The following is a 56850-nucleotide window of genomic DNA, read 5'->3' on the forward strand; positions in this document are numbered from 1 at the left end:
TCGAGAGCACGTACCGGAGCAATGTAACTGGTTCGTGGCGGCCCTCCATGCATTGGCATACCAATAGTGTCGCAAACAGACGTGGTTTAAGCGACCTTATTGGCCTGCAACTTCTTGGTTCTTCTGAATCCAAACCCGGGCGAGCTCCAGCTCGCTCGCATCAATGCCATGGCCACCGGCGCGCTCGTGGCGCTCCACGCTCACGCCGTGCGCCGTGGCCACAGCCTCGAGATGACGAACGCTCGCGGCGGGAGCCATCGGGTCGGTGGCACCGTTCAGCAACAGGAGCGCAATCGGAGAGGCCGGGGCAGGGTCGAAAGTGATGGGATCACGGTCACCGAAGGGATACATGCCCGAAAGTGCGACGACCCTAGAGACGGCATCGGGATGCAACAGCGCCGTCGCCAGGGCAATGTTGGCGCCGTTCGAGAATCCGACGGCAACGAGCGGCTGACCGATGAGGCCGTAATGCTCCCGTGCTGCCTCAACGAACCCAGCGAGTTCGCCCGCGCGCACAATGACGTCATCCACGTCGAAGTTGCCTTCGCCGAGGCGCCGGAACCAGCGGTTCATGCCCTGTTCGGTCACGCGCCCGCGCGGGGCGAGAATCGTGGCCTCTGGGTCGAGGTGAGCGACGAGTTTCGAAATCTCAACCTCGTTGCCACCCGTGCCGTGCATCAGCAGGAGCACGGGGGCGCCCTCAGCGCCGCGATGAAATTCGTGGGGCCATTGATTGACGAGGGTTGCAGCATCCGTCATCGTCATGTCGCCGTCGGTGGCCACGCTGTCGCTCATGCGGCGTCCGCGATCTCGGGGTTGTTCTCTTCGGGAACGTGAATGGGAATGACGGCATTTTCGATCTGCTCGCGGTTGGGCTCGAGCCATGGTGGCAGTTTCAGCGAGCGGCCAAGTTCCAGCAGCGGCTCGTCGATGTCAAAGCCGGGGGTGTCCGTGGCGATCTCAAAGAGCACGCCGCCGGGTTCCCGAAAGTAGATCGACGTGAAGTAGCTGCGATCCAGAATCTGCGTGACTTGGTGTCCGCGCGAGGCAAGGTCTTGGCGCCAGAGTTCCTGCGTTGCCCGGTCGGGCACCCGAAAGGCGATGTGGTGCACGGTGCCACCTGCCTGCAAACCCTCGGGGGTCAGCGTCGAGCCAAAGACATCGACGAGAGCACCGGGAGCACCATCCCCCATGCCCACGCGGGTGCGATTGCCGACTTCTTCCACCACGTGCATGCCGAGGTCGTTGACCATCATGGCCACGGTCGTCTGCGGGTTTCGCACCGTCAAAACGGAGGAGTGCTGGCCGCGAATCGCGAATTCTGCGGGAACGGATGCCGAATCCCAAGGATCACGGGGATCCTCGGCGTGAGTGGCCACCAGCTCAATGTGGAGGCCATCAGGGTCCTTGACCAGCAGGCGCTCCTCCGATGAGGATGTGCTCGTGATGGTGCCCTGTATTCCTAAGTCGGCAAAGTGCTTGGTCCAGAAGCCCAACGATCCGGCGGGCACCGAGAAGGCGGTGGAGGTGGATTGACCGGCACCGACTGTTCCGGGGCGAATGCCCTTCCACGGGAAGAACGTCATGAGCGAGCCGGGGTTGCCCGCAGTGTCACCGTAATAAAGATGATACGTACCCGGGTCGTCAAAGTTCACTGTCTTCTTCACCAACCGAAGGCCCAAGCCCTGAATATAGAAATCAATGTTTTTCTGGGGGTCGCCAGCAATCGCCGTGACGTGGTGCATTCCCGATGTGGTGACAGTCATGAAAGAGGTAACTCGCGTGAGCGAGCTGGCATTCCTGACCGTATCCATTGGCTGGGAAGAAATATCTTTGGTCTTACCAGCGTTGCCTTTCATGACGGTCGTGTCTTGGGCCCGAATCGGCTCGAGAAATGAAGGAGACACCGTGCAAATTGGCGCCTACAGCTTTGGGGATACCCAAAGAAACAACAACGGCACTCTGCGCAGCACGGCCGAGGCCATTCGCAACCTGTTCGAGGCGATAGTTCACGCCGACAAAGCTGGTCTGGACTACTTTGCGGTCGGCGAGCACCACACCCTCTCAATGCCGGCCTCCTCCCCCGGCACGGTCTTGGCCGCCGCCGCGGGTGCGACCACCAACATCATTCTGGGAAGTGGCGTGAGCGTCATCTCTACCGATGACCCCGTGCGCATCTTTCAGCAGTTCGCCACAGCCGATGCGATCTCCGGTGGTCGCGTCGAAATTACGGCCGGCCGCGGGTCCTCGGTCGAATCCTTCCCGTTGTTCGGTTACAGCCTGAACGATTACGACCGGCTCTACGCCGAAAAACTTGACCTTTTGATGACTCTCAATAACGACACGGATGCCTCCACCACCTGGTCTGGCACCGTGCGCCCCGCGCTCGAAAATGCCGTAGTGGTGCCGCGCCCCACCCATGGTTCACTCCCCCTCTGGTTGGCCACGGGCGGATCTGCGCCTTCTTCGGTACGTGCCGGTGAACTCGGGCTCTCCATCGCCTACGGCATTATTGGCGGAATCCCCTCACGCTTCTCTGCCCTCTCGGATCTGTACCGGCGCACCGCGGCGGCCGCAGGGCACGCGGGGGAAAACATCCGGGTATCAGTCGCCACCCTGGGATTGGTCGCGTCCACTACCGCCGAGGCTCAGGACCGTTTCTATCCCGGCTGGCACAACCTGCAAGAAGAAATGGGACGGTTGCGGGGGTGGCCTGCGCCGAGTCGCGGCGACTTCGAATCTCAAGCAACGTTCCCTGGACCCTATTACGTGGGCGATCCCGATTCGGTGGCTGAACGCATGGTAGACCTCCACCACCACATGGGGCACATGCGCCATTTCTTACAGGGCGATTTTGGCGGACTCCCCCAGGACCATTTTCTGGAGCACCTCACTCTGCTGGCGACAGAGGTAAAGCCCCGCGTCACTCGCTTGCTTGGCAAGAAGTAACACGGGGCTTCGCTCTGGGTCAGTCGACCCGAGCCGCGCGTAAATATCTACCGTGCGGTGTAACCGCCATCGACGACATGCTGAGATCCGGTAATGAAGCTTGCCTTCTCCGAAAGGAGGAAGACGACCAAGTCGGCAACTTCTTCTGCCGTTCCGAGGCGCCCGATGGGGTGAAGCCCAACGAGACCGTTATAGGCCTCCTCGGGAAGTCCACTCAGCAGTGGCGTGTCAATGTAACCAGGGTGAACGGAGTTGATGCGAACACCTTGGCCGGCATAGGTGAGTGCTGTTGCTTTAGTCAAGCCAGAAACAGCATGCTTAGCCGCGACGTACGGAGCAGCTCCGGCATCTCCCACGAGCCCCAGAATTGAAGACGTGTTGACGATGGCGCCGCCACCGGCCTTGATAATTTCGGGAATCTGGTACTTCAGGCCGTAGAAGACCGAATGAAGATTGATATCGATGAGTTGCTTGTAAGCATCAATGTCAATATCTGTAATTGGGCCAAGTGGGCCACCGATGCCTGCGTTGTTCACGGCAAGGTTGAGCCCGCCATACGTCTGGACAGCCTTGTCCACAGCCGCTTTCACGTCCTCGGGCTTGCCAACGTTTCCCGCAACGGCTGTTGCCTTTCCGCCCGCGGAAACAATCGTGTCGACAATGGCCTGGGCAACATCAAGCATCAGATCGTTAACTACAACATTGGCGCCATCTGCCGCCAGCGCGAGGGCAACGGCCTTACCGATGCCAGAACCTCCGCCGGTGACCAGTGCGGTTTTGCCTGCAAATTGAGTACTCATTGTGAACTCCTTTGTGCTTGGTAGTGCCATGAAATCTAACGCCGAAACATTGACCGGCACTTAAGGCAACCCTGCGAACGCGGAACCTATTCCATTCTCACACCGTCTTCGTGTTTCTACCAGCAAACATCCATGCTGTGCACGATTATCGAAGTTATTGTGCCCTGCCCTACCAGGGTGCCCAACCGAGCTTGCTGGTGCCAACGCCGATGACAGCGCAATACACGGCGAAGATCGCGAAGACGATCGCCAATATCTCGAATTGGTGATCCATCGTGAATCGATAGAGGTGTCCCAGCGACACCGTGGCTTTGGCACCCCGAATCAGGCGCCAGAGCGGCGGCACGATGACCGGTGACAGTGCCAAGAAGTACAGCACTCCCACCGCAATGATTTGCCAAAATAACTCGATACCCGAGGAAGAAATGTCATGGATGGCCGGCAGGAGTAAAGCGAAACTCGAAACATCTTTGATGCTGAGGGCAAAGGCGAGAGCAAAGAACGTGATCGTCTTGGCCTTTCCCATGCGGTTCGTCAGTGACGTCTCGACTTTGGCGCGAAGTTCGGGGTGCGGCATGAATAAGTAGACCGATACTGTCGCCAAAATTATCCCCACGGCCAACCAGACGGCGCCGCCGAGCGGATCGCTGCCGGTGTGGGGTTTGGGGAGTGACGCCGCCCCCAAGAGCAGGGCCGTGCAGGCGATCGCAAACGCGGAAGCCGCACCTGCGAAGACGGCGAGGGACCGAGCCTTCCACGGAGTGTTCGACGCCATCAGAATCTGAAGACACAGCAGCGAGGGGGTAAGCGCGGCCCCGATGCCCAGCGGCGCAATGCGCCAGATCAGCTCAAGCATGAGCGCCCGATGCGAGCTCCATTGTCGCCGACCCGTTCGTTTCTTGCGCCTTCGCTGCTGCGTAGGCCTGAACGATTATGGCCGCGTTTGCCGCATCTCCGGCCGTGAGCCAAACGAGATCGGCGTAGCGCTTAAACCAGCCGACTTGGCGACGGGCATAGCGCCGCGTGAGGGCCTGGGTTTCCTCAATTGCTTGGGCCTGAGTCTTCGTGCCCTGCAGTTGAACGAGGGCCTGAGCATAGCCAATGGCACGGCGAGCCGTGACGCCGTCCTCGAGACCGTGCTCACGCAAGGCATCGGCTTCGGCAACGAGGCCGGCCGCCCACATTTTCTTCACCCGAGAATCGAGACGTTCGACCAACGCGGCACGTTCGGCGGCCAACCCAAAGATGACCGCCGGCCGCCAGTACACGGGCTTAGCGGGCAACGTACCGAGAGCGGCGGTGTCTCCGGTCACCTCGAGCACTTCAAGCGCACGCACGATTCGCCGCGGGTTCTTCTCATCGATGCGCTCGGCGGCCGCTGGGGCTAATTCCTTGAGACGGCGGTAAAGAATGCCAGGTCCCAGCTCTGCGAGCTCGGCCTCAAGCCGGGCGCGAACCGCATCGTCATGTCCCGGAAAATCAAAATCAAACAGCACACTCGAGACATAGAGGCCCGATCCGCCAACCAGAATGGGCACGGCCCCACGGCCAATGATGGCGTCAATGGTGTCCCGGGCCAGCCTCTGATACTGGGCGACGGCGGCTTCTTCCCGAACCTCCAACACATCGAGCAGGTGGTGCGGCACTCCCTCGCGCTCGGCCAAAGTTAACTTGGCCGTGCCAATATTCATTCCCCGATAGAGCTGCATGGCATCGGCATTAACAATCTCGGCTGCACCCCCAGATTCACGGATGCTCCGCGCCACCGCCAGCGACAACTCCGACTTTCCCGTGCCGGTCGCCCCGACAATCGCGATAATCGTCACGGCAAGGCACTCATCATGAGTGCTCACCATGAGGGCTAGCCATCAGCGCTGACCGTCAGACGTGTCGTAGATCGGCGTCGTCGAAACACGCACTGTCGGCAGGCCGAGACCGATGACGGGTTTGCCTGATGCTCCTAGGCTCGCCGTTGTCAAGCGTGTCGACCCAATGCTCGTCGACCCCAAGTTTTTGGCACCGCCAGATGCGGGAACACCGCAGCTGGCGGCTTGCGCGCGGTCCCAGGCGTCGCCGGCGCGCGTTCGGCGGATCACCAATGGTGCTCCGGTTGGGTCGTCGGCAATCAAGAAGAAGGGTTTCGCGTCGGTCACGGTGACAGTCACAACGTCACCGGGGCGGGGAATATCGCTAGCGTGAGGAACCTCGAAGTGCACGAGGCGGGAGTCCGGTGCGCGGCCGCTCAGGCGATGCGTGGCGGCATCTTTGCGACCCTCGTTGTTGGCCACTAACAGGTCAAGAGTGCGACCGACTTGGAGTTGGTTTTCTTCAAATGCAATCGAATCCTGCAAAGCAACGAGTCGCAGGAACCGCTCCTGAACGACGTCCTTGGGCACCTGATCGGGCATGTCGGCGGCCGGCGTGCCGGGGCGCTTGGAGTACTGAAAGGTAAAGGCCGTGGCAAAGCGTGAGGCGGCAACAACGCGCAGCGTCTCGGCAAAGTCCTCCTCGGTCTCCCCCGGGAATCCCACGATGATGTCGGTACTAATCGCGGCGTTGGGAATTGCCGCACGCACACGATCGAGAATTCCGAGGAACTTCTCGCTGCGGTAGGAGCGACGCATCGACTTCAAGATGCGATCGCTGCCGGACTGCAGGGGCATGTGAAGTTGCGGCATAACGGCGGGAGTCTCAGCCATGGCCAAGATAACGTCGTCGGTGAAGGCCGCAGGGTGCGGGCTGGTGAATCGGATGCGCTCCAACCCTTCAATCTTTCCCGCGGCTCTCAGTAGCTTGCCAAAGGCCTCGCGGTCACCGAACTCAACGCCGTAGCTGTTCACGTTTTGGCCCAGCAACGTGACCTCGATGACGCCGTCGGCAACGAGGGCTTCTATCTCGGCCAAAATATCGCCGGGGCGACGGTCCATCTCTTTGCCGCGAAGGCTCGGAACAATACAGAACGTGCACGTGTTGTTACAGCCAACAGAGATCGACACCCACCCCGAGTAGGTGGAGTCACGCTTGGTGGGAAGGGTGGAAGGGAATGTCTCGAGGGACTCAAGAATCTCGATCTGGGCTTCTTCGTTGTGCCGAGCGCGCTCGAGCAAACCGGGCAAGGACCCCATGTTGTGGGTGCCGAAGACCACGTCAACCCAGGGAGCCTTTTCTAACACGATGTTCTGATCTTTTTGCGCCAGGCATCCGCCGACGGCGATCTGCATGCCGATATGTTTCTCTTTCACGCGAGCCAAGTGGCCGAGGTTGCCGTACAGCTTGTTGTCGGCGTTCTCGCGCACCGCACAGGTATTGATGACGACCACGTCGGGCTGTTCGGAGCTGGCACTTCGCTTAAAGTCTGGGTCGGCTAAGGCCTCAGGACTCACCTCAAACTTGACGTAACCGGCGGCCTCCATGGCCCCACCCAAACGTTCACTGTCGTGAATGTTCATCTGGCAACCGAAAGTGCGCACCTCAAAGGTGCGCTGGCGACCGGAGTCGTCAAGCGCCGCATCCGACACGGGGATGATGGTGGGCGCTTCGGTGACGTTACTCATATCTTGACAAGTTTACGCGCGCCAAAAGCCGCCCCGCGCCCCTAACGAACGCGCACGAACCTAGCTATGCGCGCTGCTGGTTTCTCCCTGATAGGAAGCACGGAGTTTCTTGCCATTCATTGGCCGCTTTGCAAACGGCGCAAAGAGGCAAAAGTCAAAGATTCCGGCCGCCGCAACGACGATGGCGCGAACCCAGCGGCCGGCGGTTGATCCCATAATTGAATGAATGACATGATTTTGACCCTTCCAGAATGTGAGGGGATGCACGTTCAGGATCTATTTTCCTCACAATGAGCGTGTCGGCAACACCTGCCGCTGAACGACACCTCCAACGGTTATAGCGCCCAGGACAATGGCGATCCCCGCAACCTGCAAGGGTGATAGAACTTCTCCCGCTAGGAGCCAGCCGAGAATGATCGCCACGACCGGACTCAAGAGACCAAGGAATGCCGTGGTGCTCGCTGGAAGACCCGCGAGTCCCCGAAACCAAAGGACATACGCAAACGCCGTGCCGACGATGGAAAGGTAAGCGTAACCGAGCAGATTTTTGGGGGTCAGAACCGAAACGGGAATACCCTCAACGAGCAGCATGACGACGAGTAGCGTGATTCCGCCGGTCATCAGTTGCCAGGCTGTCGTCGTCAAGGGAGGCGCGGGCTGCCCCCACTTCTTGGCGAACACGATGCCGCTGGCCATAAAAAGAGTCGCGCCGAGGGCCGCGAGAATTCCGACCACATCGAGGCTTGCCCGTGCATGAAGGACAATGAGAGATACCCCGAACAGGCCAGCAGCACCAGCAATAATGACGCGCCAGGTCAATCTTTCCCGCAGAACCTGACTCGCGAGCAGTGCAACAAGGAGAGGCTGAACGCCACCAATGATGGCAGCAACCCCTCCCGGAAGTCTGTAGGCCGCGACGAAGAGGAGAAGAAAGAAGCCTCCGATGTTGAGAACCCCAAGAATCCATGATTTCCACCACCATTCACCGCGTGGCAAGCGACGCGACAGGAGGAGAAGCAGAATGCCGGCTGGCAGCGCACGCAACGTGGCCGAGAGGAGCGGTCGATCCTCCGGCAAAAAAGTTGTTGTGGTCAGATAAGTCGTTCCCCATAAGGCAGGAGCAACGGCCGTCGTCACGATGAGAAGAATTCTTTTGCTAAGCACTTACCTAGTATACCTAAGCGCTAAGGCATTTGCTAGGATGGCCTTATGTCAGACCACGTCAATGAGATTCTCGCGCAATGGAAGGTCGAGAGGCCCGAGCTCGATGTCAGCCCCATGGCTGTTATCGGTCGCCTCACGCGTGCCGCCGCCGCCGTTCAGTCTCGCCTCGACAATACGTTTGCCCAGTATGGCCTCGACGCCTCCTCGTTTGATGTGCTGGCCACGCTCCTGCGCAGCGGAACACCGTACGTGATTTCTCCGGCTCAACTATCGCGCGACGCCATGATTACGACGAGCGCGGTCGCCCAAAGACTCAACAAACTGGAGACGCGCGAGCTTGTCTCTCGCGAGCAAAACCCAGCGGATGGCCGCGGTACGGTCGTGGCCCTCACCGATGCCGGTAAGGAGCTCGTCGAAAGGGTCTTGCCCGCCCACCTCGAAACCGAGCATTCCATGACGGCAACTCTCAGCCCCGAGGAGCAAACACTCTTGGCAGACCTGCTTCAACGCCTCACCCAAGCCGCGGCGAGCGGGAACAGCTAGCGAGGACAACTCGTTGGAATAGCTCTTTGAAACCAATAACTGGAATCTCTAGCGGAAGGAGACGCCTCCGCGGCCTTTGCCGCCGCCAGTCGGCGAACGCGTTGCCATTGCCGCTTTGGTTGCTTCTCGCACGACCTGCCCCGTGTAACCACGACGGCTCAAGAAGCCTACGAGGCGACGTTCAGCCGTGGCATCGTCAAGGCGGGAGAACTGTCGCACGCGGGTAAGCGCTAGCTCCGCCGCCTGACTTTCTTCGGCACCGGAGTCGAGTCCATCGAGCGCGGCTTCAGCCGCGGAAGAATCGACACCGCGGCGGCGAAGTTCGCGGGAGATGATGCTGCGGCTTTGTCCCTTGCGCTCGCTCAATCTGGTCGCCAGTTCAACAGCAAGACGTTCATCGTTGAGATAGCCCAAACGAGTGAACTTCTCGACCCAGTCGGTAATTTCTTCACGGCTGGCGAATTGTTCGTTCAGCCAGATCTCGGCTTCGCGAACCGTCATGTCGTGAGCATGCAGCTTGCGCAGAAGGGTGGCCTCGACTTTGTCCGCGTTGAATGCATTCCCGGGCTCATCGCTTGCATCATCGGCAACATCGCCAGTCCCGACAGGAGCAGTCCCGAGGGCTTCGACCGTCTCGACGGCCTCAACAAATGTGACATGCGCCGTCGTACCGCCGAAAAGTCCGCCCGGAGGATCGGACGGACCTTTCGTTTGAGACGCGGTCGTCGAGTTTTCTTCGGGGGTAACCCAGGGAAGAAACGTAACGTTTGACATGCTTAGGCTCCCTTGCGGGCCTCAAGCTTTTCGGCAAAGGCATCCATGCTGGCCGAGTCTGTTTTCAGACCCTTCTCGAGCAACGCGGCAGCCTTTGCTGCTTCGGCGTCGGCCAATGCTTTGGCAGCGATGCCGGCAGGGCCGACTCCGAGCTTGCCGAGAATCTTGTTCTCAATTTCGAGAGCAATATCAGGGTTGTCGAGCAAGAAGTTACGCGAGTTCTCTTTACCCTGCCCCAGCTGATCGCTGCCGTACGTGTACCACGCGCCAGACTTTTTGACGATGCCTTGGTCAACACCGAAGTCAATGAGGCTTCCCTCACGGGAAATACCAATGCCGTAGAGAATGTCGAATTCGGCCTGCTTGAAGGGCGGTGCCATCTTGTTCTTGACGACCTTCACGCGCGTGCGGTTACCCACCGCCTCTGTGCCGTCCTTCAACGTTTCAATTCGACGAATGTCAAGGCGAACGGAGGCGTAGAACTTGAGCGCCTTACCGCCAGAGGTCGTCTCGGGGCTTCCGAAGAAGACACCAATCTTCTCGCGAAGCTGGTTGATGAAGATCATGGTGGTGTTGGTGGTGCTGAGACCACCGGTGAGCTTTCGTAGTGCCTGCGACATGAGGCGCGCTTGAAGCCCCACGTGGGTGTCTCCCATTTCGCCTTCGATCTCGGCGCGTGGCACGAGTGCAGCCACCGAGTCAATGACAATCAGGTCGATGGAGCCCGAACGCACGAGCATGTCGGCAATCTCCAGTGCCTGCTCACCAGTATCTGGCTGAGAGACAAGGAGAGCATCGATGTCGACACCCAGTTTGCGAGCGTACTCGGGGTCGAGCGCGTGCTCGGCGTCAATGAACGCCGCGATTCCACCGTTGCGCTGGGCGTTGGCGATTGCGTGAAGGGTGAGGGTCGTCTTCCCCGAGGACTCTGGACCGTAAATCTCGACGATCCGGCCGCGGGGCAATCCGCCTATGCCGAGCGCGACATCCAAGGCAATCGAGCCGGTAGGGATGACCTCGACGGGAGCGCGTTCGTCGCTACCAAGACGCATGACAGAACCCTTGCCGAACTGGCGGTCGATCTGAGCAAGTGCAGTTTCTAGTGATTTTTCGCGGTCAGCGGCAGATGCCATGGCCGTCTCCTTTTCTCATCGAGGTTGATTCGCCTAAAGGCTGTCGTGCTGCTGCTTCGCTACCGATCGGCCAGGATGGCGGGGCGGGCGCTGCGCAGTGCTTACGGCAAGGCGGATGCTGTGGTGGGTACGTGATTGACCATACGTTTCGCCACTGACATTCATGTCGTCAGGAGCGGTCGTGTGGGTAAGGCGTACACAACAAGGCATGTGTAGGAGACTAGTACTTTTCGAATATATATTCGATAGCACGGCGGCGTGTTGCCCGAGCGAAAATTTACTTCTTGGGCTCCGGGAGGCCCACGCCATACCAACGATGACGGGGAACATCCGAGGCGCGACACAGCGCCAGCCAGACGTCCCGAGTGTCGAGTCCAGTGGCGATGGCATCCGCCGCCGTGCGATCGCCAAGCTCGGCCAGCACGAGGTCGCTCACGAGAACACGGCCGTAGGGGCCACCAAACTCATCGGTGACGGCCTGCCAGAACTCACTCAGGCGCACGGCAACTCCAATGTCTGCGGGGAAGCCGCGGCGGGCATCCGGTTATCAAAAGAAAAAGTGCAGAGCCACCGCACTTAAGCGACAACCCTGCACGCCTAACTAGCTCTGTTGCCAAAGCGTCAGTTGCGAAAATCTAGTTATTTAGTTATTTGGTTGCACCAACGAGGTCGTTGACGAACTCGTCGGGAATGGTATCGGGAAACCCGGTCATGGGCTCGAGACCTTCAACGATAGCGAGTCGATCGCCAACTTCGCGCATGATGGTCGAGATGGGGGTATCAAGGGCATCAGCGACCGCAGCAAGAATCTCTGAAGATGCCTCTTTTTGGCCCCGCTCAACCTCGCTCAGGTAGCCCAATGCCACACTGGCCTTGCTTGCAACCTGTCGCAACGTGCGACCTTTCTGCAAACGGTAGTCGCGCAGAACGTCGCCTATTTCTTGTCTGACAAGAATCATGTGGACCTCTCCTACGCAGCACATCAATCGATGTACAAATATTGTTTCTGGATTAACTCTACTGACGAAATGCTGAATGTCAGATGTGAGTCTGCTTGTATCAACTTAGGTTAGGGCTCTTTTATTCCCGCGGTCTTTCATGGGGTAAGAAAGCTCCAATGTCGTGTCGAGCCTGGTCGATGATGTCCATATTCTGCACAACCTCGTTATGTGAGTGTAGAGGGGATTCCCCCTGTTTTTCTCCTACATAATGCGCAAATGCCGTTGTTTCATAGGAAAGTCCCAGATCTATCCCGATTCCAGAATCATCCCGCCATATTAATGGCTCTCCCGAACCGCCTTGCGGAAATAGCGTGAGCCCGGTGGGCTGATAAAACCCCGGGTTGAGCTCGAGCATTGCCTCAGTGCCACCGATACTGGCCCGCGTGGGCGTCCAGGCCAAGATCGTCGAACTCAAAACCGCCTGCGCTCCCCCGGGGTAATCGAGAATAACGCTGGCCTGAGCATCCACTCCGGATGCCGTCAGAGATCCAGACGCGGTGACCCTCGGTGTCTCGGAGAATACAGTCGAGGCAAACGCAATGGGGTAGATCCCGAGATCAAAGAGCCCGCCCCCACCCTCGAGGTCCCTCACCCGCTCAATGTGGTCAATGTCTTGACCATGATCCGCATGGATCTGGATGATGTCACCGAAGACGCCGTCGGTCACCAATTGGCGAACAATGTCGTATTGCGGCAAGTACTTGGACCACATTGCTTCCATTATGAAGACACCAGCGGCGGCGGCGGCTTCAAGGAGCGCCCGCGCGTCTGCAGCGGTTGTCGTGAAGGGCTTTTCCACCAGAACGTGCTTGCCGGCCTCGATCGCCACCATGGCATGCGCGAAGTGATACTTGTGAGGTGTCGAGACATAGACCGCGTCGACGGTGGCAGACGCGACCATGGCCCTCATGTCCGTGAACACTTCGCCAATGTCATAAGCGGATGCGAATGCCTGCCCCCGAGCAAGATCACGCGATGCTACCGCCACAAGTCGCTGGTTCGTGTTGCCCAGGAGTCCCTGCGCGAAGGTATGGGCAATTCCCCCGGGCCCGATGATGCCCCACCGCAAAACGGGAGCCGTGGTCGAATCGAGGACAATGGGCTTCGGAAGGCTACGAGGGAACATAGTGAAAACTCTACGGCTGCGTGAGGGTTTCTACCGCTTCGCCGAGAAGTTCGAGACACGCATCGACGGTGGCCCGGCGAATCTGCTCGCGGGAACCCGTGAGTGCAAGACGGTGCGTCGTGATGTGTCCGGCAACGGCAAGCCCCACGTACACGGTGCCGACGGTCTGCCCGCCCTGGGAGTCAGGCCCGGCTACGCCGGTCGTAGAGAGACCAATTGTGGCTCCCAGTTTTGCGGCAACCCCCGCGGCCATTTGGCCGGCGACCTCGGCATCCACGGGGCCGACGGCAGCCAACAAGGATGCCTCCACGCCCAGGAGCTCGTGTTTCAGGTCCGTGGCGTAGGCAACGACTCCCCCGCGAACAACCGCCGATGCCCCCGCAACTTTTGTTAGTTCAGCAACCACGAGGCCACCGGTCAGGGACTCCGCTGCCGCAACGGTGACGCCTCTCGCTGCCATGAGCCGAACGAGCTGAGCAATGTGCTCCACGGCTGGTTCATGAGCATTCTTCGGGGCGAGCATGACTATTTTGTGGAATCCGTGCGCAGGGCGCGCCTCTGGCGCCATCCGTCAACCAGGTAATCAATACCGGTCAGCACCGTTATCACTGTGGCCGCAGCCATGAAGATGACGTTGGCAACGTTCACCCAATCGCCCCACAGTGCGGCCAGCGGCATAAGGGCCAACGTGATGGCCAAGAATTGAGTGATCGTCTTGATTTTACCACCGCGGGAAGCGGGGATAACACGGTCATTGATGACAACGAAGCGGTAGACGGTGATACCGACCTCACGGAGCAGAATCAGGCCCGTCACCCACCACGGAAGCTCTCCCAAAATGGACAGCGCGATGAGCGCTCCCCCAATGAGAATCTTGTCGGCAATGGGATCCAGGATCTTGCCGAGGTCCGTGATGAGGTTGTAGCGGCGCGCAATCCAGCCGTCGAGACCGTCGGTGCCCATTCCCACCACGAAGAGCACGGTGGCCCACCATCGCAGCGGCTCATTCATGTCGCCGCTACCGCTCAACAACATCCAAATGAAAACGGGGGCGAAAAAGATTCGCACGATGGTAATGATGTTGGGCGCGCTCCAGTTACTGACCTTCGTCGGTGGCACGCACACGGCAGCATTGCCCGGTTCGATGGGATCACTCGGGCGGTTCATGTCGGCCATTATTCGCGTCCTGTCAGTTGCCATGCATCTTCGTCGCCCTCAACCTCGTTGTCATGTGCAACGCGCAGGTCGGCGGACATGGCCGCCACGGGGTCATTCGAATACTGATCGCCGGTGGCGGGAGCCTGTGCCACAGAAGCTGGTGGACCGGCTTCTTCACCGCGCAGGCGGGCCAAAATACCCGCAAGTTGTTCTTGGCTCACCAGAACATCGCGCGCCTTGGATCCCTCGGATGGGCCCACAATGTCTCGGGATTCTAGGAGATCCATGAGGCGGCCCGCCTTGGCGAACCCGACCCGCAATTTGCGCTGCAACATTGAGGTGGAACCAAACTGGGTCGAGACGACAAGTTCGGTGGCCTGCAAGAGGACATCTAGGTCGTCGCCGATGTCGGCGTCAATATCCTTGCGCACCACCGAAACGGCGACATCCTTGCGGTATTCGGGGTGAGCCTGCCGAGTGACGTGCCCCACAACCTTGGCAATTTCGGCTTCGGAAACCCAGGCTCCCTGCACGCGCGTTGGCTTATTCGCCCCCATCGGAAGAAAGAGCGCATCGCCCTGACCAATGAGTTTGTCGGCGCCCGGCTGATCGAGAATGACGCGGGAGTCGGTCACGCTGGCAACGGCAAAAGCCAGACGGCTGGGTACGTTTGCCTTGATGAGCCCGGTTACGACGTCAACACTTGGACGCTGCGTTGCCAACACCAGGTGGATTCCAGCGGCTCGAGCAAGCTGCGTGATGCGCACCACCGAGTCTTCGACGTCGCGCGGGGCGACCATCATGAGGTCGGCAAGCTCGTCCACGACCACGAGGAGATAGGGGTAGGGGTGAAGTTTGCGTTCGCTCCCCCCGGGAAGCTTGATCTCGTCCCCCACGACAGCTGCGTTGAAGTCGTCAATGTGACGAAAGCCAAAGCTGGCAAGGTCGTCGTACCGCATATCCATTTCTTTGACGACCCACTGCAGGGCTTCGGCGGCCTTCTTGGCGTTGGTAATAATGGGCGTAATGAGGTGCGGAACCCCGGCGTAAGGAGCAAGTTCAACACGCTTAGGGTCAATCAGAACCATGCGTACTTCGGCCGGTGTGGACTTCATGAGCAAGCTCGTGATCATCGAGTTGATGAAACTTGATTTTCCTGATCCCGTTGAACCCGCGACCAATAAATGGGGCATTTTTGCGAGGTTTGCGACCACATAGCCACCCTCGACATCTTTACCGAGCCCGATCGTCATGGGGTGCACACTCTTTGCGGCAGCGTTGGAACGCATGACATCACCCAGGGTGACAATTTCGCGGTCGGTGTTCGGAATCTCAATACCGATGGCACTCTTACCGGGAATCGGTGACAGGATGCGGACCTCGTTCGAGGCCACCGCATAGGACAAGTTCTTCGACAACGCCGTGACGCGCTCGACTTTAACACCAGGGCCGAGCTCGATCTCGTAGCGCGTTACCGTCGGACCCCGGCTGAAGCCCGTGACCTTGGCATCGACACCAAATTGCGTGAGCACCTCGGTAATGGAACGCACGGCCTCATCATTGGCCACAGAGCGCGTCTTTGCAGGAGCCCCTGCCACAAGAAGTCCTGGGTCCGGAAGACGGTACGGCGGGACATACACTTCGCCGACATTATCCCGGGCAAGATCAACATCGTGAGCTGCCTCGTCAATTACGTCGTCCTGGCGCGCCACTGCCGCCGCCGCGGCAGCGCTAGCGCTAGCGGCAGGATTAATGATGGCGATGGGGTTCGTCTCGAGATCATTATGGGCATGAATCGCCTGGGCATCGGTCAGCACCTCGCCCGTGGCAAAACGTCCGACGGCCGATTCAGCATCGGCCAACTCTCGTTCGAGCTGTTCCAAAACGGAGAGCTCGCTCGTGCGGTTTGCGGCATTCAGGTCGAGGGCATCCGTTGAATTATCGGTTATGACCGGGCTATCAAAGGCGGGTTCTGCCTCGCGGCGAGCCGCGTTACGACGCCACCACGGAAGAGCCGATGGGTCGGAAAGGTCGAGTTGACCGGTGTCAAAGCGCACCGTTTCGGCGTTGGAATCGGCGACACCATTGGTCGCTGGCGAGCCAAAAAGATAGTCAGATAACTCGCGCAGCCGCGACCCTATTCGATTGGGAGGCGTCTTAGTGATGATGAGGAGCGACAGGGCCATGACCACCACGATGACGACGGTGGTTCCGATCGGGGAAATCACGGTGGCTAACGGCGTGGCAATGAGCCAACCGAGCACACCTCCCGCCGTCGCCAGAAGGGAGATGCCATCCGCCGGAGCCGGTTGGCCGCCAAAGAGCTGCGCTAGGCCAGAAGCCCCCAAAAGCAATAGCGTCAGACCAATTCCAATGCGGTTGTTGTCGTTGATGGAGGAAGGGTGCCGAAACAACCAGATCGCCATGAGCACCATGACGACCGGAAGAGCATAGGAGACACGTCCGAACAGGCCACCAAACGAGTAATCGTTAATGGTTTGAGCCACGGAGTTTGCCACGAAGAACCACTGCACGATGGAACCCGCGATGGCCAAAACGACAAGAGTGAACGGGATGCCATCCCGGCGCTCGTCTTTCGAGAATTTTTCGGGTCCTAACATGCGAGCAGCGCCCCCTGTGACGTGCGCCAACGCCATCCACACCCATGCCAGCCCCGTGTAGCGGCGCTGCGGCAAAGCCTTAGCCGAACCGCGCGAGGTGGCCCTAGCTTTCGCCGTCGCGGAAGAGCGTGCGGGCGCCTTCGACGCGGTTGAACGGGATCGCGAACCGCCGGGTGGGCGGCCGCCTGTCCTGGAGCCAGTAGCCATGCCCTTACGGTACGCGGTGTCACTGACTTTGCCCGGGATTACGGGCGAGTGTTGACGTTTACTCCACGCCGTGCTCGGTCACCCACGCCGTCGTATTCGCCGGCAATTTTCCGTCCAGCAGAGGGCCGCTCGAGATCATCACGTTTCCGGCGGGAAGCTTCACGGCCTTCTTGCCAAAGTTCGTGATGGAGTGCCAACCGCCGGGACGCATGAAGTGCACGACCTTGCTGCGGCTGTGAACCCATTCAAGCGTTTCCGCCCCTTGAAGCTGCGTGCGAAGATGAATCATCTCCCGATACATCTTCAGGGTCGAACCCGACTGGCTTTCCTCAAACTCAACCGCATACGCGGGGAACCAAGCGGGTTGCGGAAGGTGCGAGGGGCCCTCACCGAAACCAAACGACGAGCCGGCCTTTGTCCACGGGAGGGGGACTCTGCATCCGTCACGCCCCTTGCGCGTCTTGCCGCCACGCAACCACATCGGATCTTGGAGATCAGCATCGTGAATGTTAGCGACCTCGAAGAGTCCCAATTCTTCACCCTGATAGATATAGGTCGAACCGGGGAGCGCCATGATGAGCATCGTCGCCGCTCGCGCCCGCGACAAGCCCTGCTGCAGGTCTAGCTCGGGAACTTTGCCATCGGACATCAGCCACTTATCGAAATCGACTTTTTTCGGAAGGCCGTAGCGGGTGGCGTGGCGAACGACATCATGGTTGGAAAGAACCCAGGTCGACGAAGACTTTGACTTCGACGCGAGATGGATATTGAACTCGATGGTGTGATGAAATTTCTTGGCCGACCACGGGGCACCGAGGAGATCGAAGTTGAACGCTTGGCCCAACTCGTCCGCACGCGCATACTGAGGTCGTCGTTCCGCTGGAACCCACGCCTCCGCCACGGCTACGCGAGGGGGGTCGTATTCGTTGAAAACTTTTCTCCAGCCGCGGTAAATCTCGTGAACATCGTCACGGTCAAAGAGGGGGTTCGATCCATCTAAGGGGATGTTCTCCATGGCAAACGAGGTGACACTCGGCAACGGCTCGCTCATGTCTTTCTTGAGCGCGTGAGCGACGTCGACCCGGAATCCGTCGACGCCACGGTCTGCCCAGAAACGAAGAGTGGTCTTAAAATCTTCGATGATCTCGGGGTTATCCCAATTGAAATCCGGCTGCTCGGGGGCGAACAGGTGAAGGTACCACTGACCGAGTTCTCCATCGGCTTCGGTGATGCGCGTCCACGCCGTGGGACCAAAATGCGAAGGCCAGTCGCTGGGCGGTATTTCGCCCATAACGCCTTTTCCATCGCGGAAAATATAGCGAGCGCGCTCCGGTGATCCTGGGGCAGCCGCCAACGCATCTTTAAACCACGCGTGGCGATTGGAGGAGTGGTTCGGGACGATATCGACGAAGACCCGAATGTCTGCGGAGTGCGCAGCATCGACCATGTCATCAAAATCGGCCAACGTACCCAAACGCGGATCGATGTTGCGGTAGTCGTCCACGTCATACCCTCCATCTGCCAGCGCAGACGGGTAGAACGGGCTTAACCAAACGGCATCAATGCCGAGGTGGGAAAGGTACGCCATTTTGCTGGTGATGCCAGGGATATCTCCCAACCCATCCGCATTTGAATCCTTGAAGGATCGAGGATAGATCTGGTAAACCACAGCTTGACGCCACCAGTTTGCATCGCCTGCGAGAAACGTATTTTCAGCCATGGTGTCAATGCTCCAAGATTCAGGTTTCCGGGGGGTTTCTGGCAGTGCACAGAAGACTATTCGACCTTTGGTCTAGTAATACGGATCTTTTCGCACGATAAGGGAAAGGCGGCGCGCAGCCCGCTCGGCAAAACTGACCCAAAAACGATATTTGGTGGCGTTCAGGGGATAGTCCCAGACGCCAATGTAGTCAGTGACTCGGTTCGAAAAACTGGTCTTAAAAAGACCGATTCCGTAGAACGGATGCTCGGTGTCGGCCAGCTCATCTGCCGCCGGTGATCCACACAAATCGTGCAACACACTGCCCTGGGCTCGAGCCCAGATCATGACCTCAAATTGCATGAGGTGACTCGCGCCATACCCAGTCTTCTTTCGAAGGGATGCACCGTCTTTGTATGTGCTGCGGTTGCCAAAAATCATGGCGAAGGCACCCGCCACGAGTTGTCCTTCAAAATACGCGAAGAACAATTGTCCGTGTCCAGACACCTCGAATCGTTTCCAAAAGGTCGTGTAATACTGCTGGGAACGAATTCCAAAGGAGCCGTCGGCCGTTGCGGCGAGGAGGCCGAACATGAGAGCGCAATTTTCATCGGTGGCAGCAACCTGCGCCACCGTGACCCCGTCGCGCCGCGCGCGATTGATGGCATAACGTGCCTTTTGGCCGATGTTTTTGAGCAAGACATCATTGACCGTGCCGTCGGTGACATCCCCCGGCTCACTCGTGAGATCAACGAACACGGTGGACGCATTGGGGATAATCGGAAGTGCCTCAACAAAGCCTTCTCCCGTGAGATCAGCTCGAACCAAAGCACGTGCTGCCACAAGATCAGCGCTCAGCGCGGCGTGTTGAAAGGTCAGTCGCGGTTCGATTTTCATCATGAAGGCACCGTGGTCCTTGGCGAAGTCCACGAGAATGCGCGTGGCCCAGACAACCTCGGACAGCGTTTCGAATCCCGGTCCCTTGGGCAGGTACCAGAGCTTGCCCACCAAGGGAACGCTCTTCTCGTGCACCGTGAATGCCATCGCCCACGGGTTGGCTCCCGGGAGCCAGGCGGCGTTGGCGCCGGAACCGACCCTGTCGTTATCGAGCTCGTTTCCGCGCACCACGATGTACCGCGGCGTGTAGTGCCCGAGGCGTTTCTGCTCGGCGTAGTCACGGGAACGCCAGACGTCTCCCCCATCGGGGTTGGCGAGGATGAGCTCATCCCACCGCGCCAACTCGGCGGCAGTTGCGAAATCAATCGTGACTGCGGTCCCCATACTTACGCCTCGATGACCAACGGCACGATCATGGGGCGGCGACGGTAACCCTTGCTTACCCATTGACCGACCGTGCGACGGATGATCTGCTGAAGGGCGTGCGAATCACGCGTTCCATTGTGCGCGGCAGCGGCAAGCGCCTTGGCAATGGCCGGCTTGACCGTGTCAAAGACGGTGTCATCCTCGGCAAAGCCCTTGGCATGAATCTCGGGGCCCACGATGATCTTGCCGGTGGCAGCATCGACGACCACGATGATCGAAATGAAACCCTCTTCAGCAAGGATCCGACGGTCTTTGAGGTCGGCATCCGTAATTTCACCGACACTGGAACCATCGACATAGACGTAACCCACGTCAATTTGCCCCACGATGCGCGCAACGCCATCACGCAGATCAATGACGGATCCGTCGTCGGCCAGTAAAACGTTCTTTTCAGGAATACCGGCTTCGATGGCGAGGTTCGCGTTCGCCACCAGGTGGCGGTACTCGCCGTGCACGGGAACGACGTTCTTTGGCTGCAGGATGTTGTAGCAATACAGCAACTCCCCCGCGGCAGCGTGACCGGAAACGTGCACCTTGGCGTTGCCCTTGTGCACGACGTGGGCACCGAGCTTGGTGAGGCCATCGATAACGCGGTATACGGCGTTCTCGTTGCCAGGAATCAGACTCGAGGCCAGAATGACGGTGTCGCCCTTGCCTACCTCAATCTGGTGCTCGAGGTTGGCCATGCGCGCCAGAACAGCCATGGGCTCCCCTTGCGAACCGGTCGACATGTAGACAAGCTTCTCGTCGGGAAGATTCGCTGCCTTCTTGGCGTCGATCAGAATGCCGTCGGGAACCGTGAGGTAGCCAAGGTCGGCTGCGATGCCCATGTTGCGCACCATCGAGCGACCGAGCAACACCACGAAGCGCCCGTTGGCGGCGGCGGCGTCGAGAACCTGCTGAACGCGGTGAACGTGACTGGAGAAGCTGGCCACAATAACGCGGCGTGGCGAGCGATGGATGACGTTCTCCAGAACCGGCCCGATGTCACGTTCCATGGGGGTGAACCCGGGAACGTCGGCGTTGGTGGAGTCGGGGAGAAAGAGATCAATGCCCTCCTCGCCGATGCGCGCAAACGCCCGAAGGTCGGTCAGGCGACCATCGAGGGGAAGCTGGTCCATCTTGAAGTCACCCGTGTGCAGCACGAGACCCGCCTCGCTCCGAATAGCAACGGCGAGGGCGTCGGGAATGGAGTGGTTGACGGCGATGAACTCGAGGTTGAAGGGGCCGAATTGCTCCCGCTGGCCCTCTTTGACCGTGAGCGAGTAGGGCGAAATGCGGTGCTCTTTGAGTTTGGCTTCGATGAAGGCAAGGGTGAGTCCGGATCCGACCAGCGGGATGTCCTTGCGCAGACGCAGCAGGTACGGCACCGCACCAATGTGGTCTTCGTGGCCGTGCGTCAGCACGATGGCCAGAACGTCATCGAGACGATCACGAATGTAGGAGAAGTCCGGCAAGATCAGGTCGACACCGGGCTGGGTCTCTTCAGGAAAAAGTACACCGCAGTCGACGACGAGGAGCTTGCCGTTCAGCTCATAAACGGTCATGTTGCGACCGATTTCGCCCACGCCTCCCAATGGGACGACGCGGAGAGTTCCCTTTTCGAGAACGGGTGGGTCAAAAAGTTCGTTGGGCATATTCCTCTTCAAGCATGTGTTTTGAGCAAAGCGCTCTTTGTCCGTCGGGGTCATTACCTCGACGGGGCGGCACTACCGAGCAGTACCAGCGATTTTGGGCAAAGCGCCGCCGGCGGCGGCATTGCGGTCGGGACGGAAGTTCGAGAAGTCGAGTCCGGCAATCTCGCCCACAACCGAGATCTCATCTTCAATTTTGGCGGCTTCCCACTCTTCGGGGCCCACTAGTGGAAGACGAACACGCGGGCTGCCGATGCGACCGAGGCCGTGCAAGATGTATTTGGCGGCAACGGTACCGGGAACGTGGGACATGACCGCGCGCACGAGCGGCTCGAGGGCCTTGTGCTCCGCCGTTGCCGTGGCAAGGTCACCGCGGTTGACGGCATCGACCATGGCCCGGTACGGAGCGGGGGCGATGTTCGCCGTGACGCCGATAAGGCCCGTGGCGCCAATGGCCAGATGGGGAAGGATATTGGAGTCGTCGCCCGAGAAGTACATGAGGTCGGTTTGGTTCAGCACGCGGCTGACCTCACTGAAATCGCCCTTGGCATCTTTGATGGCCAAAATGTTGGGATGCTTGGCGGCGCGAAGAATGGTGTCGTACTGGATGGGGATGCCCGAACGGCCGGGGATGTCATACAGGATGACGGGCATGTCGGTCGCATCCGCGATCATGCGAAAGTGGGTGAGCACACCAGCTTGGGTGGGCTTGTTGTAATAAGGCGTGACAATCATGAGACCGTCGGCACCCGCGGCTTCACTCTTCTTGGCGAGCACAATGGCGTGAGCCGTCTCGTTGGAAGGACCACCCATGATGATCTTGGCGCGGTCGCCGGCAACGCGCTTGCCCACGGTGACAAGCTTGACTTTCTCGTCATCAGTCAGAGTGCTGGTCTCGCCCGTGGTGCCGGTCACCACGATGCCATCCGCGCCGTTACTGACGAGGTCATCAATGAGCTTCTCAACGTCGTCCCACGCAACCTCACCATCGGCGGTGAAGGGGGTCACTAGTGCAACAAGGACTTGTCCAAAGGGATTTTCTCGCGTAGCCACGTTTCAAGGTTACCGGAAAGCACTCGCAGAGAAGCCCGTCGGGGCATAAAGTAAAAGATGTGTTGCATTGAATAAGATAACAACTATAATTTCACTTATGAGTTACGTTAATCGAAGCACGGTTGAGTGGCAGTCAGCCATCGGCGAAAACATTCGTGATGCCCGCATTGCACGCGAGATGGACCAGCAGACTCTGGCCGACCGTGCGTCTGTTAATCGCGTGACGCTGAGTCGTCTTGAAAATGGTGACACGACGACAGTGGCCACGTTGATCAAGGTAATCCGGGCCCTCGGTCGTGAAGATTGGTTCGATTCCCTCGACGAGACGGGAGGCGGCCTTAGCCCATTGGCCCTCGCTCGCCAGGAGAGCCGAGAACCGAAAAAACGTCAACGCGTTTCGCGGAAGGTACAGGCCTCATGACCTTCGAAGCCGTGAACGTCATTCGCGTCCATCTCTGGGGAAATTATGTCGGGGCTCTGGCTCCCGGCCGAACCCGGGGCGCCTTCGTCTTCGAATACACCCCTGAATGGATCCAGAAAGCCATCGAACTCTCCCCCACGTCAATGCCCAGTCGACGCGCGCCCTATGTCTTTCCTGGACTCTCGGAAACCACGTTCTTTGGTCTCCCTCCGGCCATTGCCGATGCCCTCCCCGATCGTTTCGGAAACGCCATTATCGACGCTGAACTGGCAAGACGGGGTGCTTCTCCCCGCCAGGTCACCGCTTTGGACCGTCTCGCCTACACCGGTCAACGCAGCATGGGCGCCCTCGAATTCACTCCGGAACGCGGTCCCGGCGCGCGCCCATCCACCATGCTCGATATTGGAGAGCTCGTTCGCACGGCCCGTGATGTCATCGCCGGTACGCTCGGCAGCGACCACGAAGCGGAGCTCGCACTGCAGCAGATCCTCGCGATTGGTACCAGTGCCGGCGGTGCCCGCGCAAAGGCTGTCGTCAATGTCGATCCGCAATCCGGCGAGTTGCGCCCGGGGCAATTCCCCCAAGACGGGCAAGAGTCATGGCTTCTCAAATTCGACGGCGTCGGCAAGGATGCGCAACTAGGGGAGACCGAAGTGTACGGCCGAGTTGAATACGCTTATGCAGCGATGGCGCGAGCGGCGGGAATCCACATGTCACAAACTCGGCTCCTCGAAGAAAACGGCCGGGCACACTTCATGACGCGTCGATTCGATCGCCCCGGCGGTACCCAAAAGCTACACATGCAGACCCTCTGTGCTTTAAGCGTTCTTGATTACAACCTTGTCGGCGTGCACGACTATGCCCAGTACCAACAGGCAATCGCTCAGCTCGCCCTGGGCGAAGAGGCCGCCGCCGAAGCTTTTCGGCGAATGGTCTTCAACTACGCGGCGGCCAACTGTGACGATCACACCAAGAACTTTTCGTTTCTCATGGATGAGGCCGGCCAGTGGTCGTTGGCCCCCGCCTATGACATCACGCACGCTTTTAATCCCGCAGGACCCTGGACCTTTCAGCATCTGATGGGCGTCGAGGGCAAATTTCAGGATGTAACGAAAGCCGAGTTCATGAGGTTTGCCGAGCGTCACGGGGTGCCGGGAGCTCGTACCATCATCAATGACGTCACCGCTGCCATTGACTCATGGTCAGAGTTCGCAAACACTGCGGGACTCACAACCGACGTATCAGCGCGCATTGGTCGCGACCACACGCCTCAGGAGAGTTAAGGCGCTACGCGACCAGCGGCGTTGAAAGAGGCGTAGGTCATGGGCATGAGAGAGGCCCACTTCTCTTCCATCTTCTCGGCCACCATCTCGATCTCGCGCTGCGGGAACGAGGGGAAGTGCGTGCCTTCGCGCTTGGTGCGCAGCGACAGGAAGTTCATGAGCGAGCGCGCATTCATCGTGACGTACATGGACGAGTAGGTGGCAACGGGCAGAACGCCGCGGGCGACCTCGCGGGCGATCCCGGCGGCCAGCATCCGTTCGTATTCTTCGTACGCCACGGTGACGGCACGTTGGGTGGCCTCCACGGCGAGCGCCGTCTGCTCCGGGGTTCCGGGAACGAAGTCGTAAGCACCGGGCTTACCGATCTGCACGAGGTTGCGTTCGGGGCCGGGAACGTAAAAGACAGGGTTCAGCTCGCGATAACGCGCCGATTCCTCGTTATAGCTGGCAATGCGGTGACGCATAAACTCGCGAAACACAAAAATGGGGGCTTGCACGTAAAACGTCATCGAGTTGTGCTCAAAGGGTGAGCCGTGACGATCACGCATGAGGTAGTTAATGAGACCGCGATCACGCTTGGCGTCCGCTTCAACGGACTCGGGGCTGTGCATGCTCTCCTCGAGAGTTTGCTCCCCCTGAGTCGACACCCGGGCAGCGAACAGCACGTCCGAATCGTGGGCACTCGCGCGCACCAGTTCGACCGTTACATCGGAACGAAATTCAATCTCAGTCACGCCCATAACCGTAACGCAAAACCGTAACGCATCGTCACACTAAACACACTCGGGCCCGGCGGCCATAGCCTTGTTTAATCATGGATGTTCTGACTGTCGTCATTGTGCTGGCCGCCCTCGTGGCGATCTCCACCGCAATCGGCCTCATCGCGCGCGCTCGCGAGGGTCGGGTCGTCACTGCCGATGGGCTCACGCGCCTTGCGGCAATCGATCTTGGTGCCGACGTTGTCTACGGTGAATTCGCAACGCTCGTTCAGTTTTCCACCGAGTTTTGTACGAAATGCCCGGCCACGCGCGTTCTCCTCTCCCGAATTGCGGGTGAGACGACCGGCGTCGTGCACGTCGATGTCGATGTGACGCACCGCCAGGATCTCACTCACCGCTTCAACATCATGCAAACCCCCACCACGCTCGTGCTGGATGACAGCGGCGCCATTGCCGCTCGCATCGGCGGAGCACCCAAACCCGAAGCGGTCAAGACCGCCCTCGGCATCGCCCTCAGGAGAGATCATGGCCACTACATCATCTAACGCGCAGTCATCTAACAAGCCCAACCCGCTGGAAGCAGCTCCTGGAACGAAGGGCATCGACCCCCGCGGTCCCCGCTTCGGCGCCACGTTGACACTCATCACGTTGACGGCCGAGATCATCTTGTTGCTCGTCGGACCACAGCTGTCCACCGCCAATTCCGTTCTGGTCAACCTTGCGACGCCGTCCACCATTTTGTTGTTGCTCATCGTTATTGTGTTCGCCATCGGCGCTTTTGCCGGTATCACCAAGCACCCCTATGGCGCTATTTTCAAAAAGTTCATTCGCCCCAACCTGGCGGCACCCACCGAACTTGAGAACCCCAAACCCCCGACGTTCGCGCAGCTCATTGGCTTCATCATCACGCTGGTCGGACTTATTCTGGCTCTGTTCGGCCTCACGACTGGTGCTCTTATTGCCGTGGCCTTTGCTTTCGTCGCTGCCTTCTTGAATTCCGTCTTTGGTTATTGCTTGGGGTGCCAAATCTACGTTTTGTTCGTTCGCGCGGGTATTGTCGGACGTGGAAGCGCCACCGCCTAAACCGCACCTTGCGCTCGACTCGGCATTACCGAGTCGCGGTTGCCTCCCTCACTCTTGGAGGTAATCGTGGCAGCATCCCTTTCCGTCCTAATCGCGGGCGGCACCGGCCTCATCGGCCGTGAGCTCACGGCCGAACTCGAAGCCGCGGGTCACGTGGTGCACACGCTGACACGCTCGGCCGAACTCGCCGCCACAGAATCTCGCACGTACGTCTGGAACCCGGGCGTAACATCCTTGAATCTGGATGCTCTCGGCACCTTCGACGCCATCATCAACCTTGCGGGCTCCTCCATCAGCCAGATGCCCTGGACTGCCAAGCGCCGCGCCGCCATCCTGCACTCACGGTTGGCCGCGACCAACGCGGTTACCGAAGCGATCGCAACTTCGACCCGGCCACCAGCGATTCTGCTCAACGGTTCCGCGGTGGGTTTCTACGGCGACCGTGGTGCCGAAACACTCACAGAGGTCTCGCCTCGCGGTGCAGGATTCTTACCCGACGTCGTGGTTGCGTGGGAAGCCGCCGCGAAAGCTGCCCCCGCAGGTGTCCGCGTGGTACTCCTGCGCACCGGACTCGTGCTCTCTTCCACCGGTGGCGCTCTTGGACCCTTGAGACTTCTGACGAAGATTGGCATGGCCGGCCCGCTCGCCGGCGGGAACGCCTGGTGGCCATGGATTAGCCTGCGTGATGAAGTGCGAGCGATCATTCACCTCCTCACGTCGGACGTGTGGGGGCCCGTGAACCTTGTGGGGCCGCAGCCGGAGACATCCGGAACCGTTATGCACGTGCTCGCCCAGCGCCTCAAACGCCCCTTCTGGCTTCCCGCTCCCGGGTTCGCCATCACGGCACTGCTCGGTCAAGCCGGGCGGGAGCTCCTCCTGGCCAGCCAGCGTCTTCAACCCACTGTTTTGCTCGCCGACGGTTTCACTTTTCTCGACCTCACGGTGGGAAGCGCGATTGCCCAAACCGAGGCCGCTTCCAAAAAGTAACGCACGCGTAACCTTCTCAGTTTCTTGTGAGGCACATGCTCCCGCTAGCGTGGAGTCATGGGAGTTCGCATCGAAAAAATTGACCTACCCGGAATTGGAGTGCGTCACGATGTCGTGACCTCCAGTGGCCGGCACATCGGCGTCTTGAGCTATCGCAGCGGTGAGCGCGAGCTCGCCGTTTATGACAAAGCCGATCCGGATGCGATTGTCGCGTCTGTTCCCCTCAACGGGGACGAGGCCGCCGCGCTTTCGGACCTCCTGGGTCATGCTGCGTTGCTCAGCCAGCTTTCCGGCCTCGGCGGGGCGGTGGGCTTGTTTACGGAGCACATTCAATTGCCGTCGGACTCGCGGTATCTTGATCGACCCTTAGGCGACACAAAAGCCCGCACAAAGACCGGCGTCTCGATTGTAGCGATCTTGCGCGGCGACCATGTCATCGCGTCGCCAACCCCCCTAGAAATCTTGCACGAGGATGACTTGATCGTTGCCGTGGGCACCCGCCAGGGCCTTGATGCGCTCGACAAACTTCTGGTTCACAGTCAGGTCTAGCTGATGGACCACGAGGTACTCATGCTGATTGAGGTTGGGGCATTGCTCCTGGGCCTCAGTTTGCTGGGTCGCGTGGCATCTCACTATGGGCAGTCGCCTATCCCCTTGTATATGACCGCCGGTCTGGCATTCGGTGCAGGCGGACTCTTTCCGCTCTCGGCCAGCACCGAGTTCCTCTCCGCCGGCTCAGAACTCGGCGTCGTGCTGCTGCTTCTTCTGCTGGGTCTGGAGTACTCTCCCCAAGAATTAATGGGGAACCTCAAATCTTCCGCTCGGGCAGGAATCTGGGATGCCATTCTCAATGCTCTGCCCGGAGCTGCCTTTGCCCTGTTGATGGGGTGGGGTCCGGTGGCCGCCCTGGCGATGGCGGGAGTGACGTGGATCTCGTCGTCTGGCGTCATCGCCAAGGTACTGCGGGACTTGGGGCGCCTAGGTAACCGCGAGACTCCGACTATTTTGTCGGTACTGGTAATCGAAGACCTCGCGATGGCCTTTTATCTTCCCGTTCTCTCCGCCGTCGTCATTGGCGCCAGCTTGCTCCAGGGGTCCATCACCGTGGCCATCGCCGTGGGTTCGGTGATGTTAGTGCTGTACCTCGCTGTGCGCCACGGAAAGCGCCTCTCCCGCATCTTTACTCCTGATCACCCCGAATCGCTGCTGTTGGGCGTTCTCGGGCTGGCTATGCTGGTGGCCGGCCTAGCCGCGCAGGTTCAGGTATCCAGTGCCGTCGGCGCGTTCCTCGTGGGGATCGCACTCTCGGGCCAAGTTGCCCAGAACGCCGAAAAACTACTGCGGCCGCTTCGTGACCTTTTCGCCGCGATTTTCTTCGTCTTTTTTGGCTTCATGACAAACCCTGCCGATATTCCCACGGTCATCCTGCCTGCTGTTTTTTTGGCCATCGTAACAATGTCGACGAAAGTTCTCACCGGATACTTTGCCGCCAAACGCGCGGGCATCGGTCGCCCCGGTCGCTGGCGTACCGGACTGGCGCTCACTCCTCGAGGCGAATTCTCGATCATCATTGCGGCTCTCGCCGTGACGGCGGGCGTCGAGCCTATGATTGCGCCTCTCGCCGCCACGTACATGCTCGTGACCGTCATCGTGGGGCCGCTCCTCGCCCGTGTGACTGACACGGCGTGGTTCAAGGACCGTATGCGCCTGGCCCATGAGAGCGTGGACACCACAACAAACGTGATGCTGGATCCTCACACGGATTCCAACAGCACGCAGGTTGCCTAGGGGTCTGGGTGGCTGGCTGGCGTGAGCCTGCCTAAGGCACGAGGACAGCGCGACCGCGCAGATCTCCGTGGTGAAGGCGCTCGTAGGCCGTGGGGCCATCGTCAAGGCTGAACTGTTCAAACTCGACCTTAATTTTGCCCTGCTGAGCAAGTTCGATGACCTCCATGAGCTCGAGGCGTGACCCCCAATAGGGCGTGCGAATGTTGACGTCATACGCGGTGGCGCCAAAACCGACAGGCAACATTCCCCCGCCAATTCCCACGATGTGGAGGTCACCCTCCGGACGTACGAGCTTGGAGGCCAACTCGACCGTGGGCTGAGCTCCGACAAAGTCAAATACCGCGTTCGCACCAATTCCGCCGGTGAGCTCGTGCACCCGGGCAATCGCGTCGTCATTGCTCTGGAAAGTGTGATGCGCACCAACCTCTTTTGCCAACGCCAGCTTGGCATCGCTGATGTCGAGAGTAATGACGGTAGCGCCTGTCAGCGCGCGCAATAGCTGGATCGCCATGTGGCCCAGACCACCCGCGCCAATCGTGACCGCGGTGGAACCCGCTCCAAGCTTCGAAAGAGAATTCTTGATCGCGTGATACGGGGTGAGGGCCGCATCCGTGAGCGACACGTTCTGCACTGGATCAAGGGTGCCCAGCGCGACGAGGTGGCGCGGAGAGTCGATGAGGAGGTACTCCGCCATGGCTCCGGGCGAACCGAGTCCGGGAGGTTGAATCCCCATTCCTGCGGCAAAGGGGCACAACATTTCTTTTCCTTGAACGCAGTACGAGCAGGTTCCGCAACCCCAGGGCCCGTAAACGGCGACGGAATCACCGATCGCAAATTCTGTGACGCCATCGCCCAGCTCGTGGACGATTCCCGCACCTTCGTGCCCCAGTGTGAGCGGAGTGCTCCAGCCCATCACTCCAAAGGCTTCCGCGGGAAGGCTCATGACGAACTCGTCGGAGTGACATACTCCGGCGGCGGTGACTTTCAGAACAATCTGCCCCGGGCCCGCGTGCGGCTTGGGTATCGTCATGATCTTGGGGGCATCGCCCACGGTGACGTATTGCAGAGCTTTCATCATTTCGGCCATGACATTCCTCGGTTCGATCTGAAGCCTCGCGAGCAACTGCTGATGCTCACGCAATCTCAATTTCAGACGCTAGTCAACACCTAGACCGTAGGAAATACCAGCGTTGACCCCAGACGTTCACAAAATTCCCAGTGAGCGCGCCCGGCCAGAACAGGCGGCGCCACGGTATCGGCTGAGAGATGGCTACGGGCTGACCGCGAGCACGAGGAAAGCACCAAAGAGCGCCAAATGAACGCCGCCCTGAAGGACGGTCGCGCGGCCCGGAACCACCGTGAGCGTGCTGACGATAAGAGTCACGGCCAAGAGAACAATTTCTTTGCCCCCCAGACCTAGCGCCACGTTGAAACCAAAGACAAGCGAGAGCACGGCAATCACGGGGATCGTGAGGCCAATGCTCGCCATCGCAGACCCATAGGCCAAGTTCAGACTCTTCTGGGTTCGGCCCAAGTAGGCAGCCCGAATTGCCGAAACAGCCTCCGGCGCCAACACCAGCAAGGCAATGCTCACGGCAACGACGACCTGTGGCAGTCCAAGGTCGCTCACTGCAGATTCGATCAACGGGCTCGTCACCTTGGCCAGCCCAACAACCCCCACAAGCGAAATGGTCAGCAGGGCGAGGCTGATGATGGCCGTGCGCCGAGAGGGGGACGCGGCATGGGCTTTCTTTACCGACTCCCCGTTTGAGGACTCTGCTTTTGTGGACTCTGACTTGGGGAGCATCGGCGGCAAGAAGAAATCACGATGGCGGTAGGTCTGTACGAAGACGAACAGCAGGTAGAGGCCGAGCGAGGCTGCGGCAGCATAGGTGAGCTGCGTGGCCGAGAATGTCGGACCTGCCGTACTGGTGGTGAACGTCGGCAACACCAAGCTGAGCGTGGCAATCACGGCAATCGTGGCAAGCGCGCCGCCGACCCCTTCGCTCTTGAACGTGGCCACACGTTTGCGAAGAGCCTTGATGACGATCGCGATTCCCACGATCCCGTTGCAGGTAATCATGACGGCCGCAAAAACAGTGTCTCGGGCCAATTCACTGGAGCTATCGGGCGAGGACAGCATGAGCGTCACAATCATGCCCACTTCGATGATGGTGACCGCGAGCGCGAGAATAAGAGAACCGAATGGCTCCCCGACCCGATGGGCTACCACCTCGGCGTGATGAACGGCCGCAATAATGGATGCCGCCAAAACGAGACCCAAAACGGCCAAGATGGCATCCGGCAGACTGCGCCCCCAGGACAGAGCCAATGCAATGAGCGCAACCACGGGTAGGGCGAGAAAACTCCGGCTAATAATGAGCTCGAAAGTCTTCGACATCCCCCAATATTACGTGGTTAGGCGGGATGCATCTTGCTGAATGCTATGGCCGTGCGTACAGCCGATCGCGCTCGCCGGCGGTCACCGCTGGCGTCGTAGGCCAGTCCTAGGCGCATCCAGGCGCGCCAACTTTCTGGTGTTGCCTCCACTTCGGCGGCGTACAGCGGAAACTCTTCATCGGCCGATTCGCGGATGGTGCGACCGCTCGGTCGATGCGCCAACGTATCTTCTGGCAGACCATTTTCGGCCTGCAGTCGTTTGATAAGGCGCCCGCTGCGAATACCGAAGGAAAGTTCCCGGATCAATGCCCAGACTCCGATCAGAGGAAGCACCAGGAGAGCGATCCCCATGGCGATAACAACACCGTTGCCGGAGGACATCATGATGAACGCCTGATAACCGGCAACCCACATGTACAACACGAGGAGGATCGCCATAAAGACCGAACCAATAACGGCACGGGTCATGCGATGCGCTCGCTGATCTTGAGGACACGATCGAGGCCGACAAGTTTGCCCTTCAGGCCAGGAAGCGCCCGTAACGCTGCCATGATGCCCGCTTCATACGACCGGTCCGAGAGCGTGGTGTGGGTAATCCTGACGGTTTCCCCCACGCCGCCAAAGATGACCTCTTGTTGTGCGATGACCCCCTGCATGCGCAGACTGTGCACCGGCACACCAGCCACCAGTTGGCCCCTCGCGCGTTGGTCGGCGTGCGGAGCTGAAACATCAGAGTCTCGTGCCTTTGCGATGCGTTCGGCTGTGCTGACGGCGGTTCCTGAGGGCGAGTCAACCTTGTGCACGCCATGCGTTTCGACGATTTCGATCGAGTCAAAGTGTCGCGCGGCTAACGCGGCCAAGTGACTGGCCACAGCGGACCCTATGGAGAAGTTGGAGATAAAAATAACGCCCACTTCAGGATGCTCGGCGATAAGAGGTTCCACCGAGGCGATTCGTTCAGCAGACCAACCCGAGGTGCCAATCAGGATGCTCTTCTCGTGCGCGAGGGCCAACTCTAGAACCTTGCGGCTGATGGAGGGAAGCGAGACATCCACAATGACATCGGCGACCAACGCCTCCGTGAGATCACTACTGGACCCTAGCTCCGCCGCGACATGGAAGTCTTCGGACGCCGAAATCAATCGACAGACCAGACTGCCCAGTTTGCCGGAGGCGCCGACTACGGCCACAGAAATACTCACAACAGAATTCTAGCTGCGCGGTCGCGGGTTCCTTTAGATTCCGTAGCCCTCGGGAACACCCGTGCGAAGCTCCACCGGGAGGTGCCCCAAATCGTTGTGCGCCACGAGGGCCCAGGGTCGCCCTGGGCGCTGCTGAATGACGGTGATTCCGCAATTCGCTTGGTTCAGGGTGACCCACTTCCATTCGGGGGCGCCCAGAACTTCACGAACAAACCAGGCGATCACGTTGTTATGCGTCACGAGAAGATCCGTGTGTCCTTGGCGGCCGGGGGCCAAGAATTCCGCGATAGCGTCGGAAAGCTGCGCTGAACCCGCCTCAACCTCTGCTTCCGTCACCGATCCAAAGAAGGGGTCAAAAGCGGAAGGTACTTCATCGGTCTTTCCCGAGGGAACGCAATCCATCAACAGTGCGGAAGGTTCCGCTGAGAGCGAAGGAAGCCGTTCTCCCAAGACCCGGACGGTCTCCCAGGCACGCTCTAGGGGAGAGTGCCACGCATGAGAAATTTGCAATCCCCCGAGACGATCACCCAAGGCAATCGCTTGGCGGACTCCGCGCGGCGACAGCGGGCCATCTATCACGCCGTGCTCAGCATCAAGCTGCTCACCGTGACGAACCAGAATTATGTTGTGCGCCATGTGCCCTACCCCCGGCCAACGATGCGGGACAATTTCGTCGCGTCAGCTTGTCCTACAGAAACGACAGAAAGTTGTCCGCACGCAAGTTCAAGCGCGAGAGCCTGAACATCTTCCGCTGTTACTTTTTCGAGAAGTTGCAACGTTGCGTCATAGTCGTAAAACTCTCCCGACGAAATCTCGCTCCGCCCGAGACGCGACATGCGTGTATCGGTGTCTTCCAATGCCAGGGCCGAGGAGCCTGCCAGCTGGCCCTGGGCGCGCGTGAGCTCAACCGCGGTGACCCCGCCGTCGGCAAGCTTGTAAAACTCTGCCAACATCAGATCAGCGACATCCACGGCTTTTGCTGGGGAAGCCCCCGCATAGAGGCCAAAAACACCCGCATCGGAGAACGATGCCCCGAAGGAAAAAACTGAATAAGCGAGGCCGCGCTTCTCACGAATCTCTTGAAAGAGGCGAGAAGACATTCCACCGCCAAGGATGGAGTTTAGAACGGACTGGACAACTTTTCGGTCGTCGCTAGAAACAATGCCCGGCACGCCCATCATGATGTTCGCCTGTTCGATGGGCCGCTCGACAACCGTGAGCGCCTGAGCCTGCGTAATTTTAGCTAACGCCGTCAGCCGGCGTGGAACGGGTGCCGCCACGACGTCGAGGTCCCAGCCTGCGGCTGTGAGCCCCTTCACAACGCGAAGTACGAAGTCCTCATGATCTACGGAGCCAGCAGCCGTAACGACAAGGTCATTTGGGCGGTAATTCGCCCGGTAATGCGCCACAACGGCCTCGCGCGTGGCGCCGCGAATTGTTTCGGGGCTCCCTCCGATGGGTCGGCCCAACGGATGTTCTCCCAAAACTGCCTCGAAGAATCTTTCCTGCGCTACGTCGGCAGGATCGTCTTCGGCCATCGCAATCTCTTCGAGAATGACATCACGTTCTGTCTCAAATTCGTCCGGGTCGATGAGACTGGAGGTCAACATGTCACCCATGACGTCGATCGCCATGCTGAGATCATTGTCGCGAATTTTTGCGTAGTAGCAGGTGTATTCCTTCGCCGTAACGGCGTTGTGTTCGCCGCCCACCGAGTCAAAGGCCGTCGCGATGTCAAAAGCGGAGCGCGTCGGCGTGCCTTTGAAGAGCAAGTGTTCCAGGAAATGCGTGGAGCCCAAGCTCGCCGGATGCGTGCCCGATGCACCGGGAGATTCTTCGGCCCCCACTTCATCTCGGGAACCGACGGCCACCCAGTAGCCGAGAGTCACGCTTCTGGCTCCCGGTACGCGTTCGCTGAGAATACGAACCCCGCACGGCAAAACGGTGCGACGAACGAGGGAATCACCCGTGGCAACGAAGCTGAGTTCGGGTTGATCTAAAGGAAATGCAATTGCTGAATTCATACGGTTGCCAAGCCTAGGCCACGTGAGTGACAAATGGGGGTCAGTTACTTCTTACGCGAGCTCGTCCGCGTCCGCTGAGTCTCTTCCGAAGCCTTGTTTAGCTCCAGATGCTGCGCTCGAGTTAGCGACACCATGGGTGCGTGCATGAGCGCTTCGAGCTCTCTCATCGATTCGGGGCCAATGGTGGGGATTCCAATGCCCGGCTGAGCCAAAATCCAGGCGAGCGCGATTGCCGATATGTCGACGCCGTGCGCCATCGCAATATTGTCCAAAACACGCAGCACATGAGTTCCATGACGCCCAGCGTGCAACGATGCCCGTCGTGCCCGAATGTCCTCAGGGTTGAACGAACGGATATTGCGGTGGCGACCCAAAAATCCATTGGCCAACGTGAAATAGGGCATGATTGACACCGTCTGAGCTTGAGCAATCATGGCAAAGGTTCCCTCCACAATGTCCCGGCGCATGAGCGAATACTCCTCGGCTACCGCTTCAAAGCGAGGCAACCCGCCTGCCGACGCAATCCGTGCTTCGAGCAGACGCGGGGCCGAATAGGTGGACGCACCGAGATAGCGGACTTTGCCCTCGCGAATGAGGTCGCCGGCGGCAGAAAGGCTCTCTTCGATCGGAACCGACTCATCATCGGCGTGGAAGTAAAGAAGGTCGATGTGGTCGGTCTGGAGACGCACCAAGGACGCGTCAACACCCTCACGAATGGTGCGCGGGGCAAGACCTAGGTGATCAGGATGACGGCCAACTTTCGTGGAGACCACGATACGGTCGCGGAGGGAGCGCTCACGCATCCAAGTACCGATAATCTGCTCACTCATTCCCGAGGAATACAAGTCCGCAGTGTCGACGAACGATCCCCCGAGTTCAACAAAACGGTCGAGGAGGTCTGTCGAACGCCCGCTCGGGAGTGTCCAGCCAAAAACGGCTGCACCCAATGCCAATGGGAATCCGGCGAGCGCAGAATTTCCCACTCGACGGTGAGTGGGTTCAAGGGTGGGACTGCTCCCACCGTCGGCAACAAAATTAGTGATATCACTCATAGTTATTGAGAGACTAGGCGAGAAATGTCACAGAATTGTTTCCCTGATCCGTGAACACGCCGAGCAAAATGCATTGTGATGAAACCGTGTTGGGGTTCATGCCCTAGAGCTGCGGGACCAATGCTTCCCGATGAACGACGGCTGCAAGGAGTTCAAGCGCGCGCAGGCGATCCGGAGTAGATGAAAGGTCATCGCCAACACGTCCCGCGGCGACGGGACTCACCATGACTTCTGTCACGTTGTACCGAGATGCCATCTCCCGCACGCGATCGGCCGCCGCCACAGGCTCGTCAATAATCCACTTTCCGGCCATCCCCGCCATGAGGTCAAGCTGCGCTGGCGTCATCACGGCATCCGCCGCTTCCTCGACCGTGCTCAACGCCGTGAGCTTTTGTCCCGTCAGCATTCGTGCCATCTGCTGCAGTTGAGGCAGGGCGAGGGCATGAGCCTCCTCGCGAGAGTCGGCCACGGAAACATTGATCGTCAGGAGCGTTCGCGGCTCGGTGAGGTTCTCGGAGGGCACGAAGGTGCGGCGATAAAGATCGAGTGCATTGCTGGTGTTGCCCTGAGAAAAATGATTGGCAAAAACATAGGGCATGCCCCGCTGAGCTGCGAGGTTGGCCGAATACTCACTGGACCCCAGTAACCAGACCGTCGGTGCAGAGGCTGCCGCCGGTGTGGCGCGCACGTCGTAGTTTTTTCCTGAGCTCAGCGTGAACGAAGCGCCTTCAGGATGCAGAAGGGCCTCAATATCGGCAATGTTGCGAGGGAAGGCATCCACGTCGCTCACGGCGCCGCTGGAGCGCAATAACGCCGTAATGACGGGGTCGCTTCCCGGCGCACGCCCCAAGCCAACATCGATGCGCCCGGGGAAAGCGGCCTCGAGAATCCCGAACTGTTCGGCGATGACCAACGGTGAGTGATTGGGAAGCATGACGCCTCCGCTTCCCACTCGAATGCGCTTTGTCTTGGCAGCAAGAATCCCCACCAAGACCGGCGGGTTTGTGGAGGCCACAGACGGCATGTTGTGATGCTCCGCGACCCAGTACCGCTCGTAGCCCAACTCGTCGGCGCGCTGAGCCAGCGCAATCGACGCGGCAAAAGCGTTCGCAGAACTTTGCCCCGTGCGAACAGGAATGAGGTCAAGAACCGAAAGAGCAAGCGTTGAAGAATTCATCTCTTGTTACAACTCATCAGCACCCATCAATATTCCGCCGGGCGTGAGTCACCGGAGCGAAGTGAACTTTACCCTTTGCGCTTCGGCGGAAGACGATGAAGACTGAAGTTACGACAACGAAGGGATTTTCATCATGGAACATTTTGATGTTGCGGTTTTGGGCATGGGGCCGGGCGGCGAGGTGGCGGCGGGGCGTTTACTCAAAGCGGGTAAAAAAGTGGCCGTCATTGAGCGTGAACTCATCGGCGGTGAATGCGCTTATTGGGCTTGTGTCCCCTCAAAAACACTTCTCCGGCCGGGTGAAGCCCGCACAGCTGTGGAGCGCGCCGCGGGGGTATCTGGAGCTGAACTGAGCTGGTTTGAAGCCAGCAAATACCGTGACTATATGATTCGTCATCTTGATGACAAGACCCAAATTGCCGGGTACAGCAGAGATGGCGCCACAGTAATAAAAGGTGAAGCCAGCGTTACAGCCCCAGGTCACATCCGGGTTGGGGATCGCGAATTGACGGCAGAAAAGATCATTATCGCAACCGGCTCTGAACCGATCATTCCAGATTTGGAGGGCATTGATCAAATAACGGCTTGGACAAATCGGGAGACCTACACCGCCACAACCCTGCCGAAGAGTGCGGTAATTATTGGTGGCAGTGCCGTGGGTACAGAGACCAGCACGTTCCTGGCTAGTTTCGGAGTGAAGGTCATCCTCATTCACCGTGGCGACCGTCTTCTAGAGCGCGAGGAGCCCAGAGTCGGGGAGCTGGCATTCACATATTTGAGTGAAACTGGAATCAATATCCGTCTCGGTGTCAGCGCCACAAAGGCACATCGCAGCGGTGACCAGAGTGTGATTGAACTCGATGACGGTACACAGGTATCTGCTGACGTCATCATCTTTGCTACCGGACGCACGCCCCGCACTCAAAATCTCGGCTTCGAGCTGGCCGGCGTCATTCTGGGCGAGCACGGACAGGTGCAGGTAGACGAGCACTGTCGGGCCGCCGAAAACGTGTGGGCGGTCGGGGATGTCACCGGAATAATGCCTTTCACCCACGTTGCTAAATATCAGGGGCGGATAGTAGCCGACGCGATTCTTGGGGGGGATCGCAAGGCCTTCTATCAAGGCATCCCTCGAGTTGTCTTTACCGACCCTGAAATTGCGGCTGCCGGTCTCACTCAAGCCCAAGCCGACCAGCAAGGGATAAAGACAAAAGTAATAGAAATTGATTTAGCCAAATCTATTTCACGACCATGGACCTACGAGGAGAACCCTCGAGGACATCTTGGGCTGCTGATGGATACCGAGCGCAACGTCCTCGTTGGCGCCTGGGCCATCGCGCCCCTAGCTGGAGAATGGATTCATCAAGCCTCCCTGGCGATTCGTGCGCACATCCCCATCGATACTCTTCTTGATCAAGTCGCCCAATATCCCAGCTATAACGAGGCCTACTTGGCTGCACTTGAGAAACTCAGGCCCGCGTCTCACTGACTCGGGCATTCTCGACTAGAAGAATCATCTATTCCAATCACGATGCTGACAACCGACGACGCGTCAGACGGAGTTAGTTGTTTCTTCGAAATCGGCGGGCTCACATTGGATTGTCGAGTGGGAGACGTGATAGCGCTCTCGTAGCAATGTCACAACAGATTCCCAGACCGATGATCGGATCAGCATAGGACCAGCCTGTCGTGAACAAAATGATAGCTACGATAATGACGCCGAGGACTTCTAGGTAAGCGCCTTAAAGTTGAGGCTCTCGGCAGAACCAGCAGCTAAGAGAAAGTCCCTGAGGAGGCTGCATCCAACTGCACGTCGCTCGGCCGAGAACTAATCGCACTTGGGGCTGGTCAGGGGGCTAGCATCCTGAGCCTGGAAATGGTGAATATGGATCACTGGTTCCATAATCGTCTGAGTAAAAGCATTTGTCCGGCGCTACGTAGTTGCGCCACTCAGCGAGCACCGGGCGAACGTAGGTTGCTCGATCCGGGTACTCCGTTTGTTCAACACCCATGCAGTCGGTTGAAGACATGCCATTACCTGGCCATCGACTGCAGTAGGTCTTGGTCACTGTTTGCCATAGTGCACCGATAGTGTTCGTGGCCACCGTTCCCGACGGCGCGTGTATATCCATTACCAAGGCATAAGGCGGGTTGTTCGGTGAAGTAGGCATGGACTGCGGATTCTTCATTCCGACAGCGATTGACTGCTTGCTACATGAGTCGCCAAGGTCGTTGTAGTCGGCATAGGGAGCCGTTGCCGCGACAGAGCCATAGTCCGAATTGAAAACGCTCCAAGAATACCAGCTGTAGTTTTTTGCGAAAAATTGATCCTTGTAGTCATTTTGGCAGGCAGGTCGATACCCTGCGGACATGTTGGGGTTTGTGATGTTCACTTCCATCTCCCATCCAAAACGAGAATCAAGATTGGTCGGCGATGTGCCCGATTGCCAGTTGGCAAATTGGTTCAGGAACACACCGGGCTGACCGGGGTATTCCTGAATGCTTACGGAGACGCTGCTTGGTCTCCATTCGTTGGCCAGCGTGTTAACGCTGGCAGCAGACATTTCAGCAGAGGACGACGTTCTGCTCGCCTTGAACGCGTCAACCTTTGGTCCCGCGGCAAACGGTGCGACTAATTCCGGGCGGTCCGTAACAATAGTCGGGATGGGCATGATTCTTGACTCTTGCTGTTGAGCGACCGGGCGCTCGACAATCAAGCCGGAAATCTCTGGTTCAGTGCCCCAATCAAGTTTGAATTGGGCAAGGAATTGATCGGCCGTCCAGTCGACCTGAGGGTGAATTCGCCAACAATTTGAGGATTCTCGAAGCGGTACGCCAGCACTGGTTCCGAAAGGGATTCTGCGATCCGCGAAGCGTCAGAATATGACACGGCATGGTCGAAAGGCAAAGTAACACGAGTCACCTTGGCAGCCTCATACTCACTTGCCGTGGAGGCCGGCCTTTCCACTACGGGCCCCGGGGCCGCCGATGCAGTCGGAGGGGTGTGCACCATACTCCGCAGTATTGCCAGCACAGAGAAACTCGTGATTAGCAAATTGCGCAGCTTCATTCTTGATCCATTTCTAATCGGTCTTGAGCGGTGGGAGTGCGTTATATTCGTCGCGTGGTAAATCGTGCGGTCAGGAAAATTACGAAGCCGAGAAGGCCTGCGATTGCGGCGAATGTAAGTCCCCAGTCCCAGACGCTCACAGCCGTAGTCACGAGATAAAGCGAGTGCTCGGTTGTGTAATAGGAGCATCGGACTCCGACGGGGAATAGTGTCAAAACCCCGTCAGCAGTCCAACCACCTGATGGCAAAGATTGGGCAGTTAGCCCTGGGTTCTGGTAGCACGACTCGCCGATTCCAGCGTGGGAGATCGAGGCGAGGCGGAGAATGCCTACTGCTATAAGGCCTAAAGACGTCGCGCCAAGAATCCAAGACCGCATGGACAGAACAAGGGATGCCGGAAGTGTCATCACGAATTAACTTCAGTGAACGGCCTGCATAAACTCGGCAGATTGCTAACTTCCGGTCGCTGCTTTGCTGCGCTCGATGCCGATACCCCGAGGAATACGCACACAACATTCGTCAATGAAATCCCCCATAAATTCGTAGATACTTCAAAGCAGGCTAACAGGTTAGAGGGATAAATATGGGGCAAAGATGGTTGGATCCGAATGGTGATGACGACGAGGTTCAAGCCGAGCGCGTAGACGACCCGCGCGATGGTGGAGCGCACGGCGTTGCTGATTCCTTGCCTCATCAGCTGAGCAAATTTGCTGCGGGTTTCCACCATCGGCAGTGCGCCGCCGAACATATCCTCGAATCCCTCAAACGACTTCTATAACGAACTACAGGCGCAGGACACTAACGGGCGAGGCGTTGAATAATGGCGCCAAACGCCCACGGCATTGCCGAGGCCAATGGCACAATCGTTGAACGAAACGGTGACGCCGCCAATCCCACGAGCGCCGACGTCAGCATTCGGTAGTCCCGTGTGTGACTTGCCCAAGCGCTTTCATATGATTGAGGATCTTCCCTCACCAGGGCCGCAACTGCTTCCCGTGCCTGCGCAAATCCAACCCGCAATCCTTCTCCGGTGAGCGCATCAACATACCCGGAGGAATCACCCACCAAGAGCACGCGCCCTTCGACACGTCTCCGCGTTCTCTGCAAAAGAGGTCCGGCGCCTCGCAATGCACTGACAGGCTCGGCACCCCGTAGATGTTTTTGCAAAGAAGATATTGCACCAATTTCACGATCAAAGTTAATGCCCGGTGCGCCGAGCGTGGCGACTCCCACGAGATCCGAGGCAACGGGAGTGACATATACCTCGACAGACCGGGCCCAATGTACCTCGACAAGATCGGTCCACGGCGCAAGTCGATAGTGACGACGCAAGCCAAAACGTCGCCCAGAGCGCACCTGATGTGATGGTCTCTCGAGGCCAATAAGGTGACGAACATGTGAATGCAACCCATCGCAAGCCAGCACCCATGTTGCTTTCAAAAAAATGGTTGCCATGAGAGATAACGGGGTGCGAATCCCCACTGTCACAAAATTCGATGATTGTTGTACAGACTCAACCATGCCACCCCGAAATTGAACACCCACCTCGTGCGCCCTCGCCATCAGCGCATCGCTGAGAGCAGTTCGTCGGACCCCCACCCCCTGGCCGCCGGTAAACCGATGTTCCACGCTCCGTGTTGCATTGAGGTAAGCAAAACCTGCAATGGTATGGCCTACTGGTGCGACGCCAATCCTTAAGAGTGCGTCTATCGCCCCTGGCATGAGAGCTTCACCGCAGGCCTTATCGAGCGGACCGTTGCGGGGCTCAACGATGACGACAGACATTCCCTCCAGGCGCGCCTCAATCGCTGCGGCAAGACCCACGGGACCGCCTCCCACAACAAGTACATCTACGTCGACCGTCATGAGTCTGCTGAGGATAAGGCGCGATTTTCACAAGGGATGCGAACAGCCATCAAGAGAATGGCATTCAGTACGGTAAACACAATGGCCGTAACCCAAGCAGAGTGAACAAGAGGTAACGCAAAACCTTCAACGACGACGGCAACATAGTTGGGGTGCCGCAGCCACCGCCACCGATAGGGACCTTTCGTGACCAAGGGCAAATCATTCACGACAATAACCCGTGTGTTCCATCGAGGACCCAACGAGGCAATGCACCACCATCTCAGCCCTTGGCTGGCAACAACAAGGGCGAGCATGGGCCAACCAAGTAACGGAATGAAGGGGCTATTGAACAGATAGACCTCCCCGATGCAGGCCAGTAACAGGCCCGTGTGTAACGCCACCATGGGGGGAAAGTGTCTGCGTCCGTACTCGATTCCGCCACGTGCAAAGGACCACGAAGCGTTTCGTTTCGAGACAATAAGCTCGGCAATTCTCTCGCCCCCGGTAGCGAGAACCAAGACGAAATAAAGGATTTCACTCATGATGGGGCATCCGGCCATTTCATCAAAACAATCTCCGAACACACTCCTGGACCGAGCGCGAAAAGGAGTCCGTATGCACCAGGAGACGCATCCTGAGCTTCGAGGGTGTCACCCAACACGTGCAGGACAGAGGACGAAGACAGATTTCCCACGCGACTGAGGGAGGACCAACTTCGATGCAATTCACCCGAGTTGAGATCCAGGCTGGTCTCGAACGCTTCAAGGATCTTTGGACCGCCGGCATGAGCCATCCAGATGGAAACATCGTGCACAGAGAGCCCGAGTGGGATGAGAAAATTCTCAACGTCGTCCGCGAAATATCGTTCAATAACGCCGGGAACTCCGGCAGACAAAACAATGCGAAATCCGCTCGAGCCGACATTCCATCCGATGACATCGGATGTCTCGGAGTACAGCCTGCTGCCCGTGGCAATAATTTGAGGACAAGCTCCGTCTAATTCGAGGTCACGCGCGTCACCGGCCAAAATAACTGCCGTCGCACCATCACCGAAAAGTCCGCTGGCAACCAGGTTGGCCATGGAAGAATCGTCGCGTTGAATCGTCAGCGAACATAGTTCCAGCGACACAATGAGCGCTATCTCAGTGGGGTGTCCCGTGAGATAGTCATGAACTCGGGCCAAAGCGGAGGCACCCGCCACGCACCCCAGTCCAAATGATGGAACTCTTTTAACATCCGATCTCATACCGAGGCGTGACGCCAAAATGGCGTCAAGAGAGGGTGCCGCAATCCCCGTGACCGACGTGAAGAAAAAGAAATCAATATCGCTCGCTACGAGCTTGCTCTTCTGTAGTGCTAATCGAATAGCACGTTCAGCAAGATCCGTTCCGGCCGTGATGAATAAATCATTGGCCTGCGTAAATGAATTCAGATCACGATACGACTCGAGTGGCAAAATTGTGTGACGCGTGGCGATTTTGCTCGAGGAGTGAAGGCGTCGCATGACTGCCTGTTTGCTTCGATCACTAGTCACAAGCGGCGCAAGTTCATCGGTGATAACCGACTGTTCGTAAACATTGTCGGCAAGCACCGGGGCGACTGCAATGATATTGGTCACTGTCGAAAAGTAGCACGTATACGAAAACGGATGCCCGCCCCACAAGTGTGGAACGGACATCCGTTAATTAAATCTAAGCGGTTAGGCCCATATTCGTGTGTTCTGTTACGCGTCTTCGCCTTCAGCATCGCCAGCAGCTACTGCTGCGTCGCCCTCGAGGACGGGAGCGAGCGAAAGCTTTCCGCGGTCATCGATCTTGGTGATTTCAACGAGAACCTTCTGGCCAACGGAAAGCACGTCTTCGACATTCTCCACACGCTTACCATCAGCGAGTTTGCGCACCTCAGAGATGTGCAACAGGCCGTCCTTGCCCGGAAGCAGGGAGACGAACGCACCGAAGGTAGCAATCTTGACGACAGTACCGAGGAACTGCTCGCCAACCTCAGGGTTGGTGGGGTTCGCAATGGCATTGACCTGGGCACGTGCTGCCTCAGCCGACGCACCATCGACAGCGCCGATGTAAACGGTTCCGTCTTCCTCGATCGAAATCGTGGCTCCGGTCTCGTCTTGGATCGAGTTGATCGTCTTGCCCTTGGGCCCGATGAGCTCACCGATCTTGTCAACGGGGATCTGCACGCTGATCACGCGAGGCGCCGTGGGGGCCATCTCGTCGGGACCTTCGATAGCAGCGTTGAGCACTGCAAGAATCGCAGTGCGAGCATCCTTGGCCTGGTTCAGCGCACTGGCCAAGACCGAGGCAGGAATGCCATCGAGCTTGGTGTCCAGCTGAATGGCCGTGATGAACTCAGATGTACCGGCAACCTTGAAGTCCATGTCACCCAAAGCATCTTCGGCACCCAGGATGTCGGTCAGCGCTGCGTAGCGCGTCTCACCATTGACGGTGTCAGAGACCAGACCCATGGCGATACCGGCAACAGCGGCGCGCAGAGGCACACCAGCGTTGAGCAGCGACAGGGTCGAGGCGCAGACAGAACCCATCGACGTCGAACCGTTGGAGCTGAGAGCCTCAGATACCTGACGGATGGCGTAGGGGAACTCGTCACGAGCAGGCAACACGGGCACGAGGGCGCGCTCGGCCAAGAAGCCGTGCCCGATCTCGCGACGCTTCGGCGTTCCCACGCGACCGGTTTCACCCGTCGAGTAAGGCGGGAAGTTGTAGTGGTGCATGTAGCGCTTGGACGTGATTGGGGAAAGCGAGTCGATCTGCTGTTCCATCTTCAACATGTTCAGTGTGGTGACACCCAAGATCTGAGTCTCGCCGCGCTGGAAGATTGCGCTTCCGTGAACGCGAGGGATGACCTGAACTTCGGCGTCGAGCGCACGAATGTCAGCCAAGCCACGACCATCCATACGGATGCCCTCGGAGAGGATACGGCCGCGAACGACCTTCTTCGTTGCCGACTTGTACGCAGCACCGACCTGAGCGTTGGCACTCTCGGGGAGCTCGCCAGCCTCGACCTTGGCAGAAATTGCTGCCTTGACGCGGGCCTTCAGTTCGTCGTCAGCGTTCTGACGAGTCACCTTGTCAGCGATAACGTACACGGTCTTGAGTTCCTCGTGCGCGATGGCGTCCACAGCGGCGAGAACCTCGTCGGTGTAGGGAAGGAAGACGGGATAGTTGGCGATTTCCTTGGCCGACTGAGCAGCAAGCTCAACCTGAGCCTTGACCAACGCGGTGATGAAAGGCTTGGATGCCTCGAGGCCTTCGGAGACAACAGCCTCGTTGGGCTTCTTGGCACCGGCCTTGATGAGGTCCCAGCTACCTTCGGTAGCTTCTGCTTCCACCATCATGATTGCGACGTCTTCGTTGCCCTGGGCATCGGTGACGACGCGACCAGCAACGATCAAGTCAAACACGGCCAGCTTGAGCTGGTCGATGGTGGGGAATGCAACCCACTGGTCGTCGATGAGCGCGAGGCGCACACCGGCAATAGGGCCACTGAAGGGCAGTCCCGAGATCTGAGTGGAAGCGCTGGCAGCGTTGATGGCCAGTGCGTCGTAGAACTCACCGGGAGCAATCGACAGAACCGTGATAACAATCTGAACCTCGTTGCGGAGGCCCTCAACGAACGAGGGACGCAATGGGCGGTCGATGAGGCGACATACCAAGATGGCCTCGGTCGAGGGGCGACCCTCGCGACGGAAGAATGAACCGGGGATCTTGCCGGCAGCGTAGCTACGCTCTTCTACATCCACCGTGAGGGGGAAGAAGTCAAAGTTGTCTTTGGGCTGCTTGCTTGCCGAAGTGGCAGAGAGCAACATGGTCTCTTCGTCGAGGTAGGCCGCTACTGCGCCCTGAGCCTGCTGAGCGAGGCGACCGGTTTCGAATCGGATAACGCGCTTTCCGTACTTACCGTTGTCGAGGACTGCCTCGGCGAACTTAATTTCTGGACCTTCCATTAAGGTCTTCTCCTTTGTTTATCGTCGTCGTCCCGTGTGGACAACGACTCATACAACGGAGCAATGCAGGGCAGAACAAAGACATGCAAACGCGCCACAATGGCGGGACTTTGATGAGGCTCTGTGCTGGCCACCAGTAGAAATTCACCGACCGAGTCGGGAAACCACCACCGAAGACCAGCTAACTAAACTGCCTACTCCAACCCCAAGGGTAGCAGAACACTCTGAAAAAGCCCCCTAAGGCCATCCGTCGTCGGTTAATTCTTGATGTTAAACGAAAATTGAGCCGATCTCTTTCGAGGAGACCGACCCAATTGACAAGAATCAAAAGTTCGAGATGAACTGTCGAAAACAGTTAGCGACCGATACTTAACGGCGTAGCCCGAGACGCTCGATGAGCGTACGGTAACGCGTGATGTCTACGTCGGAAAGGTATCCGAGCAGACGACGACGCTGACCAACAAGCAGAAGCAGTCCACGACGCGAGTGGTGGTCGTGCTTGTGCTCTTTGAGGTGCTCCGTCAGATCAAGGATACGCCTCGTGAGAAGTGCTACCTGAACCTCGGGGGACCCAGTGTCACCGGGGTGCGTTGCGTATTCTTCGATGATCACCTTTTTGACGTCTTGTTCAAGTGCCATATTTAGGATCCCCTCTCTTATTTCTCGTTGCGCGGTGCCACCAACCTGATGTTGTGACTCTCTTTATCCGCGGCCGTTAGACGGCAACTACCCAAGACTACCAGAGGAGCCGATAGAGTCTGATCCATCATCACTTTCGGTAATCACACAGATTGAGAACCCCCATGACCTTCTTCGAGTCCATCAAAGCTGTTCTCACCAACTACGCCGGTTTCACGGGCCGGGCTAGCCGCTCCGAGTTTTGGTGGTTCTTTCTCTTTACCGTCATCGTGAGCGCCATCTTCAGCACCCTCGCCGGCGGCAATTCGTCGAGCTTCTTCGGGATTCTCGGCACGGTTGTGAACCTTGCCCTTTTAGTTCCATCTCTCGCCGTGGGCGCTCGTCGCCTGCAGGACATCGGCCGCTCGGGCTGGTATCTCCTCTTCGCCTTCATCCCACTGGTTGGCATCATCATCTTGATCGTCTGGTGGGCGCGCGCTGGCGACCCCACCGATAATGCCTTCGGCACTGCGCCAGCCGTCCTCGCTCGTTCTTAGATCTCCGGCGTTGCTCGGTTGAGGTAACGAACGATGCCGAAAACGAGCAGGCCCTCCCCCACCATGTAGGTTCCCATGATGAGTTCATCCGAAAAAATCATCGTGATGTTGGGTGCGAACCGATCGAGCGCCAACAGCGTATCTGAGGCCAAGAACAGTGCCCCTCCGGTAGCCGTCACACTGTTGACCCGGGTGGCCAAAGTGGCCATGGACCCGAGAACCAAACCGTAGACCATGACGGGAATGGTCAGACTCCCAAGCCCAGGCAACAGGATGACGATGAGTGCCACGAACCACGCGGCGTACAGTGAGGTGAACCACGATAGTTTCCCACTGCCGACCTTCACGAAGAGCGTGATGTACGAAATTTGTGCAAGAAAGAAGAAAGCCAGCCCAATGAGGAAGCCAATACTCGCGGGTGACTGTAACGAGACGTCCCCCGCCATAGAAAAGGCAAGGGCCAACGACGTGAGGACCAGCGTCGGCATCGTCAATCGCGGTGCTGCGACCAGGAACGTGACCAAAAGAAGCGCCATGAGAAGTGGCTTGGTGGCGGCCACGACGTCATCCTGGTGGGCGGCAATGGCCACAAAATGAACCACGCACAGCACGATGTAGGGCACGAAAGCGAAGCGACGAATATTCTTCATGCCTGCGACTGTACCGGTCAGAGAGAATCGTGCCACGATGGAACATGATCTTTGACGACGTTAATCCCATTGAGCACTTGAGCCACGAAGCCGCATGGGCATTTCTCAGCAGCGAGACGGTGGGGCGGTTGGCGGTCAGTGTCGGTAAGCAGCCCGATATTTTTCCCCTCAACTACGTGGGATATGAGGGCAAGGTCTACTTTCGGACGGCGGAAGGCACCAAGCTTCTCGAACTCACCGTGAACGCCAATGTTGCATTTGAAGCCGATGGGTATGACGACACCAGCGCCTGGAGCGTGGTGGTCATCGGAACGGCCCGGGCGATCGAATCCCAGGGGATGATCGACATGCTCAACACACTCCCCCTGCACCCCTTCGCTCCGACACTCAAGTTTGTCTGGGTGGAGATCACCCCCAATGAGCTACGTGGTCGTAGCTTCAAAATGGGCCCCGAGCCCGAACGTTACTAGTGGCCGATAATCTGAAGATCGTTGTGCATGTGAAGCCCGGCAGTCGAAAAGGGCCTTTGGTCGAGACCGACGAGCAGGGGCAGCTCACCATCTTCGTGCAAGGCAAGGCAATCGATGGCAAAGCCAACGAGGGTGTTATTTTGGCGTTAGCCGATCATTTTGGCGTCGCTAAATCTCACATCACGATTACGCGCGGTCATACCTCCCGAATCAAACAGGTCATTATCGACCGTTAGTCAAACAACGAAAAAACGGTAGCAGCCATCCTTGTGGGGACAACTGCTACCAAATAATTCGAGTCTGAGGCGGGATTACGCCTTGTTGTGAGCGAAGGCGCTTTCATAAAGACATACCGCCGCCGCCGTAGCCAGGTTCATCGACTCGGCGTCACCGTAAATGGGAACGCGAATGGTGCGTTCTGCCAGTTTGAGATGCTCGTCGGTCAAGCCACGTGCTTCGTTACCAAAAAGCCACGCCGTAGGGGCATCGAGAATGCCCTCCGCGCGAGCCCTCGGCAAGTCAGTTCCCTTAATATCGGCAGCAATCAGCTGAAGGCCTGCTTCACGAACGCGAGGCAAGACATCCGCCAGCTCAACGTCGATAGTGATAGGCAGGTGAAAAAGCGAACCTGTGGTTGAACGAACAACCTTGGGGTTGTAGAGGTCAACACTGCGCCCGGTCAAAATGATGGCGTCGGCACCAGCGGCATCGGCGACACGAATGATCGTACCGAGATTGCCGGGGTCACGAACTTCTTCGAGGATGACAACCAGTTTGGGGCCATCCTGGAAGATCTCTTTGAGCGCGGTGGGGAATTGGTGGCAGACGGCAATGAAACCCTGAGGGGTAACAGTGTCCGCCATGGCCTCAAGAACGGACTCGGTGACGAACTCGACATCGACACCTGCATCGACAGCAGTCTGTGCGATATCCGTGTAACGCTCGAGAGCGGTAGGGGTCGCGTAGAGCTCGACGATGAGTTGTGGTCGGTAGGCCAAGGCCTCAGCAACGGCTTGCGGCCCTTCCAAAAGGAAGAGCCCGGTCTCGGACCGCGCTCCCCTCGTGGCTAGCTTCGCAACCGCCTTCACGCGTGCAGCGCGGGGGTTGTCGAGCATAATTTTCTTCCCTAGGCCTGAAGGACCTTGGGTGCTGACGTGTCAGCAGGAAGTGCCTTCTTGGCACTCTGAACGATGGCCGCAAACGTGGCGGGCTCGTTGACAGCGAGTTCCGCCAGCATGCGACGGTCAACCTCGATACCAGCAAGGTCAAGACCCTGGATCAAGCGGTTGTATGTCAGGCCGTTGAGGCGTGCAGCAGCGTTAATGCGCTGGATCCACAGACGACGGAAGTCGCCCTTGCGCTTGCGGCGGTCACGGAAGCTGTAGACCAGCGAGTGCGTAACTTGCTCTTTTGCCTTGCGGTACAGACGTGACCGCTGTCCGCGGTAACCGGCTGCACGCTCGAGGATGACGCGACGCTTCTTGTGAGCGTTTACCGCCCGTTTTACTCTTGCCATTTCACTATTTCCTTAAAGGGTTCAAAGTCGGCGTAGTCAGCCGACGAAGGGTTTGACTACTTGCCGAGAAGTTTCTTGATGACCTTGGAATCGGCCGGTGACAAGACCTGGTCGGCGTTCAAGGCACGCTTGCGCTTGCTGGACTTAACCTCGAGGTTGTGTCGCATGCCGGCGCGCTGCTTCATGAGCTTGCCGGTACCAGTGAGCCTGAAACGCTTCTTAGACCCGGAGTGCGTCTTCATCTTGGGCATTGTTTCTCCTTAGTTCTTTCTTCGACTGCCATAACGACAGCCGCGGGATGTGTTTAGGCGTCGCCCTTGACGGGCTCGGCCTTCGGGGTTTTGGGAGCAGCTGCTGTCTTGGCAACCGCAGGCTCAGCAACAGCGGGTTTTGCGGCTGCAGCTTTCGGTGCGGGAGCTTTCGGTGCGGCGGCAGGCGTTGCTGAGGCCTGGGGCTTCGGCGGGCCAGAAGGCTTGATGCCTGCTGGCGTTGCCGCAAGCTTGGGTGCCGCAAGTGCTTTCGCGACGGCAGCAACCTTGGGCGGAACGGTCACCGGAGAAACTCGCTTCGGCGTGGCAGCCGGCGTCTTGGCAATTGCAGCCTTGACCGTTGCTGGAGCAGAAGATGGCTCGGCGGAAGAGGTTTTGGGGGAAGAGGTTTCGGCCGACGATACCCCTGTGGACGGAGCCGCGCTAGCCGGAGCCTTTGTGGCGGGCGCCTTCGACTCTGATGCCTTCATAGAAACAGGTGCCTTAGTAGAAGCAGGTGTTCGTGTCGCGGGAGCCTTGGTGGCAGGAGCGCTGTTCGCGTCGTAAACCTTCTTCGCAAAAGTTGCCTCAATGAGCGCAGCCTCAACAGCGGTGATCACCGGTGCTGCTTTTTCCGTTGCGGAGCCTTCCGACTTCGCGGCAACCGAAGCGCTCTTCGATGCAGACTTCTGCGCATCGCGCTTAGCGTTCTGCTCTGCCTTGGCTTCGGTCTTCGTCTTCAACGGACCGATAATCATGACCATGTTGCGACCATCAATCATGGGCGAGGACTCGACAGAGCCCAACTCGGAGACGTCTTCGGCGAAACGCTGAAGCAAACGAACACCCTGTTCGGGGCGCGACTGCTCGCGGCCGCGGAAGAGGATCATGGCCTTGACCTTGTCGCCGTCTTTCAAAAAGCTTTCAGCGCGTTTGCGCTTGGTCTCATAGTCGTGAACGTCAATCTTCAGACGGAAACGAACCTCTTTGAGGATCGTGTTTGCCTGGTTGCGTCGCGCTTCTTTGGCCTTTTGGGCAGCCTCGTACTTGAACTTGCCGTAGTCCATGATCTTTGCCACGGGCGGCTTCGAGTTGGGGGCAACCTCGACGAGATCGAGATCAGCCTCCTGAGCGAGCCGGATGGCGATGTCGATGGACACGACCCCTACTTGCTCACCGGCTGGGCCGACGAGACGAACTTCAGGGACGCGGATACGTTCGTTTGTACGTGGATCGCTAATGCGCTGCTCCTCTTGTAAACCTTGTGGCCCGAAAACTGGGCGAAAGAGAAGTCTTAAGCGCACGCTACAAAGCCAAAGCCTTATGTCGTACACGACGCATAAAGGTCAAACCTAAACGCGGCACCCTTCCTACCCCCTGGCAAGCCAGTTGGCGGAGTGCAAGAACCCGGTAGCCTTTATGTAGCGGCAAACGCGGGTGGGATTATAAAAACTCCACTTTCGTTCCAAGACAGAAGCCTTGAAACCCACATAAGCCTAGCAGAGGATGAACACGTGAGCGACCGGACCGAGACCGAGGCCCTCAAGAAAGCCACTTTAGACATCGCTGAGGTTCCTGCCGTCGAGGTCATTGTTGAGGTTGCCGTCAATCTCATGAGTGCCGCCGCCATCAAGTGCGGCTTGGCAGATGAACCCGGAGAACCTTCTCAAATGGACCTCGATGAGGCCCGCAAACTTATCAACGCTCTGGCTGGTCTCGTCACCGCCGCCGCGCCCGATATCAGCGACTCCCACGCCCGCCCCCTCCGCGATGGCTTGCGCTCAGTACAACTCGCCTTCCGCGAGGCGTCGACCCACCCCGACCCCATCGGCAAAGGCCCCGGCGAAAAGTACACCGGGCCCGTCAACTAGGGAGCCGGCGTCCCGACATCAAGCGGGTTCGATCAGCCGAAAGATGAGCGCCGGTAACGTGCGCATTGCGATGACGTGAGCCGCCGAATCCGCGTCATCGACACCGGAAAGAATCGCCTGCTGCATGGCGGTCTCGTAGGTCGTCGAAACGATTCCGGCCACAATGTATGGATCCAGGGAGAATCTTGCCCCGACAGAGGCAATTGCGAGTGTTATGAGCTCGGCCAGTTCCACTGAAATTTCATGTTGGCGGGCAGTAAATCGGCGGGCAACAGCTTGATCACGCATCGCGAAGAGTCGAAACTCCCCCAACACCAGAAACCAGCGGGTGTCATCTGCCTGCAGTGCCAGCATCGCCCCGACGAGGGTTTCGACCGTGGCTTGATTGAGAGGGACGACATCGGGCCGAGCGACGTGATGTTGCGCCTCCACGGCCAGTTTCAGTCGCGCCAGGCGCAGGCCGTTCTCTCTCTCGGCCAGCGCGAAAAATAACTCTTCCTTTGACTCGAAATTCGAGTAGAAAGCGCCTCGGGAGAAACCGGCCGCCTCGGCCACCATTTCGATGGATGCTGCGTGCAAACCGTGCTCGGAAAATACTTCGTACGCGGCATCAATCAGACGTTCGCGCGTTTTCTGGCGACGAGCAGACTCACTGGGTGCCGTCACTGCAGATTCGTCGGTCATGATTCCATCCTGTCAGTTACCTGAAAAATGCAACGATACGTCACTGTATCGAATACATTTACCTCTGGATACACTGGTGTATCGAATTCGTGTATTAACCGATTCGGAGCGCTTTTGGGCCTCCCTACCGCCCGGGCGTCACTTCACTAAAGGCAACCATGTCAACACTTCTCTATTCGCTTGGCCGTTGGGCGTACCGTTCCCGACGCCTGGTTCTCGTGGGCTGGATCCTGGCGTTGGTCGTCATCGGTGGGTTCGCCGGAATCTTCAATAAGGGACTCGACAACGCCATCTCCATCCCGGGAACGGAATCACAGGTAGCGCTTCAAACCCTCGCCGCAAACTTTCCCCAGGTCAGCGGCACCTCCGCTCAACTGGTTTTTGAGGCACCTCCCGGGGATACCGTCAATGATCCCGCCATCATCAGCGCTGTAAATAGCGCCGTGGCAGACATCACGAAGCTCCCCCAAATCGCGGGAGCAGTATCCCCGTATAGCTCCACCGTCACCGGCTCTCTCAGCGACAATGGCCAAGCTGGCCTGGTGAGCATTCAGTTCACGGGTTCCGCTGCGACAATCGATGCCGCTTCGGTGGATGCCCTTCAAGGCGCCTCGGACGCCCTTGCAAAAACGCTCCCCGCCGGGTCGACCGTCTCCCTCGGCGGCGAAATTTTCAGTCAAAGTCTTCCAACCCTGAGCCTCGTCGAGCTCATTGGCGTCGCGGTTGCACTAATCGTTCTCATCATCACCTTCGGATCGTTCGTTGCCGCTGGCATGCCCCTTTTCACGGCAATCCTCGGGGTTGGCATCTCGATTGCTCTAATCTTCGTGGCAACCCTCTTTGGCCCCGTAACCTCCACCACGCCAATGCTCGCCCTCATGCTCGGCCTTGCCGTGGGAATTGACTACGCGCTCTTCATCATTTCTCGACATCAGGATCAATTACGGCACGGTCAATCTCCCGAGGAGTCCGCTGCTCGGGCCACCGCCACCGCGGGATCCGCCGTTATTTTTGCCGGTCTCACCGTCATGATCGCCCTTCTTGGGCTGGGCGTAGCCGGCATTCCGTTCCTCACCACGATGGGTCTTGCCGCCGCTGCGGGAGTGGGCGTTGCCGTGCTCATCTCGATCACCCTTATTCCCGCCCTGCTCGGATTTGCGGGCGAACGCCTTCGTCCGAAGGACTCCGTGGGCGGGCGGATGAGTAAAAATTCTGCTGAGGCAACGCAGTTTCCAACGACGACCCCTGATAGCCCGAAGCCGAGTCGGTTCTTCACTGGCTGGGTAAAGGCCGTGACCCGCTTTCCCATCGTCACGATCATTGCGGTCATCGCCGCTATTGGCTTGCTCTCAGCCCCCGCCCTGGGCCTGCGCTTGGCGCTTCCGGATGCCGGCGCGTTACCCACGACCAGCCAAGCCCGAGTTACCTACGACTTGATCGCCAAGAACTTCGGAGCCGGCTACAACGGACCCCTCATCATCACCGGCTCGATCGTCACCAGCACAGATCCACTCGGCCTGATGGCTGATCTGAAAACTGAATTCGAGAAGCTCCCCGGGGTCGCTGCCGTTCCCCTTTCAACGCCGAATGAAAAAGCCGACACTGGAATCGTGCAAGTGGTCCCGACCGGTTCCCCCGACTCCGTCGAAACGAAGGCCCTCGTGCAGGAGATTCGTTCCATGCACGACTATTTCTTGCAGACCTACAAGATTGACCTCGCGGTCACCGGATTCACTGCCGTCGGAATTGACGTCTCGGATCGCCTGGGCAACGCCCTGCTACCCTTTGGGCTCATCGTCGTCGGGCTCTCGCTCATCCTGTTGACCATGGTCTTTCGTTCCATTTGGGTGCCCGTTAAGGCTGCGGTGGGATACCTTCTCAGCGTCGGAGCATCGTTTGGTGTCGTCGCCCTCGTCTTCAACGACGGCGTTTTCGCGGACCTTCTTCATGTCGACAAGGCGGGCCCCGTTCTTAGCTTCATGCCGATTATCTTGATGGGTGTTTTGTTTGGCTTGGCCATGGACTATGAGGTCTTCCTCGTGGCGCGCATGCGCGAAGACTATGTTCACTCCGGCAATGCTCGACGAAGTATCGTCACCGGATTCATAGGGTCCGCCAAAGTCGTCACCGCGGCCGCGATCATTATGTTTGCCGTTTTTGCTGCGTTCGTTCCCGAAGGTGACTCGAACATCAAGCCCATCGCTCTCGGCCTGGCCGTCGGCATTTTTGTGGATGCCTTTATCGTGCGAATGACCTTCGTTCCCGCCGTTCTTCAACTGTTGGGCAAGCACGCCTGGTGGATGCCGCAGTGGCTTGATCGCGCTCTTCCTTCCTTTGACGTGGAGGGCGAGGGTGTTCAACGTGTGCTTGACCTAGCAGATTGGCCCAGCCCGAACTCAACCGCCGCTATTGCCGCGGAGGGTCTTACCCTGACACGAGACAGCGGATCCGCCCCGACCGCCGACCTCTTTCGAGACGTGGCCGTGATTCTGCCGGCCGGCGAAACCCTCATCGTTCGTGGGGACCATGCTCTCAACGTCACAGCACTGCTCCTCACCCTGAGCGGGCGCCTGACGCCCACGGAGGGCAAACTTAAAGTCATGGGATTGGTCCTCCCCGTTCGTTCGAGCGCCGTCCGCAAGCGGGTTGGCCTCCTAGATGCCGGAGCTGTTGCTAGCGGTGATCTCAGCCGAGTCATTCGTCGTGCTTTGCGCGAGCATCCTGATATTTTTGTCATCGATGGAATCGATACTGTAGCCGCGCCTGAGGCTCGTTCCGCGGTTCGGGACGCCCTGCTCGCCGCCACGCGTGACAAACGGCGGCGAAACCGCCCCCTGACTGTTGTGGTGGGAACGACGACAAAATCGCCGATCGACGCGCTCCATGACGTCCTTCCCGAGGGAGAAACTTCGACGGTTCTGAGATTCACGACTCCCAAGAAATCGGTCTCAACGAAAGCCAAGGTCTCATCATGACGAATCTCCTTAATCGCATGACCCGTCGTCCCGACGGCAGGGTTTCACCACTGACCATTGTTGGCCTCGTGATGGTGCCGCTCATCGTTGCCGGCTTGCTGATTTGGGGTCTGTGGAGTCCGGGAGATCGCCTTCACACCGTGACAGCCGCGATCGTCAACAACGATGTGCCTGTGACCATTGACGGTCAATACGTTCCCCTCGGGCGTCAACTTTCAGCGGGACTCGTCAGCGGCGGTGGGGAAGGATCCACGAACTTCACCTGGGTCCTCACCGATGCCGCAGGAGCCGCCAAGGGACTCACGAGCGGTGCCTACGTTGCCGTCGTCACCATTCCCAAGAACTTTTCCGCGGCAGCAACGTCGCCCGGAGGTAATGCCTCCCAGGCGGAACAAGCCACGATCGACGTCGCCACCAGCGACAAGAGTCTGCTCGTCGACAACGCCATCAGCTCGGCCATTACGTCTACGGCCGCGACCCTCTTAGGTCGACAGCTGACCACGAACTACCTAGAAAACGTGTATTTGGGCTTCAATACACTCTCAAGTCAATTGGCCACCGCCGCCAGTGGGGCCAAGGATCTTGCCGCGGGGACATTCGCTCTGGCCGACGGCGCTAATCAGGTGGCGAACGGTGCCAGCCAGCTGGCCTCGGGCCTCACGGCGCTGTCCCAAAAGACCGCCGACCTTCCGACGCAAACATCTCAACTTTCGGACGGAGCCGCCCAAACGAACGCGGGAGCGCAACAAGTATCGGGCGCTGCCGCTCAGGTCAGTGGCGGCCTGACGGGACTTAATGCCTCGTGCGCCCATTCTGGTGCATCCACCGCATTCTGCGAATCGCTGGCCACCCTGACCGGCGCCGCATCGGGAGTCGCGACCGGCGCGGCCGGCGTCGCCTCCGGAACGTCGGGACTCGCCTCTGGCACCGCGAGCTTGGCCGCCGGCATTCCTGCCCTGACCGGTGGAATTTCTAACCTCGCCTCTGCGGGTTCCCAACTACATTTGGGAATCCTAGGGATTGCCGGCGGTGCCACCGAGCTCGGGACAGGCACCCAGAACCTTGCTGCCGGTCTCCAGACGGCAGTTTCCCAGCTCCCGACGTACACCGAGGCTCAACGGACTCAGCTGGCCGATGTCGTCGCTAACCCGGTCGGCGTTGCTGGCGGAACCGCCCTCACTTTTGGTCAATCCAGCACGCCGTTATACGTTGTCTTGGCCTTGTGGATTGGTGCTTTGGCCACGTTCGTCGCCCTCGGTGCTCTTCCCAAGAGACTGCTGGAATCCACGCGTCCGTCATCATTCTTGACGTTGCGAATGTTTCTCGTGCCGGCCGGAATTGGTGCTACTCAGGGCATTTTGGTGGCGGCGATCATCGCCCTAGCTCAAGGCTACGGATTCGGTGAGTGGCTCGCCATTGCCGGAATTTCCGCCTTGATTGGCGTGGCGTTCGCTGCGACGAACCAGGCCTTGATCGCCGTGCTCGGGGG

At 58.6% G+C, this 56850-nt stretch carries 58 protein-coding genes (2 of these 58 cut by a window edge); 16 read left to right on the forward strand and 42 right to left on the reverse strand.

From position 1 onward, the window contains the following. The 3 genes in view from FB555_RS04015 to FB555_RS04025 are tightly spaced (at most 37 nt apart) and all read right to left on the reverse strand, a layout consistent with a single transcriptional unit that may run on beyond the window. Positions 1-59 carry the beginning of a hypothetical protein gene (locus tag FB555_RS04015; protein WP_182484113.1) on the reverse strand. 1081 nt of this gene lie to the left of the window's left edge, so only the first 59 of its 1140 coding nucleotides appear in the window; its start codon is at positions 57-59; its stop codon lies beyond the left edge, outside the window. A 37-nt stretch (positions 60-96) separates the two neighbouring features. Then, entirely contained in the window at positions 97-795 is a 699-nt protein-coding gene (locus FB555_RS04020; RefSeq protein WP_220475749.1) for an alpha/beta hydrolase, read from the reverse strand. Further along, positions 792-1766, reverse strand: coding sequence for a ring-cleaving dioxygenase (locus FB555_RS04025; RefSeq protein ID WP_182484114.1), 975 nt, complete (start codon positions 1764-1766; stop codon positions 792-794). Before FB555_RS04025 ends, FB555_RS04020 begins: the two co-directional genes overlap by 4 nt. Between FB555_RS04025 and FB555_RS04030 the strand changes: the two genes are divergently transcribed. Continuing rightward, entirely contained in the window at positions 1765-2949 is a 1185-nt protein-coding gene (locus FB555_RS04030; protein WP_246323507.1) for an LLM class flavin-dependent oxidoreductase, read from the forward strand. The genes FB555_RS04025 and FB555_RS04030 overlap by 2 nt on opposite strands. 47 nt (positions 2950-2996) lie before the next feature. Here FB555_RS04030 and FB555_RS04035 read toward each other — a convergent pair whose 3' ends face one another. From FB555_RS04035 to FB555_RS11075, 5 genes are all read right to left on the reverse strand, one after another. Beyond that, the gene (locus FB555_RS04035; protein WP_182484115.1) at positions 2997-3749 is read right to left on the reverse strand and encodes an SDR family NAD(P)-dependent oxidoreductase; all 753 of its coding nucleotides are present in this window, start codon (positions 3747-3749) and stop codon (positions 2997-2999) included. A gap of 169 nt (positions 3750-3918) precedes the next feature. Continuing rightward, on the reverse strand, positions 3919-4605 hold the full coding sequence (locus tag FB555_RS04040; protein WP_182484116.1) for a GAP family protein: 687 nt from the start codon (positions 4603-4605) through the stop codon (positions 3919-3921). After that, positions 4598-5605 carry a tRNA (adenosine(37)-N6)-dimethylallyltransferase MiaA gene (gene miaA / locus FB555_RS04045; protein ID WP_182484117.1) on the reverse strand — a complete coding sequence of 336 codons (1008 nt, stop codon included), beginning with the start codon at positions 5603-5605 and terminating at the stop codon, positions 4598-4600. The genes FB555_RS04040 and miaA overlap by 8 nt, the downstream gene beginning before the upstream one ends. 12 nt (positions 5606-5617) lie before the next feature. Next, positions 5618-7303: a tRNA (N6-isopentenyl adenosine(37)-C2)-methylthiotransferase MiaB gene (miaB, locus tag FB555_RS04050; RefSeq protein ID WP_182484118.1), complete on the reverse strand. Its 1686-nt coding sequence runs from the start codon at positions 7301-7303 to the stop codon at positions 5618-5620. 285 nt (positions 7304-7588) lie between these two features. Beyond that, entirely contained in the window at positions 7589-8467 is an 879-nt protein-coding gene (locus FB555_RS11075; RefSeq protein ID WP_182484119.1) for an EamA family transporter, read from the reverse strand. A gap of 45 nt (positions 8468-8512) precedes the next feature. Between FB555_RS11075 and FB555_RS04060 the strand changes: the two genes are divergently transcribed. Next, positions 8513-9010, forward strand: coding sequence for a MarR family winged helix-turn-helix transcriptional regulator (locus tag FB555_RS04060; protein ID WP_182484120.1), 498 nt, complete (start codon positions 8513-8515; stop codon positions 9008-9010). 48 nt (positions 9011-9058) lie between these two features. On the opposite strand, the gene FB555_RS04065 is transcribed toward FB555_RS04060, so the two are convergent. The 12 genes from FB555_RS04065 to dapA all read right to left on the reverse strand — a co-directional run bounded on the left by FB555_RS04065 (position 9059) and on the right by dapA (position 22739). Beyond that, on the reverse strand, positions 9059-9784 hold the full coding sequence (locus tag FB555_RS04065) for a regulatory protein RecX (RefSeq protein WP_182484121.1): 726 nt from the start codon (positions 9782-9784) through the stop codon (positions 9059-9061). A 2-nt stretch (positions 9785-9786) separates the two neighbouring features. Continuing rightward, positions 9787-10917 carry a recombinase RecA gene (gene recA / locus FB555_RS04070; protein ID WP_246323508.1) on the reverse strand — a complete coding sequence of 377 codons (1131 nt, stop codon included), beginning with the start codon at positions 10915-10917 and terminating at the stop codon, positions 9787-9789. A gap of 277 nt (positions 10918-11194) precedes the next feature. Continuing rightward, entirely contained in the window at positions 11195-11419 is a 225-nt protein-coding gene (locus FB555_RS04075) for a DUF3046 domain-containing protein (RefSeq protein ID WP_182484122.1), read from the reverse strand. 145 nt (positions 11420-11564) lie between these two features. Then, positions 11565-11876 (reverse strand): helix-turn-helix domain-containing protein, encoded by a 312-nt coding sequence (locus tag FB555_RS04080; RefSeq protein WP_182484123.1) that lies wholly within the window; start codon positions 11874-11876, stop codon positions 11565-11567. Positions 11877-11997: 121 nt separating this feature from the next. Continuing rightward, the gene (locus FB555_RS04085; RefSeq protein WP_182484124.1) at positions 11998-13044 is read right to left on the reverse strand and encodes a Gfo/Idh/MocA family protein; all 1047 of its coding nucleotides are present in this window, start codon (positions 13042-13044) and stop codon (positions 11998-12000) included. A 10-nt stretch (positions 13045-13054) separates the two neighbouring features. Next, the gene (locus FB555_RS04090) at positions 13055-13567 is read right to left on the reverse strand and encodes a CinA family protein (RefSeq protein ID WP_182484125.1); all 513 of its coding nucleotides are present in this window, start codon (positions 13565-13567) and stop codon (positions 13055-13057) included. A 2-nt stretch (positions 13568-13569) separates the two neighbouring features. After that, complete coding sequence (gene pgsA, locus FB555_RS04095; protein ID WP_246323509.1) at positions 13570-14220, reverse strand: CDP-diacylglycerol--glycerol-3-phosphate 3-phosphatidyltransferase; 651 nt, start codon at positions 14218-14220, stop codon at positions 13570-13572. Then, positions 14220-17030: a DNA translocase FtsK gene (locus tag FB555_RS04100; protein ID WP_182484126.1), complete on the reverse strand. Its 2811-nt coding sequence runs from the start codon at positions 17028-17030 to the stop codon at positions 14220-14222. Before FB555_RS04100 ends, pgsA begins: the two co-directional genes overlap by 1 nt. 58 nt (positions 17031-17088) lie before the next feature. Beyond that, on the reverse strand, positions 17089-18750 hold the full coding sequence (locus tag FB555_RS04105) for a glycoside hydrolase family 13 protein (RefSeq protein ID WP_182484127.1): 1662 nt from the start codon (positions 18748-18750) through the stop codon (positions 17089-17091). Positions 18751-18822: 72 nt separating this feature from the next. After that, positions 18823-20010 (reverse strand): lipid II:glycine glycyltransferase FemX, encoded by a 1188-nt coding sequence (locus FB555_RS04110; protein WP_182484128.1) that lies wholly within the window; start codon positions 20008-20010, stop codon positions 18823-18825. A gap of 2 nt (positions 20011-20012) precedes the next feature. Beyond that, the gene (locus tag FB555_RS04115; protein WP_182484129.1) at positions 20013-21689 is read right to left on the reverse strand and encodes a ribonuclease J; all 1677 of its coding nucleotides are present in this window, start codon (positions 21687-21689) and stop codon (positions 20013-20015) included. Between the two features lie 72 nt (positions 21690-21761). Then, a complete protein-coding gene (dapA, locus tag FB555_RS04120) occupies positions 21762-22739 on the reverse strand; it encodes a 4-hydroxy-tetrahydrodipicolinate synthase (RefSeq protein WP_182484130.1) in 978 nt (325 codons plus the stop codon). A 97-nt stretch (positions 22740-22836) separates the two neighbouring features. Here dapA and FB555_RS04125 point away from each other — a divergent pair, with 97 nt between their 5' ends. Both FB555_RS04125 and FB555_RS04130 read left to right on the forward strand, forming a co-directional pair. Beyond that, a complete protein-coding gene (locus tag FB555_RS04125; RefSeq protein ID WP_182484131.1) occupies positions 22837-23160 on the forward strand; it encodes a helix-turn-helix transcriptional regulator in 324 nt (107 codons plus the stop codon). After that, the gene (locus tag FB555_RS04130; RefSeq protein ID WP_182484132.1) at positions 23157-24443 is read left to right on the forward strand and encodes a type II toxin-antitoxin system HipA family toxin; all 1287 of its coding nucleotides are present in this window, start codon (positions 23157-23159) and stop codon (positions 24441-24443) included. The genes FB555_RS04125 and FB555_RS04130 overlap by 4 nt, the downstream gene beginning before the upstream one ends. Here FB555_RS04130 and thyX read toward each other — a convergent pair. After that, positions 24440-25183 (reverse strand): FAD-dependent thymidylate synthase, encoded by a 744-nt coding sequence (gene thyX, locus FB555_RS04135; RefSeq protein WP_182484133.1) that lies wholly within the window; start codon positions 25181-25183, stop codon positions 24440-24442. The genes FB555_RS04130 and thyX overlap by 4 nt on opposite strands. 74 nt (positions 25184-25257) lie before the next feature. On the opposite strand from thyX, the gene FB555_RS04140 reads away from it, so the two are divergent. The 5 genes from FB555_RS04140 (at position 25258) to FB555_RS04160 (ending at position 29020) form a co-directional block, all read left to right on the forward strand. Then, positions 25258-25707 carry a TlpA family protein disulfide reductase gene (locus FB555_RS04140; protein WP_182484134.1) on the forward strand — a complete coding sequence of 150 codons (450 nt, stop codon included), beginning with the start codon at positions 25258-25260 and terminating at the stop codon, positions 25705-25707. Then, on the forward strand, positions 25688-26245 hold the full coding sequence (locus FB555_RS04145) for a DUF4395 domain-containing protein (protein ID WP_182484135.1): 558 nt from the start codon (positions 25688-25690) through the stop codon (positions 26243-26245). The genes FB555_RS04140 and FB555_RS04145 overlap by 20 nt, the downstream gene beginning before the upstream one ends. A 66-nt stretch (positions 26246-26311) precedes the next feature. Next, positions 26312-27232 (forward strand): TIGR01777 family oxidoreductase, encoded by a 921-nt coding sequence (locus FB555_RS04150; protein WP_343046395.1) that lies wholly within the window; start codon positions 26312-26314, stop codon positions 27230-27232. A 57-nt stretch (positions 27233-27289) separates the two neighbouring features. Further along, positions 27290-27781 carry a cation:proton antiporter regulatory subunit gene (locus FB555_RS04155; protein WP_182484136.1) on the forward strand — a complete coding sequence of 164 codons (492 nt, stop codon included), beginning with the start codon at positions 27290-27292 and terminating at the stop codon, positions 27779-27781. A gap of 21 nt (positions 27782-27802) precedes the next feature. Beyond that, positions 27803-29020, forward strand: coding sequence for a cation:proton antiporter (locus FB555_RS04160; RefSeq protein WP_246323510.1), 1218 nt, complete (start codon positions 27803-27805; stop codon positions 29018-29020). A 31-nt stretch (positions 29021-29051) separates the two neighbouring features. On the opposite strand, the gene FB555_RS04165 is transcribed toward FB555_RS04160, so the two are convergent. The 8 genes from FB555_RS04165 to FB555_RS04200 form a co-directional block, all read right to left on the reverse strand. After that, positions 29052-30095 (reverse strand): NAD(P)-dependent alcohol dehydrogenase, encoded by a 1044-nt coding sequence (locus FB555_RS04165; protein ID WP_182484291.1) that lies wholly within the window; start codon positions 30093-30095, stop codon positions 29052-29054. 195 nt (positions 30096-30290) lie between these two features. After that, a complete protein-coding gene (locus tag FB555_RS04170; protein WP_182484138.1) occupies positions 30291-31421 on the reverse strand; it encodes a calcium:cation antiporter in 1131 nt (376 codons plus the stop codon). 17 nt (positions 31422-31438) lie between these two features. Further along, the gene (locus FB555_RS04175; protein ID WP_246323511.1) at positions 31439-31888 is read right to left on the reverse strand and encodes a hypothetical protein; all 450 of its coding nucleotides are present in this window, start codon (positions 31886-31888) and stop codon (positions 31439-31441) included. Next, positions 31885-32622, reverse strand: coding sequence for a 4-hydroxy-tetrahydrodipicolinate reductase (gene dapB, locus FB555_RS04180; RefSeq protein ID WP_182484139.1), 738 nt, complete (start codon positions 32620-32622; stop codon positions 31885-31887). Before dapB ends, FB555_RS04175 begins: the two co-directional genes overlap by 4 nt. Positions 32623-32655: 33 nt before the next feature. Continuing rightward, positions 32656-33258 carry a histidine phosphatase family protein gene (locus FB555_RS04185; RefSeq protein ID WP_182484140.1) on the reverse strand — a complete coding sequence of 201 codons (603 nt, stop codon included), beginning with the start codon at positions 33256-33258 and terminating at the stop codon, positions 32656-32658. A 5-nt stretch (positions 33259-33263) separates the two neighbouring features. After that, positions 33264-34646, reverse strand: a complete 1383-nt coding sequence (locus tag FB555_RS04190) for a M16 family metallopeptidase (RefSeq protein WP_182484141.1) — start codon at positions 34644-34646, stop codon at positions 33264-33266. 44 nt (positions 34647-34690) lie between these two features. Further along, positions 34691-35698, reverse strand: a complete 1008-nt coding sequence (locus FB555_RS04195) for an aldo/keto reductase (RefSeq protein ID WP_182484142.1) — start codon at positions 35696-35698, stop codon at positions 34691-34693. A gap of 103 nt (positions 35699-35801) precedes the next feature. Then, a complete protein-coding gene (locus tag FB555_RS04200) occupies positions 35802-36875 on the reverse strand; it encodes an LLM class flavin-dependent oxidoreductase (RefSeq protein WP_182484143.1) in 1074 nt (357 codons plus the stop codon). 133 nt (positions 36876-37008) lie between these two features. Between FB555_RS04200 and FB555_RS04205 the strand changes: the two genes are divergently transcribed. Further along, on the forward strand, positions 37009-38364 hold the full coding sequence (locus FB555_RS04205) for a dihydrolipoyl dehydrogenase family protein (protein ID WP_220475750.1): 1356 nt from the start codon (positions 37009-37011) through the stop codon (positions 38362-38364). A 367-nt stretch (positions 38365-38731) separates the two neighbouring features. Here FB555_RS04205 and FB555_RS04210 read toward each other — a convergent pair whose 3' ends face one another. The 7 genes from FB555_RS04210 to rpsO form a co-directional block, all read right to left on the reverse strand. Continuing rightward, the gene (locus tag FB555_RS04210; RefSeq protein ID WP_182484144.1) at positions 38732-39592 is read right to left on the reverse strand and encodes a hypothetical protein; all 861 of its coding nucleotides are present in this window, start codon (positions 39590-39592) and stop codon (positions 38732-38734) included. Between the two features lie 759 nt (positions 39593-40351). After that, a complete protein-coding gene (locus FB555_RS04215; protein ID WP_182484145.1) occupies positions 40352-40693 on the reverse strand; it encodes a hypothetical protein in 342 nt (113 codons plus the stop codon). A 50-nt stretch (positions 40694-40743) separates the two neighbouring features. Further along, positions 40744-41811 carry an NAD(P)/FAD-dependent oxidoreductase gene (locus FB555_RS04220; RefSeq protein WP_182484146.1) on the reverse strand — a complete coding sequence of 356 codons (1068 nt, stop codon included), beginning with the start codon at positions 41809-41811 and terminating at the stop codon, positions 40744-40746. Beyond that, on the reverse strand, positions 41808-42335 hold the full coding sequence (locus FB555_RS04225; protein ID WP_182484147.1) for an isoprenylcysteine carboxyl methyltransferase family protein: 528 nt from the start codon (positions 42333-42335) through the stop codon (positions 41808-41810). The genes FB555_RS04220 and FB555_RS04225 overlap by 4 nt, the downstream gene beginning before the upstream one ends. Continuing rightward, positions 42332-43411 (reverse strand): type III polyketide synthase, encoded by a 1080-nt coding sequence (locus tag FB555_RS04230; RefSeq protein WP_343046396.1) that lies wholly within the window; start codon positions 43409-43411, stop codon positions 42332-42334. The genes FB555_RS04225 and FB555_RS04230 overlap by 4 nt, the downstream gene beginning before the upstream one ends. A 105-nt stretch (positions 43412-43516) precedes the next feature. Further along, positions 43517-45772 carry a polyribonucleotide nucleotidyltransferase gene (locus FB555_RS04235; RefSeq protein WP_182484149.1) on the reverse strand — a complete coding sequence of 752 codons (2256 nt, stop codon included), beginning with the start codon at positions 45770-45772 and terminating at the stop codon, positions 43517-43519. 369 nt (positions 45773-46141) lie between these two features. Next, a complete protein-coding gene (gene rpsO / locus FB555_RS04240; RefSeq protein ID WP_182484150.1) occupies positions 46142-46411 on the reverse strand; it encodes a 30S ribosomal protein S15 in 270 nt (89 codons plus the stop codon). Positions 46412-46575: 164 nt separating this feature from the next. Between rpsO and FB555_RS04245 the strand changes: the two genes are divergently transcribed. Beyond that, the gene (locus FB555_RS04245) at positions 46576-46947 is read left to right on the forward strand and encodes a DUF805 domain-containing protein (RefSeq protein ID WP_182484151.1); all 372 of its coding nucleotides are present in this window, start codon (positions 46576-46578) and stop codon (positions 46945-46947) included. Here the strand turns inward: FB555_RS04245 and FB555_RS04250 are convergent. Further along, complete coding sequence (locus FB555_RS04250; protein WP_182484152.1) at positions 46944-47633, reverse strand: lysoplasmalogenase family protein; 690 nt, start codon at positions 47631-47633, stop codon at positions 46944-46946. The genes FB555_RS04245 and FB555_RS04250 overlap by 4 nt on opposite strands. Between FB555_RS04250 and FB555_RS04255 the strand changes: the two genes are divergently transcribed. Together FB555_RS04255 and FB555_RS04260 are read left to right on the forward strand one after the other, a co-directional pair. Then, positions 47627-48067 carry a pyridoxamine 5'-phosphate oxidase family protein gene (locus FB555_RS04255; RefSeq protein ID WP_220475751.1) on the forward strand — a complete coding sequence of 147 codons (441 nt, stop codon included), beginning with the start codon at positions 47627-47629 and terminating at the stop codon, positions 48065-48067. The genes FB555_RS04250 and FB555_RS04255 overlap by 7 nt on opposite strands. Next, positions 48067-48303 (forward strand): DUF167 domain-containing protein, encoded by a 237-nt coding sequence (locus FB555_RS04260; protein WP_343046397.1) that lies wholly within the window; start codon positions 48067-48069, stop codon positions 48301-48303. Before FB555_RS04255 ends, FB555_RS04260 begins: the two co-directional genes overlap by 1 nt. Positions 48304-48378: 75 nt before the next feature. Here the strand turns inward: FB555_RS04260 and FB555_RS04265 are convergent, their stop codons facing one another. The 4 genes from FB555_RS04265 to infC are packed head-to-tail and all read right to left on the reverse strand — an operon-like array spanning position 48379 to position 51072. Further along, entirely contained in the window at positions 48379-49182 is an 804-nt protein-coding gene (locus FB555_RS04265) for a TrmH family RNA methyltransferase (protein ID WP_182484153.1), read from the reverse strand. Between the two features lie 11 nt (positions 49183-49193). Beyond that, positions 49194-49583, reverse strand: coding sequence for a 50S ribosomal protein L20 (rplT, locus tag FB555_RS04270; protein WP_182484154.1), 390 nt, complete (start codon positions 49581-49583; stop codon positions 49194-49196). A gap of 56 nt (positions 49584-49639) precedes the next feature. After that, positions 49640-49834, reverse strand: a complete 195-nt coding sequence (gene rpmI, locus FB555_RS04275; protein WP_182484155.1) for a 50S ribosomal protein L35 — start codon at positions 49832-49834, stop codon at positions 49640-49642. 53 nt (positions 49835-49887) lie between these two features. Next, positions 49888-51072, reverse strand: coding sequence for a translation initiation factor IF-3 (infC, locus tag FB555_RS04280; protein WP_182484296.1), 1185 nt, complete (start codon positions 51070-51072; stop codon positions 49888-49890). A 273-nt stretch (positions 51073-51345) separates the two neighbouring features. Here infC and FB555_RS04285 point away from each other — a divergent pair, with 273 nt between their 5' ends. Beyond that, complete coding sequence (locus tag FB555_RS04285) at positions 51346-51702, forward strand: DUF1844 domain-containing protein (protein ID WP_343046398.1); 357 nt, start codon at positions 51346-51348, stop codon at positions 51700-51702. Between the two features lie 18 nt (positions 51703-51720). Here the strand turns inward: FB555_RS04285 and FB555_RS04290 are convergent, their stop codons facing one another. Then, positions 51721-52386 carry a TetR/AcrR family transcriptional regulator gene (locus FB555_RS04290; RefSeq protein ID WP_182484156.1) on the reverse strand — a complete coding sequence of 222 codons (666 nt, stop codon included), beginning with the start codon at positions 52384-52386 and terminating at the stop codon, positions 51721-51723. 158 nt (positions 52387-52544) lie between these two features. On the opposite strand from FB555_RS04290, the gene FB555_RS04295 reads away from it, so the two are divergent. Then, complete coding sequence (locus tag FB555_RS04295) at positions 52545-55361, forward strand: MMPL family transporter (RefSeq protein ID WP_182484157.1); 2817 nt, start codon at positions 52545-52547, stop codon at positions 55359-55361. Further along, positions 55358-56850: the 5' portion of a YhgE/Pip family protein gene (locus FB555_RS04300; protein ID WP_182484158.1), read on the forward strand. 286 nt of this gene lie beyond the right edge of the window; only the first 1493 of its 1779 coding nucleotides appear in the window; its start codon is at positions 55358-55360; its stop codon lies beyond the right edge, outside the window. The genes FB555_RS04295 and FB555_RS04300 overlap by 4 nt, the downstream gene beginning before the upstream one ends.

Source organism: Alpinimonas psychrophila, assembly GCF_014137865.1.
Lineage (GTDB): Bacteria > Actinomycetota > Actinomycetes > Actinomycetales > Microbacteriaceae > Alpinimonas > Alpinimonas psychrophila.

Bases quoted from the DNA above. Each gene is read 5' to 3' on its own strand.
- FB555_RS04245 (WP_182484151.1), top strand. From the start codon at position 46,576: ATGACCTTCTTCGAGTCCATCAAAGCTGTTCTCACCAACTACGCCGGT.
- miaB (WP_182484118.1), bottom strand. From the start codon at position 7,303: ATGAGTAACGTCACCGAAGCGCCCACCATCATCCCCGTGTCGGATGCG.
- FB555_RS04020 (WP_220475749.1), bottom strand. From the start codon at position 795: ATGAGCGACAGCGTGGCCACCGACGGCGACATGACGATGACGGATGCT.
- FB555_RS04145 (WP_182484135.1), top strand. From the start codon at position 25,688: ATGGCCACTACATCATCTAACGCGCAGTCATCTAACAAGCCCAACCCG.
- FB555_RS04220 (WP_182484146.1), bottom strand. From the start codon at position 41,811: ATGACGGTCGACGTAGATGTACTTGTTGTGGGAGGCGGTCCCGTGGGT.
- FB555_RS04040 (WP_182484116.1), bottom strand. From the start codon at position 4,605: ATGCTTGAGCTGATCTGGCGCATTGCGCCGCTGGGCATCGGGGCCGCG.
- FB555_RS04185 (WP_182484140.1), bottom strand. From the start codon at position 33,258: ATGGCGCACAACATAATTCTGGTTCGTCACGGTGAGCAGCTTGATGCT.
- FB555_RS04290 (WP_182484156.1), bottom strand. From the start codon at position 52,386: ATGACCGACGAATCTGCAGTGACGGCACCCAGTGAGTCTGCTCGTCGC.
- FB555_RS04065 (WP_182484121.1), bottom strand. From the start codon at position 9,784: ATGTCAAACGTTACGTTTCTTCCCTGGGTTACCCCCGAAGAAAACTCG.
- FB555_RS04175 (WP_246323511.1), bottom strand. From the start codon at position 31,888: ATGACCCGTGCCGTTATTGGTTCGGTCTTTATGGCGATCCTCCTCGTG.
- FB555_RS04060 (WP_182484120.1), top strand. From the start codon at position 8,513: ATGTCAGACCACGTCAATGAGATTCTCGCGCAATGGAAGGTCGAGAGG.
- FB555_RS04155 (WP_182484136.1), top strand. From the start codon at position 27,290: ATGGGAGTTCGCATCGAAAAAATTGACCTACCCGGAATTGGAGTGCGT.
- miaA (WP_182484117.1), bottom strand. From the start codon at position 5,605: ATGGTGAGCACTCATGATGAGTGCCTTGCCGTGACGATTATCGCGATT.
- FB555_RS04165 (WP_182484291.1), bottom strand. From the start codon at position 30,095: ATGAAAGCTCTGCAATACGTCACCGTGGGCGATGCCCCCAAGATCATG.
- FB555_RS04215 (WP_182484145.1), bottom strand. From the start codon at position 40,693: ATGTTCGGCGGCGCACTGCCGATGGTGGAAACCCGCAGCAAATTTGCT.
- FB555_RS04110 (WP_182484128.1), bottom strand. From the start codon at position 20,010: ATGGGGACCGCAGTCACGATTGATTTCGCAACTGCCGCCGAGTTGGCG.
- rpsO (WP_182484150.1), bottom strand. From the start codon at position 46,411: ATGGCACTTGAACAAGACGTCAAAAAGGTGATCATCGAAGAATACGCA.
- pgsA (WP_246323509.1), bottom strand. From the start codon at position 14,220: ATGGCCGACATGAACCGCCCGAGTGATCCCATCGAACCGGGCAATGCT.
- FB555_RS04190 (WP_182484141.1), bottom strand. From the start codon at position 34,646: ATGAATTCAGCAATTGCATTTCCTTTAGATCAACCCGAACTCAGCTTC.
- recA (WP_246323508.1), bottom strand. From the start codon at position 10,917: ATGGCATCTGCCGCTGACCGCGAAAAATCACTAGAAACTGCACTTGCT.
- FB555_RS04025 (WP_182484114.1), bottom strand. From the start codon at position 1,766: ATGACTGTCACCACATCGGGAATGCACCACGTCACGGCGATTGCTGGC.
- rpmI (WP_182484155.1), bottom strand. From the start codon at position 49,834: ATGCCCAAGATGAAGACGCACTCCGGGTCTAAGAAGCGTTTCAGGCTC.
- FB555_RS04265 (WP_182484153.1), bottom strand. From the start codon at position 49,182: ATGCTCGACAACCCCCGCGCTGCACGCGTGAAGGCGGTTGCGAAGCTA.
- rplT (WP_182484154.1), bottom strand. From the start codon at position 49,583: ATGGCAAGAGTAAAACGGGCGGTAAACGCTCACAAGAAGCGTCGCGTC.
- FB555_RS04085 (WP_182484124.1), bottom strand. From the start codon at position 13,044: ATGTTCCCTCGTAGCCTTCCGAAGCCCATTGTCCTCGATTCGACCACG.
- FB555_RS04035 (WP_182484115.1), bottom strand. From the start codon at position 3,749: ATGAGTACTCAATTTGCAGGCAAAACCGCACTGGTCACCGGCGGAGGT.
- FB555_RS04235 (WP_182484149.1), bottom strand. From the start codon at position 45,772: ATGGAAGGTCCAGAAATTAAGTTCGCCGAGGCAGTCCTCGACAACGGT.
- FB555_RS04105 (WP_182484127.1), bottom strand. From the start codon at position 18,750: ATGGCTGAAAATACGTTTCTCGCAGGCGATGCAAACTGGTGGCGTCAA.
- FB555_RS04295 (WP_182484157.1), top strand. From the start codon at position 52,545: ATGTCAACACTTCTCTATTCGCTTGGCCGTTGGGCGTACCGTTCCCGA.
- FB555_RS04170 (WP_182484138.1), bottom strand. From the start codon at position 31,421: ATGTCGAAGACTTTCGAGCTCATTATTAGCCGGAGTTTTCTCGCCCTA.
- FB555_RS04195 (WP_182484142.1), bottom strand. From the start codon at position 35,698: ATGAGTGATATCACTAATTTTGTTGCCGACGGTGGGAGCAGTCCCACC.
- FB555_RS04080 (WP_182484123.1), bottom strand. From the start codon at position 11,876: ATGATTCTTGTCAGACAAGAAATAGGCGACGTTCTGCGCGACTACCGT.
- FB555_RS04090 (WP_182484125.1), bottom strand. From the start codon at position 13,567: ATGCTCGCCCCGAAGAATGCTCATGAACCAGCCGTGGAGCACATTGCT.
- FB555_RS04225 (WP_182484147.1), bottom strand. From the start codon at position 42,335: ATGAGTGAAATCCTTTATTTCGTCTTGGTTCTCGCTACCGGGGGCGAG.
- FB555_RS04115 (WP_182484129.1), bottom strand. From the start codon at position 21,689: ATGCCCAACGAACTTTTTGACCCACCCGTTCTCGAAAAGGGAACTCTC.
- FB555_RS04100 (WP_182484126.1), bottom strand. From the start codon at position 17,030: ATGGCTACTGGCTCCAGGACAGGCGGCCGCCCACCCGGCGGTTCGCGA.
- FB555_RS04200 (WP_182484143.1), bottom strand. From the start codon at position 36,875: ATGAATTCTTCAACGCTTGCTCTTTCGGTTCTTGACCTCATTCCTGTT.
- FB555_RS04160 (WP_246323510.1), top strand. From the start codon at position 27,803: ATGCTGATTGAGGTTGGGGCATTGCTCCTGGGCCTCAGTTTGCTGGGT.
- FB555_RS04140 (WP_182484134.1), top strand. From the start codon at position 25,258: ATGGATGTTCTGACTGTCGTCATTGTGCTGGCCGCCCTCGTGGCGATC.
- thyX (WP_182484133.1), bottom strand. From the start codon at position 25,183: ATGGGCGTGACTGAGATTGAATTTCGTTCCGATGTAACGGTCGAACTG.
- FB555_RS04205 (WP_220475750.1), top strand. From the start codon at position 37,009: ATGGAACATTTTGATGTTGCGGTTTTGGGCATGGGGCCGGGCGGCGAG.
- FB555_RS04130 (WP_182484132.1), top strand. From the start codon at position 23,157: ATGACCTTCGAAGCCGTGAACGTCATTCGCGTCCATCTCTGGGGAAAT.
- FB555_RS04125 (WP_182484131.1), top strand. From the start codon at position 22,837: ATGAGTTACGTTAATCGAAGCACGGTTGAGTGGCAGTCAGCCATCGGC.
- FB555_RS04030 (WP_246323507.1), top strand. From the start codon at position 1,765: ATGAAAGAGGTAACTCGCGTGAGCGAGCTGGCATTCCTGACCGTATCC.